This is a genomic window from Ignavibacteria bacterium, assembly GCA_017302895.1.
Lineage (GTDB): Bacteria > Bacteroidota > Ignavibacteria > Ignavibacteriales > Ignavibacteriaceae > UTCHB3.
Window position 1 is genome coordinate 461,374 of the sequence record JAFLBV010000002.1, and the last position, 57,671, is coordinate 519,044.

Annotated in this window: 45 protein-coding genes (2 of these 45 only partly in view); 12 read left to right on the top strand and 33 right to left on the bottom strand. The window is 41.2% G+C overall.

All coding sequences use genetic code 11. The features are described from left to right. A protein-coding gene (gene porQ, locus J0L60_09665; protein MBN8546382.1) for a type IX secretion system protein PorQ crosses the window boundary here: on the bottom strand, positions 1-213 show its beginning. Its footprint begins 714 nt before the window's first position; the window shows 213 of its 927 coding nt (coding positions 1-213); it begins with the start codon at positions 211-213; the stop codon falls past the left edge of the window. A gap of 73 nt (positions 214-286) precedes the next feature. Continuing rightward, positions 287-1,384 carry a response regulator gene (locus J0L60_09670; GenBank protein ID MBN8546383.1) on the bottom strand — a complete coding sequence of 366 codons (1,098 nt, stop codon included), beginning with the start codon at positions 1,382-1,384 and terminating at the stop codon, positions 287-289. A gap of 171 nt (positions 1,385-1,555) precedes the next feature. Between J0L60_09670 and J0L60_09675 the strand changes: the two genes are divergently transcribed. Further along, positions 1,556-2,545 carry an ABC transporter substrate-binding protein gene (locus J0L60_09675; protein MBN8546384.1) on the top strand — a complete coding sequence of 330 codons (990 nt, stop codon included), beginning with the start codon at positions 1,556-1,558 and terminating at the stop codon, positions 2,543-2,545. Beyond that, a complete protein-coding gene (locus J0L60_09680; GenBank protein ID MBN8546385.1) occupies positions 2,542-4,578 on the top strand; it encodes a methyl-accepting chemotaxis protein in 2,037 nt (678 codons plus the stop codon). Before J0L60_09675 ends, J0L60_09680 begins: the two co-directional genes overlap by 4 nt. Here the strand turns inward: J0L60_09680 and J0L60_09685 are convergent. The 16 genes from J0L60_09685 to nth all read right to left on the bottom strand — a co-directional run bounded on the left by J0L60_09685 (position 4,575) and on the right by nth (position 30,904). Continuing rightward, a complete protein-coding gene (locus tag J0L60_09685; GenBank protein MBN8546386.1) occupies positions 4,575-5,861 on the bottom strand; it encodes a cyclic nucleotide-binding domain-containing protein in 1,287 nt (428 codons plus the stop codon). The two genes, J0L60_09680 and J0L60_09685, sit on opposite strands and share 4 nt — an antisense overlap. Positions 5,862-5,866: 5 nt before the next feature. Continuing rightward, positions 5,867-6,286: a Holliday junction resolvase RuvX gene (gene ruvX / locus J0L60_09690; GenBank protein ID MBN8546387.1), complete on the bottom strand. Its 420-nt coding sequence runs from the start codon at positions 6,284-6,286 to the stop codon at positions 5,867-5,869. Next, the gene (locus J0L60_09695) at positions 6,286-8,451 is read right to left on the bottom strand and encodes a bifunctional (p)ppGpp synthetase/guanosine-3',5'-bis(diphosphate) 3'-pyrophosphohydrolase (protein ID MBN8546388.1); all 2,166 of its coding nucleotides are present in this window, start codon (positions 8,449-8,451) and stop codon (positions 6,286-6,288) included. The genes ruvX and J0L60_09695 overlap by 1 nt, the downstream gene beginning before the upstream one ends. Before the next feature lie 82 nt (positions 8,452-8,533). Further along, positions 8,534-9,565, bottom strand: a complete 1,032-nt coding sequence (locus J0L60_09700) for a hypothetical protein (protein MBN8546389.1) — start codon at positions 9,563-9,565, stop codon at positions 8,534-8,536. Between the two features lie 13 nt (positions 9,566-9,578). Continuing rightward, positions 9,579-10,925 (bottom strand): FAD-dependent oxidoreductase, encoded by a 1,347-nt coding sequence (locus tag J0L60_09705; GenBank protein MBN8546390.1) that lies wholly within the window; start codon positions 10,923-10,925, stop codon positions 9,579-9,581. Then, entirely contained in the window at positions 10,925-12,235 is a 1,311-nt protein-coding gene (gene der, locus J0L60_09710) for a ribosome biogenesis GTPase Der (GenBank protein ID MBN8546391.1), read from the bottom strand. Before der ends, J0L60_09705 begins: the two co-directional genes overlap by 1 nt. A gap of 21 nt (positions 12,236-12,256) precedes the next feature. Further along, a complete protein-coding gene (locus J0L60_09715; protein MBN8546392.1) occupies positions 12,257-13,285 on the bottom strand; it encodes a DUF459 domain-containing protein in 1,029 nt (342 codons plus the stop codon). 12 nt (positions 13,286-13,297) lie between these two features. Then, positions 13,298-14,710 (bottom strand): MBOAT family protein, encoded by a 1,413-nt coding sequence (locus J0L60_09720; GenBank protein MBN8546393.1) that lies wholly within the window; start codon positions 14,708-14,710, stop codon positions 13,298-13,300. Between the two features lie 23 nt (positions 14,711-14,733). Further along, the gene (locus J0L60_09725) at positions 14,734-15,606 is read right to left on the bottom strand and encodes a hypothetical protein (protein MBN8546394.1); all 873 of its coding nucleotides are present in this window, start codon (positions 15,604-15,606) and stop codon (positions 14,734-14,736) included. A 12-nt stretch (positions 15,607-15,618) separates the two neighbouring features. Continuing rightward, positions 15,619-18,690 (bottom strand): PD40 domain-containing protein, encoded by a 3,072-nt coding sequence (locus J0L60_09730; protein ID MBN8546395.1) that lies wholly within the window; start codon positions 18,688-18,690, stop codon positions 15,619-15,621. 9 nt (positions 18,691-18,699) lie between these two features. After that, the gene (locus tag J0L60_09735) at positions 18,700-21,702 is read right to left on the bottom strand and encodes a T9SS type A sorting domain-containing protein (protein MBN8546396.1); all 3,003 of its coding nucleotides are present in this window, start codon (positions 21,700-21,702) and stop codon (positions 18,700-18,702) included. Positions 21,703-21,835: 133 nt separating this feature from the next. After that, on the bottom strand, positions 21,836-22,996 hold the full coding sequence (locus tag J0L60_09740; GenBank protein MBN8546397.1) for a PorV/PorQ family protein: 1,161 nt from the start codon (positions 22,994-22,996) through the stop codon (positions 21,836-21,838). Positions 22,997-23,030: 34 nt separating this feature from the next. Next, a complete protein-coding gene (gene porU, locus J0L60_09745) occupies positions 23,031-27,020 on the bottom strand; it encodes a type IX secretion system sortase PorU (GenBank protein ID MBN8546398.1) in 3,990 nt (1,329 codons plus the stop codon). A gap of 228 nt (positions 27,021-27,248) precedes the next feature. Then, a complete protein-coding gene (locus tag J0L60_09750) occupies positions 27,249-29,075 on the bottom strand; it encodes a PAS domain-containing sensor histidine kinase (GenBank protein ID MBN8546399.1) in 1,827 nt (608 codons plus the stop codon). Further along, a complete protein-coding gene (locus J0L60_09755; protein MBN8546400.1) occupies positions 29,059-30,210 on the bottom strand; it encodes an iron-containing alcohol dehydrogenase in 1,152 nt (383 codons plus the stop codon). Before J0L60_09755 ends, J0L60_09750 begins: the two co-directional genes overlap by 17 nt. Positions 30,211-30,268: 58 nt before the next feature. After that, positions 30,269-30,904 (bottom strand): endonuclease III, encoded by a 636-nt coding sequence (gene nth, locus J0L60_09760; GenBank protein MBN8546401.1) that lies wholly within the window; start codon positions 30,902-30,904, stop codon positions 30,269-30,271. A gap of 67 nt (positions 30,905-30,971) precedes the next feature. On the opposite strand from nth, the gene J0L60_09765 reads away from it, so the two are divergent. After that, complete coding sequence (locus J0L60_09765; protein ID MBN8546402.1) at positions 30,972-31,823, top strand: DUF3267 domain-containing protein; 852 nt, start codon at positions 30,972-30,974, stop codon at positions 31,821-31,823. A gap of 43 nt (positions 31,824-31,866) precedes the next feature. Here the strand turns inward: J0L60_09765 and hemL are convergent, their stop codons facing one another. The 5 genes from hemL to htpG all read right to left on the bottom strand — a co-directional run bounded on the left by hemL (position 31,867) and on the right by htpG (position 38,256). After that, positions 31,867-33,156 (bottom strand): glutamate-1-semialdehyde 2,1-aminomutase, encoded by a 1,290-nt coding sequence (hemL, locus tag J0L60_09770; protein MBN8546403.1) that lies wholly within the window; start codon positions 33,154-33,156, stop codon positions 31,867-31,869. A 21-nt stretch (positions 33,157-33,177) separates the two neighbouring features. Continuing rightward, positions 33,178-34,161, bottom strand: coding sequence for a porphobilinogen synthase (gene hemB, locus J0L60_09775; GenBank protein ID MBN8546404.1), 984 nt, complete (start codon positions 34,159-34,161; stop codon positions 33,178-33,180). A gap of 99 nt (positions 34,162-34,260) precedes the next feature. After that, the gene (locus J0L60_09780; protein MBN8546405.1) at positions 34,261-34,776 is read right to left on the bottom strand and encodes a GNAT family N-acetyltransferase; all 516 of its coding nucleotides are present in this window, start codon (positions 34,774-34,776) and stop codon (positions 34,261-34,263) included. A 181-nt stretch (positions 34,777-34,957) separates the two neighbouring features. Next, on the bottom strand, positions 34,958-36,238 hold the full coding sequence (locus J0L60_09785) for a citrate (Si)-synthase (GenBank protein ID MBN8546406.1): 1,281 nt from the start codon (positions 36,236-36,238) through the stop codon (positions 34,958-34,960). A gap of 113 nt (positions 36,239-36,351) precedes the next feature. Beyond that, positions 36,352-38,256 carry a molecular chaperone HtpG gene (gene htpG, locus J0L60_09790; GenBank protein ID MBN8546407.1) on the bottom strand — a complete coding sequence of 635 codons (1,905 nt, stop codon included), beginning with the start codon at positions 38,254-38,256 and terminating at the stop codon, positions 36,352-36,354. 113 nt (positions 38,257-38,369) lie between these two features. Here htpG and J0L60_09795 point away from each other — a divergent pair, with 113 nt between their 5' ends. Further along, positions 38,370-39,557, top strand: a complete 1,188-nt coding sequence (locus J0L60_09795) for a hypothetical protein (protein ID MBN8546408.1) — start codon at positions 38,370-38,372, stop codon at positions 39,555-39,557. On the opposite strand, the gene J0L60_09800 is transcribed toward J0L60_09795, so the two are convergent. After that, a complete protein-coding gene (locus J0L60_09800) occupies positions 39,554-41,020 on the bottom strand; it encodes a potassium/proton antiporter (GenBank protein ID MBN8546409.1) in 1,467 nt (488 codons plus the stop codon). The genes J0L60_09795 and J0L60_09800 overlap by 4 nt on opposite strands. A gap of 82 nt (positions 41,021-41,102) precedes the next feature. Between J0L60_09800 and J0L60_09805 the strand changes: the two genes are divergently transcribed. The 6 genes from J0L60_09805 (at position 41,103) to J0L60_09830 (ending at position 48,534) form a co-directional block, all read left to right on the top strand. After that, positions 41,103-42,674 (top strand): helix-turn-helix domain-containing protein, encoded by a 1,572-nt coding sequence (locus J0L60_09805; GenBank protein ID MBN8546410.1) that lies wholly within the window; start codon positions 41,103-41,105, stop codon positions 42,672-42,674. A 317-nt stretch (positions 42,675-42,991) separates the two neighbouring features. Beyond that, positions 42,992-43,876: an aldo/keto reductase gene (locus tag J0L60_09810; protein ID MBN8546411.1), complete on the top strand. Its 885-nt coding sequence runs from the start codon at positions 42,992-42,994 to the stop codon at positions 43,874-43,876. A 74-nt stretch (positions 43,877-43,950) separates the two neighbouring features. Then, positions 43,951-45,156 carry an alginate export family protein gene (locus J0L60_09815; GenBank protein MBN8546412.1) on the top strand — a complete coding sequence of 402 codons (1,206 nt, stop codon included), beginning with the start codon at positions 43,951-43,953 and terminating at the stop codon, positions 45,154-45,156. 91 nt (positions 45,157-45,247) lie between these two features. Next, positions 45,248-46,336, top strand: coding sequence for a glycosyltransferase (locus J0L60_09820; protein ID MBN8546413.1), 1,089 nt, complete (start codon positions 45,248-45,250; stop codon positions 46,334-46,336). A 22-nt stretch (positions 46,337-46,358) separates the two neighbouring features. Then, positions 46,359-47,711 carry a NupC/NupG family nucleoside CNT transporter gene (locus J0L60_09825; protein MBN8546414.1) on the top strand — a complete coding sequence of 451 codons (1,353 nt, stop codon included), beginning with the start codon at positions 46,359-46,361 and terminating at the stop codon, positions 47,709-47,711. Position 47,712: 1 nt separating this feature from the next. Then, positions 47,713-48,534 (top strand): purine-nucleoside phosphorylase, encoded by an 822-nt coding sequence (locus J0L60_09830; protein MBN8546415.1) that lies wholly within the window; start codon positions 47,713-47,715, stop codon positions 48,532-48,534. On the opposite strand, the gene J0L60_09835 is transcribed toward J0L60_09830, so the two are convergent. Both J0L60_09835 and J0L60_09840 read right to left on the bottom strand, forming a co-directional pair. Beyond that, positions 48,531-49,235, bottom strand: coding sequence for a 16S rRNA (uracil(1498)-N(3))-methyltransferase (locus tag J0L60_09835; protein ID MBN8546416.1), 705 nt, complete (start codon positions 49,233-49,235; stop codon positions 48,531-48,533). The genes J0L60_09830 and J0L60_09835 overlap by 4 nt on opposite strands. 3 nt (positions 49,236-49,238) lie before the next feature. Next, entirely contained in the window at positions 49,239-49,691 is a 453-nt protein-coding gene (locus J0L60_09840; protein ID MBN8546417.1) for a hypothetical protein, read from the bottom strand. Between the two features lie 89 nt (positions 49,692-49,780). Between J0L60_09840 and J0L60_09845 the strand changes: the two genes are divergently transcribed. Next, entirely contained in the window at positions 49,781-50,179 is a 399-nt protein-coding gene (locus J0L60_09845; protein ID MBN8546418.1) for an acyl-CoA thioesterase, read from the top strand. On the opposite strand, the gene J0L60_09850 is transcribed toward J0L60_09845, so the two are convergent. The 7 genes from J0L60_09850 to J0L60_09880 are packed head-to-tail and all read right to left on the bottom strand — an operon-like array spanning position 50,176 to position 56,913. After that, positions 50,176-51,591, bottom strand: a complete 1,416-nt coding sequence (locus J0L60_09850; protein ID MBN8546419.1) for an AMP-binding protein — start codon at positions 51,589-51,591, stop codon at positions 50,176-50,178. The genes J0L60_09845 and J0L60_09850 overlap by 4 nt on opposite strands. Before the next feature lie 10 nt (positions 51,592-51,601). Beyond that, a complete protein-coding gene (locus tag J0L60_09855) occupies positions 51,602-52,477 on the bottom strand; it encodes a 1,4-dihydroxy-2-naphthoate polyprenyltransferase (GenBank protein MBN8546420.1) in 876 nt (291 codons plus the stop codon). Between the two features lie 5 nt (positions 52,478-52,482). Further along, entirely contained in the window at positions 52,483-53,316 is an 834-nt protein-coding gene (menB, locus tag J0L60_09860) for a 1,4-dihydroxy-2-naphthoyl-CoA synthase (protein MBN8546421.1), read from the bottom strand. 17 nt (positions 53,317-53,333) lie between these two features. After that, entirely contained in the window at positions 53,334-54,155 is an 822-nt protein-coding gene (locus J0L60_09865; protein ID MBN8546422.1) for an alpha/beta fold hydrolase, read from the bottom strand. 3 nt (positions 54,156-54,158) lie between these two features. Next, positions 54,159-55,151 carry a M28 family peptidase gene (locus J0L60_09870; protein MBN8546423.1) on the bottom strand — a complete coding sequence of 331 codons (993 nt, stop codon included), beginning with the start codon at positions 55,149-55,151 and terminating at the stop codon, positions 54,159-54,161. A gap of 9 nt (positions 55,152-55,160) precedes the next feature. After that, positions 55,161-56,585, bottom strand: a complete 1,425-nt coding sequence (dacB, locus tag J0L60_09875) for a D-alanyl-D-alanine carboxypeptidase/D-alanyl-D-alanine-endopeptidase (GenBank protein MBN8546424.1) — start codon at positions 56,583-56,585, stop codon at positions 55,161-55,163. Continuing rightward, entirely contained in the window at positions 56,575-56,913 is a 339-nt protein-coding gene (locus tag J0L60_09880) for an ATP-dependent Clp protease adaptor ClpS (GenBank protein ID MBN8546425.1), read from the bottom strand. The genes dacB and J0L60_09880 overlap by 11 nt, the downstream gene beginning before the upstream one ends. A gap of 123 nt (positions 56,914-57,036) precedes the next feature. Between J0L60_09880 and J0L60_09885 the strand changes: the two genes are divergently transcribed. Then, positions 57,037-57,671: the 5' portion of an electron transfer flavoprotein subunit beta/FixA family protein gene (locus J0L60_09885; GenBank protein MBN8546426.1), read on the top strand. The gene runs 112 nt beyond the window's last position; only the first 635 of its 747 coding nucleotides appear in the window; the start codon lies at positions 57,037-57,039; its stop codon lies beyond the right edge, outside the window.

Consider the following 57,671-nt stretch of genomic DNA (forward strand, 5'->3'; position numbering starts at 1 on the left):
TTTCACAAAGTTGGCGGAAAAAGGAGAGCCGGCTAATTGCTTTAAAGCAGCCGGGTTATAGTGGATTACATTGGCGTCATCAGTTCCCGCTGTAAAACTGCCACCCAGGGCTGCTGCCCGGGGGCTGACATCGACTCGCAAGAACTCGAAAGTATTCTGTGCATTTACTGCCACTGATGTAATTATTAGGATTGAAAAGAGAAATCTTTTCAAATGATACTCCGGATATTTGAAATTTAACCTCTAAATATAACGATTTTCGATTTCCGAATTCACTCCAATAAATTTACTCTTTATTCAGTTTCAGTTCCAGAGTGACAGTGGTTCCCAATCCCGGTTCAGAGCTAAACCGCACATTCCCCTCAAAAATTGACATAATACTCTTTACGATTGCGAGTCCCAGTCCTGATCCCTGCTGTTCGAACATATCCCTGTTAAACTGCACAAAAGCCCCGATATCTGCCAGTTGACGGGAAGTCATTCCCCTGCCCTTGTCATAGACAGTCAACCAGTAGACTTTATTCCCCTTCTTCCCCTTTATCAACACTTTGGAACCTGACCGTGAAAATTTAAGTGCATTTTCAATAAGTTCAGAAAGGAGAAGAGCCAGATAGTCACCGTTTATCATAACAACAGCAGTCTCAAGGTCCACCACGAGATCCTCGAATCTGTTTTTCTCAAATTTCTCCTTGTTCATTACCGCTTCCACCAGTTCATTGGAGATGATGGAATCACCCTTCAGAAGGCTTCGTCTCTCATTTGCATCATTCAGGAGGACCTGTAGTTTGGAATAGTTGAGGTATTTGCCGATTGTCTTTTTCAACCGCATGGAGGATTCATTAATGAAACCCGCCATTTCCCTTACCTCATCCGGAGTCATAATGTCAGCTTCATTAATCATGATTTCTGAAAATCCAATAATTCCCGACAGAGGGGTGTTTAATTCGTGGGGGAGGCTGAAAGAAATACTCTTGGTGATAGATTTAATTCTGTCATCACTTACCTGCCGAACCTTCTCGCTTTTTTTCAGCCGGGCATCAATTGTCAACAAAAGTTCATCCACTGAAAACGGCTTAATTAAAAAATCATCCGCACCCAGTTCCATCGCTTTTCTTCGATAATTTCCTTCACTATGAGCTGTGAGAAAAATAAAGGGAGTTGTTGCCCACGATTCATTTTTTGCAAGCTCCGCAAGCAACTCGTATCCATCCATCTCCGGCATCGAAACATCAGAAATGATTAAATCAGGATTGAATATTGGTACCGCCTCAAGTGCACTGACACCATTCGGGGTTGCAAGAACTTCAAACCCCTCCGTGGTTAGAATTTCCTCCAGACTCGAGCACAAACTCTTGTCATCTTCAATTATCAGTATCTTTTTCATCAAATATTTGATTGTTTGTTGATTTGGGACAATTTCAGAACATCTTAAGTGTAAATTTAATCACTTTTTTTTGTAATATGCGTGATTCATCTTAAATTAAATGATTCCTTTTCAAATATTGTTTTTTTTGTATCACCATAGTCGTTGCAAACCATTTAGTTTTGAAATTTTATGAGATATTTTAGTCCAAACCGTCTTAAAATAATCCTGCTCTTCCTCGTGACGGGCATATTCGCATTGTTGCCAATGCAGAGTAACAGCTCACTGAGGAAGATCATACTTGCAGTCCACTGGCAGCCACAGGCACAGTTTGCCGGATACTATGTTGCAATAACAAAAGGAATTTATAAAAAATATGGTTTGGATGTAACAATAAGACACACCGGTTTTAAGGATAATGCAATTGATTATCTCAAGGCAGGAAGTGCACATTTTATTACCAACTTTCTATCAGGCGCTTTGGAAGATTACGACCACGGTTTTAAATACAGATTAATCGGGCAAATTTCAAAAAAATCTGCACTTACCATCGCGGGATTAAAATCACGAGGTATCAAGCAACTAAATGATCTCAACAATAAAAAGATCGCCATCTGGCAAGCGGGTTTTCGGGAACTCCCACAGGCATTCCTGACCAAATACAACTTAAACTCAAAATTTGTACCTGTCAGGTCCACTGTAAATCTGTTTCTGATGGGAGGTGTGGATGCACAAGTGGTAATGGATTACAATGAACTGAACAGCATCATTTTTTCAGGAATAAGTGAGGATGACCTTACCCTTTTCAGGATTGCCAATTATGGATTGAATGTCCCTGAGGATGGAATTTATTGTACGGATGAGTTTCTCCGGAACAACAAAGAAATCTGCAAAAACTTCCTCCTGGCATCGATGGAAGGCTGGATAGAGGCGTTCAAGAACAAGGAAGAGACCGTAAATGAATGTATGAAATTGAAAAGAAAAGCGGGTCTCTCCGCCAACTACGCTCATCAGATGCGGATGTTGAACACGATGGAAGATATCATTTCGCCGGTGAATGACAAAATCGACCCTGTACTCGACAAACGCTCATTCGCTATCGCCATTCAGGTATTGACAGATGCAAAAAGGATAAAAGGTGACATCAATTACGATTCCTTCTTCAAGGAGGTCAGGAAATGATAAAGAAAATACGGTCTCTGCCTCTTAATAAAAGGTTGTCAGTCTATATCCTCCTCATTTCACTCGTCATTTTGATTGCGATCTATCTCTCCAATTATTTTGTTTCCAGATCAATAATCCTCGATGGAATCGAAGAGGATTCAAGAAACATCACCGAAGCTAAAGTTAATATGATGGAATCGTACCTGACGAATGTCGAAAAAATTCCTGAGGCGCTCTCGGCTGTACTTTCCAACTTTCCTTATGATACAACCCGCAATTCAACCCTTATTAAAGATATCCTTAAAGATAATCCGGGAGTTTACGGAATTTGTATTGCTTTTGAACCTTCTGCAAGAAAAGACTCACTCCCCTATGCTCCCTATTATTACAGGAACAAAGATTCCGTGGTTTACACTGACCTTGCCAAAGAGGAGTATAAATACGAAATGTGGGACTGGTACCAGATTCCTTTCGTCCTAAAAAGAGCAATCTGGTCAGAGCCATATTATGATTCAGGTGGCGGAGAAAATCTGATGATTACATATTCCGTACCGTTTGTCGACAAGGTTTCAGGCAAAACAAGAGGAATTGTTACAGCTGATGTAGATCTCACTCAGCTTCGCAATGTGATCTCAAATATCAAGATTCTTCAAAATGGCTATGCCTTCGCAATCAGCAGATTTGGAACATTCATTTCTCACAGAGACTCGTCTCTGATTTTGAATGAGACGGTTTTCAGTCTTTCGGAAAGACTTCAGGATGAGGAATTCAGTCTTGTTGGCAAAAAAATGGTTGCCGGAGAAACCGGGTTTAATAAAATTGTGGAACCCGTATCTGGAGAGGATTACAGGATTTATTACATCCCAATGAAATCAGCCGGGTGGTCAGTAGGAATAATGATACCTGAAAATGAACTCTTTTCCGGGCTTTATTTCCTCAATAATGTTATTCTTTTTGTAGGTTTTACTGGTGCCTCAGTCCTTGCGATTTTTATATTTTTTGTGATCCAAAGGACCACCAAACCGGTCTCATCAATCTCAGATGTTCTGGCTTTTGTCGCGAATGGCAACCTGAGGGCGGCGGTTGAAAAGTATGAAGAACTAAACAAAGGCATCAAGACATCACAGAAAGACGAGAGTTCGTCAAAAGATGAAATAACAAAACTCTGGTTCTTCATGAGGAAGATGATATTCGACTTGAGAGGTCTCTCGATAAGGATAAAATCAGCCGGTAACTACCTGAAATCATCGGCGGGCACTCTTAATGATGCAGCAGCATTCTTGGAGAATACATTCGCAGAACAGGACATTGCAAACAAAAATGTTCGACATTTCGGTGAAGAAATTGATAACATTACCAAAGCTCTTGCAGATGACACCGTCAGACTTACTGAGGCAGTGGAAGAAACCGGCAATCTTATTATGCAGGGGCAGAACAATATTGGCAATATCGGCGATTCAATAGTTGAGATTGGTAAATCAACCGGTTCCATTGTGCAAAAATTGAATAACATCAACAAACGAACTGCAAATATTTCTCGGGTGATCACAACAATCTCCAATATTGCCGACAGAACCAATCTTATTTCGCTAAACGCTGCTATTGAAGCTGAAAAGGCAGGCGAAGCAGGCTTGGGTTTCAAGGTTATTGCGGATGAAATTAAACGACTCTCTGAAAATACATTTAATTCGCTGAACGAGATTGGTGAGATTATAGAAGATGTGAAAGGATCCGTCGCAGATGGTGTCGAGACAGTTTCCAAATACCACAGCAGATCACTGGAGGGTTTCAGAGAAATTCAAAAAATGATTGATGACCTCAGTATCATCCTTGATAAGAACAAAGAATTGATACCACAGTTTGAAATGTTCAAAAAGGCAATGACAGTGGCTCAGAATAGCGTGGCCTCTATCGGCAGTAATCTTCTTGCAGTTGAAAAACTCAGTATCGATACCAAACAGGCAATCAGTAATTTGCTCGATGTTTCAGAGACTGTTAATGATGCAGTTCATTCACTCGAAAATGAAGTGAACAAGATTATCACCGATTAGTTTTCAGATTTGCCGTTTGAAGACCGTCTTTCAGCAGCTTTTGCCATGATTACAGATGCTACATTCGGGAATCTTAGGAGCACATAGTTGAATGCAGCTTTGTCCAATGAGTATGCCTCTGCATAACTTTTTGAGATGATGGTGGCGTTTCTTTTGGTATTTTCAAAAAGGGCGATTTCTCCGAAAAAGTCACCGGCTTTCAGAGTTGCAAGATGCTTTCTCTCCTGCCCCGCGACTACTTCCAGCTCTCCCGACAACAAAAAGTACATTTTATCACCCGTAGCTCCCTCTTCAAAAATTATATCTCCGGGAATGAATATCTCTGTTTTCAATTCACCGGAAATCTCGCGGATAAAATCTTCAGGAGATTCTGAAAATGCAGATATCATCCTGATAATTCTCTGCTTAAGGCTGATCATTACTTCATTCCGTAATGATTCAGGCAAGGAATTCAAGAATATCTGTTCATCTTTCCCCGAATAATTTCGCGAGAAGATATAATCGTAGTAATCCCCAATTTTGTGCTGTAGTTCCGGAGGGAGACCTCTGTTACCCACAATGGTTTTAAGTCTTTCCATATTTTCATAGTAATATTGCTCAACAGAGTCCCGCTTAGACAATATACCTGCAACATTACCAATCAACCAGCCATAGATACCAACACCGAACATCATAACCACCATCGAGTAAACCATCTGTCCCCTGGTTTCAGCAACAATGTCTCCAAATCCTACAGTTGTAAGAGTTTGAATTGTCCAGTACATCGCTTCGATGTAGAGGGAGAGGGTATCTTTCTCCTGCACACCGGGTTCAAGAGCTATCCATCCACATGCCAGCCAGTGAGCAGCAAGAGTGATCCAAAAAAGGAAAAACACAATGTACAAAAAATCATTTCTCTTGAGGTCCCTCCGCCTCCACAGTTTTTGATGTTGTGAGAGCCTCAACAATTTTAATGACCTGAGCAGAAGAACAGGCACTAAACCAAACAATTCATAGGGAAAAACAGCCAGTAAGTCAATGAACAACCACAGGTTCTTCTTTCTTATTCCCAAATCTCTTGCCAAAGAACTGTAATGCTCACTTTTCTCTTTATAGATGTTGTAGTTGGCGATCAAATCCCAGCCGTTTATTATCAAATTAGCAACCATCAGGATAAGATACAACTCATCGTAAGCAATGGTACCAACTATTATCAGTGGATAATATATTGAGGAGACCACGGCAAGAAGTGAGACGAGAATAAACCGGATTACAGTAAGCGGGTTAGATTTGAAAGACATCATGGCAATTATCCAAACTCCTTAAGATAATCTTCAAGAATTACAGCAGCGGCAAATTTATCAACCAAAGATTTATTCCGTCTTTTCGATTTTTTTGCTACTGATTGGAGAATTCTTTCACTTGCAATGGATGAGGAATAACGCTCATCATACAATTCAACAGGAACCCCTGTCTCCTGCTCAACCGATTTTGAAAATTTCTCGATAATATCAGACAAAACCGTTTTAGAACCGTCACCATTCAGAGGGTAACCGACAATTATCCGCTCTACATCTTTCTCCTTTACCAAAATCACGATCTTTCCCAATAAAGCTGAATTGTTTTCAAAGGTATCGAAAGGTGAGGCGATTATTTTTAAAGGATCACTCAGGGCTATGCCCACTCTCTTCGAACCGTAATCAATCGAAAGAATTCGTCCTTCCGCCACTATTTAGCCTCAGCCATTCTGGTGACGGAATAAACCCCCTTAATCTTCTTCAGGCGGTCGATAATTCTCGAAAGATGATTCAGATCCTGTACAAAAAGAGTGACTTGTCCTTCGAAAAATGAATCGCTCGTGTCTAGACTGATTGACTTGATCGAAGTGTTGTTGTAGCTTACTATCGTATTAGCAATATCCTTTAGCATACCTGCGGAATCGTCTCCACGAATAACCAGACCGGCGATGAAGGATGAGTTTTCAACTTCGGGCCATTTTATCGAAACCACTTTCTCCGGCTCAACTTTAGACTTCTCAATCAGATTGCGGCAGGTCTTCCTGTGAATCCGGATACCTTCACCGGTCGTAATAAATCCAGCAACTTCATCACCCGGAATCGGATTACAACACTTGGAGTATGAGAGCATCATCTTGATGTCTTCACCATCGACAACGAGTTCTCCACCCGTTCCTCTTGCATAACGGGCGAAATCCTCAAACTCTATGTTGGGTGAACCCTGTAATTTGTGATCCTTCTCCTTTGGCTCTTCCAAAATCGCTTCAATGGTGATGTTCCCCTGCCCAAGCATCTTAAACATCTGACGGGTATGATGAAACTTGTTCCTCTGAAGTATTTTTGCAACCTCATTCTCACCAAGAGTGAGCTTTAATTTCTTTAACCTTTTCTCCCAGATTTCCCTACCACTCTCAATAAAGACCTCTTCCTCTTTATTGAGCCATTTTCTGATTTCAGATTTGGCTTTTTGCGTCTGAACAAACTTAAGCCAGTTTTTATTCGGGTGCTGATTTTTTGAGGTAATTATCTCAACCTGATCACCACGATTCAACACAAAATCGAGAGGTACAATCTTTTTATTGACTTTCGCCCCGATACAATGATGTCCAATATTGGAATGTATTGCAAAAGCAAAGTCAACTGGAGTCGACCTTACAGGCAACCTTTTCAGGTCGCCTTTTGGAGTCATTACAAAAATTTCATTCTCGTAGAGATTTAACTTGAAGTTTTCTATAATGTTTTTCTTCAGATCATCGCTACCCGAACTTTCAACCATTTCCCTGATCCACTGGACATAATCATCTGTATTCCTGTCCTTTACGGTGTTCCCCTCTTTATAGCGCCAGTGTGCTGCAACACCTCTCTCGGCAATTTCGTGCATCTTTCGGGTTCTGATCTGAACCTCCACTACCCTTCCTTCGGGACCTATCAAGGCAGTGTGAATCGACTGATAATTATTAACTTTGGGAATGGCTATATAGTCTTTAAATCTGTCGGGTACCGGAATATAAAGTGCATTGATGATACCAAAAACAGTATAACAATCGAAGGAATTATCAGAATCCAGAATCAATCTTATTGCAAAAAGGTCAAATATCTCTTCGAACGGCTTGTTCTGTTTTATCATCTTTCGGTAAATGCTGTACAGGTGCTTTGGTCTGCCACTCAATTCGCATTTAAAGTTCTTCTCTTCGAGAGCAGCCAGGATTGGTGCCGAGAACCTGTCAAGATATTCATTTCTCTCGTCCCTTTTCAGATTCAGTTTTTTTCGAATATCATCGTAGGCATTCCTGTTCAATTCCTTGAAAGCAAGGTCCTCAAGTTCCCATTTAATCTTGCCCAATCCAAACCGGTGAGCAAGCGGGGCGTAAATTTCAAGAGTCTCGGTGGCAATTCTTTTTCGCTTGTCGGGTTCCAGATATTCAAGGGTTCGCATGTTGTGAAGACGGTCGGCGAATTTCACTATGATGACCCTGATATCTTTCATAATAGACATCAGGAGTTTTCTGTAGTTTTCTGCCTGGTTTATCTCAGCCGATCGGAAAAGCTCTTTAATCTTGGTCAGACCGTCCACAATAATTGCAACATCCGATCCAAAATTTCTTTTAATCAGGTCTGAAGAATACTCCTCGTTATCTTCAACCACATCATGCAGCAAGCCACAGGCGATTGAGACATCGTCAAAGGGAATTTCTTCTATAAGGATGCGGGCTACAGCAAGGGGATGACTAAAGTAGGGTTCATCAGATGCTCTTTTGTCATTTTGGTGGGCAATCGCAGCAAATTCATAGGCTTTTTTAATAAGCGCCAGGTCGGCGTTGGGTATCTTCTCTTTGCAGAGTTTCAGCAGTTCATCTAATCTTCCATCTTCACTCATTACAGGTATTTGCTCCGGATATCAAAAAATCATCAGCGTAAAATAATCAAGAAAATCCACTTAATTAATGTTAAAGAAGAGATTATACCCTTTTTTTCAATGAGTCGCGAAGCTGTTTTACTCTTTTGAGTCGTTCAGCCAGTTTTTTCTCATCCCATGAATTGAAATTTTTCAAAGCCAGTATCTCTTCACAGTATTTAAGTGCCTCTTTGTACATCTTAAGTTTTTCATAATTCATGGCTATCTTGTGTTTAAGAGTCACTATATTGAAATAGTAATAATTGGTTGATACGGGAAATGTAGAGAGAATCTGTCCGTAAACTTCGATCGCCTTCTTTTTGTCGATCTCCTCGAGTGCCCTGGCTTTGGTCCACTTTACAATCCGGTTACCGGGCGCCTTTTTAAGTATTTCATTGCAAAGATTGAGCGCTTTGGCGTACTGCTTTTTATCGATGTAAATCCAGGCAAGAGAATTGGCAGTCAGGAAGTCGTTATATGAGTAGTAATTCCTGTTCCTCTCCAGAATTTTGATCGCCTGCTCCGAATTATCTTCCAGGAAAGGAAGCCAGGAAAGATCTTTTGTCTTCGAACTCTTCCAATAGTCGAAGATTGCCATGGCTGTGGAAGCTTCATAAAATTTTTTGTCAAGTTCGGAACACCGTTCGAAGTACTTCAGAGCATTTGTCCCTGTTTTGAATACTCCAAACCAGTCTTCCTTTATAAAGTCGAAATATGCCTCGTAGGAATAGATTAGAGCCATTGCATAGGTATTCCAAACACTTTTGCTGTTTTTGTCATAATTTTGGTCGGCAATATCTTCTGCCCGTTCGAGCTTACTCAAAATATACGATTCATTGAAAGGTACTCCCCAGTCGTAAGCTTTTACGATCTCAACTCCTGCGAGATAAAGAGAACCGAAAGGAAGAGAAGGATAATCCTTCTCAAGTCTCCCAAAAGTAGCCTTGGCACTGTCATAGCGGGATCCGGAGAGGAATGTAATCCCCCTCTCGATTATGGAGTGCACTTTAGGATCGGGATATTTTTGAGAATAGACCGAGGAATTAAAGAGAGCTAAAAAGATAGAAGTTACCAGGATGAGTGTGATACGATTCAATTAAATTCCCAATTTATTTTTGAACTGCTTTATAAGCAAGGATTTCGAGTAAATTCTTAAAAGGTGAAAGTGTCGGTGTGTAATTAAAGTTACTCTCTCTCAAATCGGTAATTTTAAGACCAGCCTTGATTGCGAGCGCGATGATATCACAGTATCCTGAGACCTCTCTCCCGCCAAAAAACCCGGCACCAAGAATTTTACCATCATTTCCGTAGAAAATTTTCCCGAATACTTTATGAAAGTCAGGCATTACCTTAATTATTGCGTCAGAAGTGGCGGAGACTGATTTATAAGGAATCTGATATTTCTCCATTCTTGATGTGCAAATGCCTGTTGCAGTGGCAAAATTGTTAAATACTCTCAAAGACAGATTTCGAATAACAGGATTCATAAATTCATTGCCGCCTGCAGCATTTGCTCCGGCAATGTGTCCCCCATCCCTGGCGAGTTTCGCCATCGGCAGCCATGCAGGTCTTCCCGTAATTTTTTCCTTCAGTTCAACACAATCTCCTGCAGCGAAAATATTCGGGTCGGATGTTCTCATTCTGCTGTCAACTTTGATGCCTCCATAGCCCCCAATTTCCAGTCCTGCACTTTTGGCGAGATCAGCATTTGGTTCGATGCCAATAGCCACAATTACATGGTCGCATTCCTTCAGCCTGCCGTCAATCTTAATTTTCCTGACCTTCCCACCATCAGAAAACACTTTTAAGTCACTGATGTTTCCGTAGAAATCGATACCTTCCGAAACGAGTGATTCTTTAACCAGCTCCCTTATCTCCGTTACAAATCCGTGAACCGGTAAAGGTTCTTTATCAATGAGAAATACTTCATTCCCTGATTTCTTCAGCGATTCAGCAAACTCGACACCCGAGTATGACGCACCCACAACGCACCATTTCTTGTTCACAGTCTCTGACTGAATAAGGAGTTCTTCAATCTCTTCAATATTACGGACATAAAACACATTCTCTGTCTCCCGGGGAAACAGCGGGTGTATTATGTGCCGGGCTCCTGTCGCGAGTACCAGTCGGTCGTAGGTCAGGTCGAATCCGGTACCGTTTTTTTCAGCACGCAGGACTCTTGTCCGTGCATTGATGGAGAGTACTTTTGTTTCAAGGAGAAGTTCAACATTATAATGGCGGGAGAAATCTTCCTTCGAAAAGAAGAGCAGTTCTCCGGGTGAAGTGACTTCCCCGGAGATCAGGTAAGGAATCTCGCAGGTTCCTGTGGATACATATCTTCCTGAATCGATCATTGTTATCTCAGCATCAGGATTCTCTCTCCTGGCCTTCGCTGCGGCAGCAGGTCCCGCTGCCCTGCTCCCAACGATAACAATTTTCTTGATCAGGTGTTTCATTATTTTTCTTTGAATGAAATTGTAAAAGGAACTCCTTTAAATCCAAAATGCCGTCTGATGGCTTTTTCGAGAAACCTTCTGTAATTGTCAGAAACAGCTTTTGGATAATTGCAAAAGAAAAGAAATACCGGGTAATTATCACCAACCTGGTTGATAAATTTTATTCTGACTTCTTTTCCTGTGTGTGTTGCAGGTGGCGGTGAAGCTTCTATCTCTTTCAGGATTTTGTCGTTCAACTCACTCGTTGGGATTTTTTTGTGCCGTTCCTGCTGTATTTCTTTAGCGAGTTCTATGAGTTTAAAAATCCTCTGTTTTGTTACAGCGGATATGAAAATCACAGGGAAATAATCATATTTACCGAGAGTTTGTGTCAGCACTTTTTCATAGTATTTAGCGGTATTGCTGTCTTTCTCAACCAGATCCCATTTATTTATGGCGATTATTACACCTTTTCTTCTTTGAATAGCCTCTTCAAGAATCTTTTGTTCCTGATTTTCAAAGCCCTGAACAGCATCTACCATCAGCACCACTATGTGGGCATCAGCAATAGCTCTGAGGGTTCTGACCGAAGAATAGTACTCAATATTCTCCTTAATTTTCGATTTCCGCCTTAATCCCGCGGTATCAACAATCGTGATTTCCTCACCGTAAAACTTGATAATGCTGTCTATGGAATCCCTTGTAGTCCCGGGAATATTCGTTACGATGCTTCTGTCCTCACCGAGAAGTGCATTCGTCAGGGATGATTTTCCGACATTCGGTCGACCGACAAATGCAATCTTCAAGCCTTCATCCAAAGGGTCTTCTTCTGCGAGCGGGAACCCGTCAATGATTACTTCAAGGAAATCGCCCGTCATTCTTCCATTAAGAGCAGATATTGGGTGTGGTTCTCCAAACCCCAGGGCATAAAACTCGTGCACATTATTTTCCAGCTTCTCAGAGTCAATCTTATTCACACAAAGAATCGTCCTTTTGCCGGAAGTTCTGAGTAAATCGGCGATTACTTCATCTATCGGGAGCAAGCCAGTTCTGCCGTCAACCACGAAAATAATTTTGTCAGCCTCAGTAAGAGCTATCTCAACCTGCTCCCTGATTGCAGTTTCAAACTGATCGGGAGAATCAGGGACATAGCCACCGGTATCAATAAGTCTGAATCTTTTCAGGTTCCATTCGACATAGCCAAATTGCCTGTCACGCGTTACACCACTGACATCGTCAACGATGGCATCCTTTGTTCCGGTCAACCGGTTGAATAGAGTTGATTTTCCAACATTGGGACGACCAACTATTACTACTAAATTATCTCTCATGATATATTGTAATTTCCTGTTCTATCTTTTATAATCGAGCTTGAACACTTCGATGACCGCCTTTGTAAGAAAATCCCCGCCACCATTGGTGAAGTGAATTCCATCGTTAGCGCGAGTCAGCACCTGTTTTTGGCCATCTTTAATGTAAGCCGTGTAATTCCCTTGTGAATCCCCTAATATTTTTACTCCTGACAAAAATTTCCCGTTTGCAAATTTAGCTGTTTCTTCCTCAAAAACTTTGGAAAGTGTTCTCATTTTTCCATCAAAGGTTTTGTCTCTCATTGGTGGCATTCCAATCCAATAAAACCTGGAAGCTGAAGAAGACATTTTTGATGCAAATTTATTTACTTTTGATCTGTAAAGATCTGTCCACTCCTTTGTCCCGTAATAAATATCTTTTCCCCCACTGTTTACTCCCTGGGCATCGTTGGTACCTATCATCAGAACTATCAAATCATATTTTTTACCGGAACAGAGTTTGTCAAGCTGCTTGAACCAGTCAAAGTAGTCCTGACGGGTAAGTCCTGTAGAGTTTTTTGAAAACACAGTAACCTTTACATTTCCCAGTGATTCGAGAGCTTTTTGAAGAATATCAGCAAACCCCACCTTCATCATTGAATCACCTATTAACAAAACTTCGACGGTACCTGTGTTTTTTGTTGAAACAGCATCTTTTTTTGCGGTAACATCAAATGGGACAATCTTAGCCTCCAACACTTCTTCACTTGAACTCCCTGCTTCAAACCAGGGATATCGATCCTTTCTAACGAGTTCATCCGGGTTCTGGTCAAATCCGGCTCCCTCGTCTACCTGCGCAAAATTACGATACCCTTCCTGAAGTTTGGTTACAGGGGTTGTAAATCCTGCAGTCCTTGTAACTGTATAAACGGGTTCGAAAACCTCAATAAAAATCGACCTGAACGGAGACTCGACCGGCAGACGGTATGCCCACTTGAATAATCCAACTGAGTTCAATATAAGTGTAAGTGCGAAAACGACAATAACCATCATAATCACAGTTTTTAATGGATAAGGAGCCGGTTCTTTCATATTCAGGATAAGTTAAAATTGGAAATAAATAAATGGTGCTACACCTTCAGGACCAAAAGCACCTATCAAAACAAGTACCACACCGAATGCCCCTGCCTGAACAACGGGATGAAGATTCGCAAATTTTTCCCGGATATACAGTCCCCAGTTTTTGGGTGTAAAATTCGAAGCAATGCCATAAAGGATAATCGTTACTCCCAACGGAGTGAGAATCGAGCCGGAAAAATCGAATTTCGCTATCGAAGAGAGATATTCCATTGCTGAAGCAAAACTGCTGGCTCTGAAGAAAACCCAAGTAAGGCAGACGAAATGAAATACAAATAAAAATGAAACAACATTACCAATCATTCTCTTTTCTCTTTTCCCCCTCTTCTCTGCTATATACCTCTCAACTGCCAGACCACCACCGTGTAACGCTCCCCAAAAGACAAAATTCCAGGCAGCACCGTGCCACAATCCTCCCAATAGCATAGTTAATGCAAGATTTCTGTAAGTCATCAATCTTCCCTTCCGGTTTCCACCTAACGGGATGTAGAGGTAGTCACGCAACCAGGTCGAAAGCGAGATATGCCACCTTCTCCAGAATTCCTGTATACTCAATGACCTGTATGGATGGTTAAAGTTTATCGTAAACTCATATCCAAACAAATATGCGACTCCAATCGCGATATCACTATAAGCACTAAAATCACAGTAAATTTGTACTGCATACGCATATACCGCAAACAAAGTGTCAAAAGAAGAATACTGAGACGGATCCTGAAAAACAGGATCAACTATCTGAATCGCAAGATAATTTGCGATGACAACCTTCTTGAACAGTCCTCCCAGAATCAAAGTGGCTGCCTGTGCAACTTTAATTTGATCTTTCTCAACATGTTTATAGAGTTGAGGGAGAAACTCCGATGCCCTCACGATTGGCCCGGCCACCAACTGAGGGAAAAATGCCACATAGAGCAACACATCAACCGCACTGTCAGCAGCTGGAATATCCTTTCGGTAAACATCTATTACATAGCTCATTGCCTGGAAAGTGAAAAAGGATATTCCGACGGGAAGTATGACTTCGAGTGCACTAATCTGAAACCCGAACCCAAAAGCAGCAAGCATCTCGTTGAAGTTTGTGATAAAAAACCCGTAATACTTGAAAAAACCAAGAATTCCCAGATTAATAACCGTTGAGATGATAATTAACCGTTTCCGTAGTTTTGCATCTTCGGTACCTGCCATCCATCTTCCAAACCAGTATGAAGAATAGCAACAAAAGAAAAGCAGTATTGCAAATCGCCAGTCCCAATATCCATAGAAAAAGTAACTTGCGACTAAAAGGATGTATTTTCGCAAGAGAGGTTTGCTGTACGCAAGCCAACTTGCAAAAAAGACTATTAAAAAGAAAATTCCAAATTCAACGGTTGGAAAAAGCATTTCTAAAAACTGTCAATAAATGATTAAAACCTCAAGCTGACATTAAGTTTTGGAATAAACTCAACATCCATAGCTGTATTAATTATTTCGGGTGATAAACGAAGATTCATCGATAGATTTTTGTTAAAAACCGCGGATGACCACGCAGCTTCACCTGCAGAAAGTATGTGATTGATTACCACAAAAACAATAAATCTGCTCGAAGCATTATAAAAATCGTTTGCTTCACCTCTCATCTGACTGTAACCAAGGAACATCGGAGTCAAATTTGCATTATATTCAGGCGAGTTATCGTTCAACTGGTCTCTCCACCCGTGGTTGTACTGGGGATATTTTCCAATCAATTCGTAGTATTGTTGCTCCCCATATCTTGGCAGCTTGTGAGAAAATCTGCTTTCGACATGATTCAATTCAGTCCAGTTGACTCTTTCCCACGGTTTTAGCGATGTGTTTGGATCGATAGTCACATTACCGTCTGGCAGACCCAGAGCAGTTCTGTTTGCGATTAACCAGTTCGCATATTTGACAACACTCCAATTCTCATCAGCATAAGCTTCGAATTCCTTCGTTTTATCATCACCCTTGTTGTTGTAGAGTATGGCAGCAGTTATGAGACCCGCTTCAAGACCGACAAATATGGCGGTTTTCCAAAAATCTCCATTATAGGCCTGCCCTGCACCGGGTATTGCGGCAGACAGAATTGTGGCAAGCCAAACTGATTTGTGCTCAGGATTAAGATTTATTTCATTTATCATCTCAGGTGAATAACTCCCGGCGAGGAGTCTGGCATCTGTCTTCAAATCACCTGTGAGTTCGATTTTATTTTCAACTGTAACCTGTGAGAAGGATGTGAAATTAAGAAGCATGAACGCTGTGAACAAAAAGATTATTTTCATAAATTTTCCTTTTTAAAAATCGAAGCCAAAAAGCACACCGCCATAGAAATTCCATTCTTTCCCATACTTCACCACTTCCCCGGTTTGTGCAGTCTTGGTAACATCATCAAAACCGTATGCCGCCGAGAAAAACACCGCTGTCGGGAAGAGGTAAAATGAATTCAGCGAAAATCTGAGTTCTGCACCAACACCTTTTTTCAGGTTTCCTGACTCGGAGATGTTTCCTGTCCATGCGTTTCCAAGATCGCCAAATACAGAAAGATATATCTTGTCGAGGTAAAGATGTCCGAATTTGTAATCAATATCCCTGAAGAGGGGCATTCTGTATGTCAGGTTGGCATACATTATCTCATTGCCACTGATCGCATAGAATGGGTAAGCTTTCATCCCGACAAGTCCACCAAGAAAGAAATCGAAGAAATCGGGAACGGCCGGTCCAAAGATGGTTCCTCCCCTCAACTTGACGCCGAGAGAATGTCCTCTGAAAGTTTCGAAGGAATAACCTGTATTAATTTCAAGTCGGTGAAAATTATAATTTTTGTACTGAGCCACCAGAATACCGTTATCCACTGAGTATTCACCATCAGGATTGAATCTGTTCATCTCATAATCATACCTGATTTCAAGATTACTCCCAATCGGATTAATATCCATATCCTTGTTCGGTTTCTTGTAGTCAGTTTTATAAGTGGCTCTGAAATTACTTCCAATCAGATATGTATCGTTAAAAGTTGGATACAGATCTGAAACTGTCCCCGGTATAATAAAACTCTCGATTGTAGCAGTGTAACTGCTGTAAATGTACCTCAGCTCGAGGTCTTTTTCCGTGCCAAAAAGTTTGTGTTTTGCAATAAGATCCACTTCGAAAAGGTTGTAAATTACATTCGTAGAGGCTTTGGGCAACTCTTCAAAAATTATATCCACATCTGCTTTTCTGGTCACATTATACACTTCAAGACCGAGGTCAGGTCTTAAACCAAGAGCCGGTAGAAGCGGCAACTTATTCCTGTAATCGAAACTTAGAAAAAGATCTCTCTCTCCCCTTGTGTTTATCGAACCTCCTGCAAAAATACTGAACCTGTTAAGCATGTCAGAAGAACTGACATAAAGTCCGGGTTTAATCTTTTCGAGCACATTATTTGTGGTACTGTAATTGTCGTATCTTACAAAAGGAAAAATACTCAACCTTGAAAAAGCCCCCGAATATTTGGTTTTAGCCGAATCAGGATACTGATAATCGTTAAAGTTTTTAAGTCTGTCCCAGTCAACAACAGTATTGTCTTTTTTGGGTTGATTGCTGTCCAAAGGTGGATCGTTCCGTTTAACATACTTTTTATTTTCGTCAACCTTCTGTTGTTCAGCAACAGGGAGAAAGAAAATCTTGTAGCCTCCTGAAGTGTAACCTGCATAAGCAATATTTCCCGATTGATCAACTGAAGGCATAAAAGCACCACCAGTGACATTGGTAAGCCTTTTTTGTTCCTTTTTTGTCAAATCGTAGCTGTAGATATTAAAAATACCTGTCTCATCCGATGCGTAGATAAGTTTGCCGTCAGCGGTTGGAACCGGACTTCTCTCATCTTTCGGTGAATTAAGCACGAACTCGACACTTCCGCCTGCTGCCGGTATCATAGCGATGTCCCGCCCGTGAAGATAGGAATAGTCAAAATAAATGATTTTGCTATCAGGAGAGAACACGGGTTTGAAAACCTGTTCACCATTTGCGTAAAATGTCAGTTGTTTAAAATTCTTTCCATCTATATCAATTGTGCCGATATTAGTGGTGCCGTCCTTTTGAAAAAGAAAGACGATTTTCTTTCCATCCGGTGAAACTGAGGGCATGTTTGCTCTCAAATTGTGCGTAAGGCGGGTTTCTTTCTCACCTTTTTTATCGAAAACATAGATGTCATGTACTTTGTAATCGTTCGGATTATCATCAGACAGTTTTGAGTAGATTACCTGATCAGTGCCGGGAACCTCGGAATAAGTGGATCTTACACCCGGAATCAGTACCTTCTCCTCTTTGTTTGATAAATTGTATTCATACAGTGCCGTTGGTGAAAAATAGTCACTGTTCTTATTCGAAATGTAATAAATCCTGTTACCGTCGGATGAAATCGAAGGGTAGAAATTACCAAAACCTGTCTCTCCGATTAAATTACCTGTTACTTTATTCTCAAGAACTGAGGAAATTCTTTCCCTGTAATCTTTCCTTAGAAACCCTGCCCACTCATTATACAATTCTTTTCCACTCATTCCGAGGATGTCACTTGCAGCGGCATCAAACGAAAAATTTGTGAGTTTACCGAGAGCCTTTGTTAGTTTCGTCAGTTTTTCTTCACCGTATTTTTGGGCAATGTATTTAGTAAGGGCAAATCCTGAGTTGTAAACAGATTCATTTCCAAGACTGGTTTTTTCAAATACCCCCATCTGGTTCCATGTGAGCATGGTGCTGTCAAGGACATAGGATCTTAGGATCATGTCGCGGTGAGCATCCCAATAATCATAATCAAATTCTTTTCTCATATACTGGGCTGTTCCCTCTGCGAACCATGCAGGCATGTTGAGCATTGCCAAAGGGTATGATACTATAACATTAGGGAATCCGTACAAGATATCGGGTCTTCTCTTATCTTCATAGTTTAATACCTGAAGATAAACAGCAGGAACCGAACGGGTGGTTTTAAGAGAAGCCTGAATCTGCACCATATGAGTGAACTCGTGGGAGATAACATTTCTCAACCAGTTGTGAGAGCCTCTAAGATCAAAATCAAGAGCACTAGTCCATATCTCAATTTTATTGTCAAAGAAATAGGTCGCCCCGTTGGAGTAATCATCAATGTCTTTTATTACATAGTGGACTTTATCGGGATAATATTCATAAAGTGAACAAACGGGGTCCCAAACTTCTTCAGCTATTTTAAGTACAACTCTCGCAGTCCTCTCGGCACCTTCGTGGAAATGAACTTCCACATTCTTCCCCTTGATAGTGTACCATTCAAATTCTGAATTGTATTTATCGAATTGTGCAAAAGAATTTCCAGTAAGCAAAAAAACTGAAATTAGAGCAAGTTTCCTGAACATCAAATACCGTTACTTTATTATTGCAATTTTAATTATCTTATAATCCGATTTACCCGAGACGGTCGACTTTGCTTCAACTCTCGCGAGATAAACCCCGGATTGAATATTACCGACATTCCAACTAATTTCTCCGTCCATCCCACCCTGTCCAAATCCCTTCAACTCGGCGACATAATCTCCTGCCAGATCGAAAATTTTTACCGAAATATCCGAATCTTCCGAGACATAGTATCTGATATAAGTCTGACCTGAAACTACAGGATTAGGGTAGTTGTATACGCTCTCCTGTGGCAGATAGGAACCGTAAACAGGAAACCCGTTGCCGATTTTTATCGAATTGGTACCGGCATTATTTCCGGACTTTCCGGAATAAAATACAGTCCCTCCATTAAGATTCAACTCCCATGCAGCAATCAAACCCGATTTCCCGGTTGCCTGTAGAACAATTTTATTATTTGTCGGGGAGAATGTCGGCGTGTAATTCAGTGAATCTCCTATCGTCAAAGGAAAACCACCAATCTGATTACCTGTTTTTCCGTCATACGCATAAATATTGCCCGCGGTTGTAGATGCCAGCAACTCGGGATGACCTGTGCCAATAAAATCAGCAGATACCGGTTTACCGATAAAAATCTCGCCGGCTTTAATTGAAACAGGGAAATTATCAGCCGGAACATTTTCAAGATTTACGGAATTAAGTTCGTTACCTGCGACATAATTGATATATAGATTCCCGTCCCGTTTGGTGTCTGTAACCGAAATCTCTTCAACGGTTTTGGAGGAACGGAGTTTAAATTCTTTCTCCAATACCGGTGTTCCATTATCGTTCTTAAATATTTTGACGATATTACCCGATTCTAAAACTACCAATCTGATTACCCCCGACTGATCTACCATCACTCCATTTTTAAATTCTCCACTCACAAGGAGAGATTTACCCTTGAATACTCCGACATGGTAGATTGTGGAAGGAGCACTCTGAATGAACATCAATGTACCGCCTGATGAAAACAGATCAGTTACAGGTACTGAGTTTGTTGCCGGAATAGCCTCAATCAGGCTGAAAGGAGCTAATGAATACCTGTAGATTACTCCTGTTGAAGTGCCGACTGCTAAAGCCGGGATTTCTGTCGGACCTGAGGTAATTACAGGATCACTCGTTATGTCTGCGCTCGTTGAAAGTGTATCCAGACCAATGGTAACCGGATCAACAACAGCAATCTTAACCTGCTTCCCGGTTACACCTGCAAAATAGTTCTTCGATGAATAGACCGTCTGGGCTACCTGTTTCGACGAAAAACCAAAATCAATTGCTCTGCCCGGACTTAGATCGTTTGGTTGTTCAACAAGCAAATTTCCATAACGGTAAAAATTTCCTATGTCTGTAAGAATTATTTGAGATGGTACCCATCCATTACTTCTCTTCCCGAAGATCACCGGTTTTATTAGTGAATCCCCCAAAGAGATTGTCATTTTCATCCGGCCAAAATTCTGAGAGAAATTTTTCATCGTAATGAGAGAATTGGCCCCGTCATTACTCTTGCTGTCCGGCCTTGAAGTGTTCGAAAAAATATTCTTATAGAGATCAGCTTTATTCTCGAGGAACCAGAAATCATATTCTGTTCCCTCTCCCACAACTTCATCTCCGAAAATTGTACGGAATTTTTCCCCAATATCGTTTACACCGTCAGCCTCAACTACTGCAACTCCCCGTCTCTTTTTGTCGGTATTAACCTTGTTGTCGGCAATTTTTTCAGTGATTACTTTTTCATCAATATGCCAGACCAGAATGCCACTGCCGGGAAGTGCCCAGTCGAATTCATCTACATCAACAAGAACGCCTGTAAGAGAATCTATCGAATAACTGTAAAATCCTGTAGTATCTTTTACGTATGTTTTTGTGATATTCACCGAACCGTCACGAAGTGTCAATGTCACCCCATTTCTTGAAGCATCCCGTTGCCGGTTTTCAATCAAAAAATATTCTGATTCATTTATCCGCAACTTAAGTACAACAGTATCTGAGAGCGTTGCAACATTTTTTGCAGCAATCGTTACATCCTTAAGCGTGCCGGAGAATTCTACCGGTGTAATCCATCCCAGTCTTATCTTCTCCCATGGTGAGGGTTCAGGAGGAAAAGCCCCGTTATACGCAAAGATTGACTGACCGTCCATCAAACCAAATCTTCCAATGGCACTTAGACCGGTGTTTGTGTCGAAAAGATCCGGAAGTCCGAGATAACTGCCAACCGTTGAGACAAGAAGTCCGTTGATGGTTATCTGAAATAAAAATTTAGTGTTGAATGAAGAAACTTCCCTGTTTTGTGTTTGTGGAAGAATTCCGGTATTCTTAATGTTAAATGTTCCGCCACTTACAGGCACACCCTGGAAACTGTTGCCGTAAAATTTCTGTAACGCAGGTAAATTGAAGTAAATTGAGGGTAAATCTCGTTCGTTACCAAGACTTCCGGGAAGGCTAACATCGCGTCCCACACCTGCGTGAAAAATGAAGAAAAGATTGTAATCCTTGAAATTGAATCCCGGATTCGCCTGATCTGCCAGTGTCCAGGTTTCCTGAACAAAATCACCCATAACCTTAAAGTCAGTGGAGTTGATTGGAGGAGAATAATTTCTCATTGTTTTGGAGAGAGTGACACTGTTTGGAAGTACTTCGAAAACAACTGTCTGTTTCCCGTTCGACGCTTTTTGATAATAGTTTTTTACAAACTCAAGGTGGGCAAGGAAGTAATTCCTGTCGTGTGGCAAAGGATCAACTATTTTCTTTCCATAGTCCTGAGAATAGATGGAAGGGAAAGTACCATTTCCGACCGTTGTATTGTCATTGTCGGGTTGAAATTCTGCCATAACAGCAAGAATTTTAATGGTGTCTGTACCTGTCAATTGAGTGTTATTCGAAACTGCCCCTTGCGGGTAAACAGCCGGTTTAATCACCTGACCGTAGGTCAGCGGTACCAATAGAAGTAGAAATATTGAAGTTTTAAGTAGTTTCATTTGCCGGGAATAAAATTTATACAAATTTTAAAGATAAGGGTATCGGGGATTAAGAAAAACAGAAAAGCGAAAAATAGCTCTGTTGTAGAGAAAAAAAATCAAGGGACAGTCACCTGTCCCCTGATCCTGAAAATTAGAGACCTCTTGGTAAACCTTTTACCTGATCAACAAGTCCACCCCATCCTACCAGAATAGTAAAACGAAGTGTATCGCTCAGAGGATGATTTTCGCCATCCTTGAAGACGGATGTGGATATATAACTGAAATCAAATCCATATATATCGTATCTGATACCGGCTCCAAGAGTGATGAATTTTCTGTTTCCGTAATTTGGATCTTCATAAAAGAATCCGGAACGGAGTGCAAAAAGGAAATCACCGGGTGTACCATACCAGTATTCAAGACCCATCGAAGTTACGATATCCGCAAGCTCTTCACCAATTGGTTTATCACCCCAGGCAGTGAAAACAGCTTTGTAGAAATCATCACTTGTTCCATCTGCATACCTTCTGACGAGAAGTTTTGTGAAATCAAGGGTATAGGTCAAACTGTTGTATTCATCAGACAGAATCCTGTATGCAAGACCGAGTCTGAACTGGGTTGGAATTGGATCTGCCTGAGCTCTGTCGATATACGAGATTTTTGGTCCCAAATTACTTAGATTAAGACCAATGGAGAATTTGTTTCCCAAATCGTAGTCAACAAAAGGTAAAACCAGTGAAGTTGGTCTCCACATGAAACCAAGGTCAAAACTTACAGAGGTTGCCGTACCGGTTCCCTGTTCCTGACCTGTGGGCTGATCTGAAAGACGGCTGTGTATTAATCTTAAATTAACACCCAAACCCCAGTCTTTCGATAATTTTGTTGCATAACCAACCGTTGCAGCCATATCGAATGATCTGAAAGTACCGAGAGGATCGGGTGAATCAGGGCCTGTTCTTACGAACTCACCATAATTCATGTATGTAATACTCGCAGTTACACTTCCGTTGATGTCTTCTATATAATTTCTGTAAGTAGCATAATCATAGAAAAGATCGAGTTTGAACTGTGGCAGCCAGTTAGAGTGGGTAAAACTGAATTCCTGACCTGTAAGGAACGCAATTCCTGCAGGATTCCAGAATACAGCCGAAGAGTTGTCCGCAAGACCGGCTCCGGACTCTCCAATACCACCACCTCTTGAATCGGGTGCGATTAAGAGAAATGGTACCGCTGCTTCTCCCTGAGCCAGAACGGATTTACTGAATCCGAAAACTATAAAGAAACCCAGGAATGCGATTTTGAACTTGTTCATTAATTAACCTCCAATGAAAAATAAATTAAAAACTCTATCTTACAATACTCAGTTTACCGAGTACTGTTTTTGTCTCACCACCGTTTGATGGTTTGACAATTAATTTGTAAAGGTAAGTCCCGTTTCCGGCAAGATCACCATCCTGATCACGACCATCCCACTCAATCCGAACAAAACGGTCGTTTACCCATTTTGAATCTATCTCTTTGATTTTACGCCCTGCAACCGTATATATCAGAATTCTGACATCAACTGTTCCGGCAATGTTGTGCTGAAATGTAAAAAATGTGTTGGAAGAGAATGGATTAGGATAATTCATTACATATTCCACTGCTGTCCCGTTCCCGGAGACAACCTTGAACTCTGTCTCTGCAGTCGATGCATTATTAAACACATCCCATCCTTTTATACGGATGTTGTAGATACCCGGTTCCAGACTTACGAATTTATAGTTTACCTTGCCACTTTTACCGCCTGAATTAAGGTCACCGGTAAAATAATTCGTCAAATCGATTGGATTCTCTTCTTTCTCATTCAAAACTGCTTCAAGTTTATGCCCTACTCCCAGACCCGTTGTATTCAAGCCTGTCTCGTCCTTTAAAGAAACAACGAGAGTTGAATTTGGATTCACCAAATACGCATTTTCATACTGAGCATCGTCAAAAGTAATATCAATTACAGGTCCTTTGCCGTCATTTATCACAGACTGATCAACTCCACCTATCGAAACATTATTGGTGAAAGCAATTCCGTCTTTTTCACTGTTAAAAAAGTAAAATACAATTTTACCCTTTTGATTGTCGTATGAAATATCTTTTGGAACAACAAAGTCGGTGTTAAATTTGCCATTCAGAACCGAAACCCTTCCTCGGAAGATCAAACCACCAGGCACTTTCATGCTGACATTCGGTCCAATTTCAGGAAGTGGCAAAGTAGTCTCAGCATCATAAACTGTGAGTAATCCTTCGCCGTTGAAATCACTCCAATTAGTTCCGTCCGCCTTTTTAACTGTTCCGGCTATCTTTATGTTATTCAAAGCTTTAACGGGTATGGTCTGAACAAAAGGATCAATACCGTTTATCGAATCAACCTTTCCTGAGAACTGCGGAAGAGCGAGTCTTAAAGCAGGATCGCAGAATAAATGAAATTTCTGGTCATTCGAACTGGTATATCTCATTTTTGTGGTCAGATAAGCCGTTCCTATTCTTCTTGGCAGATTGTCTGAATCCCGTTGTGTGCTCAAAATCTGCGAATAAAAATCATCATTCAATATCGTATTTTGTTCCGAGAAGACAGGTCTTACCGCTGTAAAAACTCCTATTGCTCCGGCATTCGGAAGAAACAGAAGGTCTTCAGTAGCGCTTTGAGCATCTGTTTTATCGTAGTACCCGAAATCACATGTAGCGGCTGTCAAGAAGAAGTATCTGCTGTTCTTTAGTTGAGGAATTGTCGAGCTTTTCACGAATACCTGTTCATGTGCCCAAAGTTCAGGACTTCCATGGCCGATATAATTGAGAAGTACCGATCCCTCATTTATCGAATTGATAATTGCGGCGTTCACTTCGGGCTTCCTTCTGCCAAGGCTCGTTTGAACTGTTGGATAATTGATCAGATATATTTTTTTCTGATCATATTCCCTCGGTATTACTGTCTGCGAAAGTCTCTCCGACTGTTCCGTATTCCTTGCCAGATCGATCCCCTGCGATGTAAGATTGTCATCAGCCACTAAGGTAATGAGATTCTTCCATGCATTTTTGTCGGTGGTTTTCTCATAGGCTATGAGTTTGTTGAGGTAATCATTCGCCTGTTTCTGACTTTGAATGGCTATTCTTCCGATCGCAATATCAACTTTTCTGTCGGTCCCTGATACGCATGCAAAAAAATCATCAGTTGGATATGCCTCGATCTCCTGTAAAAATTCACGGGTCTGATAAGTCAGGACAAAGTTTTTGTTTTTACCTTCAATGTTTTTGAAGTCATAATCCCCGTCTCCCCAAAGAAAAACATAATCGGGAGTGATTTGCCAATTGTCATATGCGTATTTTATGAAATCTCTTAGTGCGCTCGGATCCAGACTGCCACCGTTGAACTCGTTCATGATCTCTTCCACAAAAAATATTTTTACGGAAAGAGGGTCATTTGTATTTGATTCTCTGTGCTGCTTGTATCGATTTGCAGATTCCTGGAAATCCTTGCTTGTCACGAGAATCAGTTTTGCACCTGAAAGATCACCCCTGATATTCTGATTTGCCACTTCCACGGTATTTACAGGTGTTTTATACTGGTTTCCACAGAAAGCGTAATATCTGCTGACGAAATTTGGCTTTTCGTAAACTCTGAAACGATACTCACTCCCGCTTTGCATTACCGGGTTTGTAACCAGCTTTACAGCCGAGTGATCGGTAATATCATAAACCTTGATATCGGTATTCGAGAAATTGTTCAGTCTGTACTCGTACAATGAATCAGGACCCGTCGTTCCTGATACTTTCGGAGAATAAAACAATAATATATCGTTATAGGCTTTTAGATATCTTGTATATGTAATCTCATAAAAATCGAGATAACCGTAGGAAGTGCTGTTCAGAGCACCAAAAGTAAATCTTAGCACACTTCTTTCGTCGGGATAAGTCCCAAAATGTGTGACACTTCTGCTGCTGTCCATCCTGCCGTAAGAATACGGGTCAGAGCCAATTCCCGTCATACTGCTCTGTCTTACAAGGTTTCCGTTCTCCTCAATTGTCAAACTTATTCTGTCTGTTGATCTGTTCACAAACCAGTAACGGTAATATGAAGGAGTGCCGGGTACGATACCCTCAACCTTTTTCTGATAAACCCGGGATTTAACAGACTGCGAAAACTCATCGCCAACGAAGTATCTGCCGCTCTGTCCGATATTTATTTTATCTTCATCCCAAAATTCATAGGCATTGGAGGTTTCGACCACAGTTGGATTCGGATCGGTCACTGCTGTTTTGGTACCTGTTCTTTTGCCGTTGGCTCCACCGGATGTTATCCAGAAGTAGTTTTTGGCTGAATAGGAATGCTGGTTTCTCATCATCTGTCTGCCAAGGGTATCATAATACCAGAATGCGGTGCCCCGTCCGTAAAAAATGATGTTGTCAGCCGGATCGAATCTACCATCATCTTCACCTGAAACTGTTATCGCAATCTCCTGCAGGTCCTCGGGTCTTGGCATGAGAATGTTCTCCGAGAGAACATAACCGCCATTGTTGTAAATCTTTATTGTTTTGGGATTGACAGTAGCAGGATCAACACCATAATTTCGCAGCTGATCATAGGTAATGCGGTAAAAACCTTCTTCCGGAGCCTCAAATCTTACCCATTTCCCTGACGAAAGCACTGTGGAACCGGCTCCCGCCCCTTTTTTCAGTGCAGGCTTTGCCTTTGTTATCCATCGTTTTGCGACATCATAATTTATTATCATGTCTCTTAGCAAATCATCTTCAACATTGGAGGAAATTGATGATCCACCAAATGAGAATTTTACCTGAATCCGGGTCACTACTTTTATTTTGCCATACTCTTGAATCGCAGGAACAATGTGGATATCCTGTACATTTAGTCCCCGAATTATCCCGCTCTCACCGAAGATTATATTTTCAGATAAATCTGTCGATCCTGGTCTTGAAACATAAGTGTAAACAGGGTTTCTGTCTTCGTTAAAGGAGATTTCTGCCACAGGCGGGAGTTCGCCATCAAAATACTTAAATGTTGCGGAAATGATCTCAGCGGTTACGCCATTTTCAAAGGGAATACCAAGCGAAATCACTCTGGATTTCATATTTGGCATACCTGCTTTTAGATTTGGAAGGACACCGGCACCCCTGAAATTAATCTCACGATACAATCTTTCACCATACAAATGCACGGATGTATCCGTAAAGTCGGGTATAAATTCAATTATACACGATGAAGGAGAAGATTGAACGAGTCTTAAATCACTCTGAGGAAACACTGTGAGGAACAGAGCAACAATTGACAGTGAGATTTTTTTGAGCATACTTTCCGGTTTATTGTTATTTACAAACAAACTTTGATAAACTTAGTATAAAAATCTCGTATAATTGCTCCGATTTTACAGGCAAACTACTACATTCACGACTGAATGTCAAGTCAAAATTCATGACTTGTTGCCTTGGCGAGTTCTGAAAATTATTTACTTCAACTTTCAAGATAATTAATTATTTGTTAATAAGCTAAATCAAAAGTGTTGTACAACTCACATTTTTTACTTTTTATTGCCATTTTTAGGGAATTTGACATTAAATACAGAACCTTTACCCAATTCACTTTCCACATTTATTTCACCGTTCATTAATCGGGTATATTTTTCGGCAATACTAAGCCCAAGTCCCGAACCCTCATATCCTCTTCCCATCCCCTCACTCGCCTGTCTAAATTCATCCCAAACCAGTTTTATCTCCTCTACAGACATACCAATTCCGGTATCAATGATCCTGATCAGCCAAAAATCCCCTGATTCATTCAGTTTTACCTGAATACTTCCTTTTTGAGTAAACTTGATTGCATTATTCAGAAGATTGCTGATCACATTAAGGAACAAATCAGGATCAAGATGGCAAGGGGCCTCTTTTGCCATAGAGTGGAAAGTTAATTCCAGTCCCTTTTGGCCGGCTGCTGCTGTATAGAGTTTTACTTCTTCTTCGAGGTACTGAACGAGATCAACATCACGAGGTGAGACCGCTATTTTTCCTGCGTCATATTTTGATAGATCCAGTATCAGTTTTACGGTCTCTAACAGCCGCAAACCACCTTTGTGAATTGTGTTTATCATTCTGGTAAGATGCTCATCGTTTTTGAGTTCCTCTCCCAGAATTTCAGAATATCCAAGAATTCCAATTAAGGGGGTCCGAAGTTCATGACTCATATTGGCAAAGAAGTTGGCCTTTACCCTGTTCATCTCTTCAGCTTTCTCTTTTGCCGCAATCAACTCTTCCAGGTAATTCTTTCTTTGGAGAAAAATGCCGATATGAGTTGCTGCTATATTAAGTATATCAACCGTTTTCTGATCAAAGAATTGCGGATTGGTAATATTTTCTACCAATACCAAGCCAATCATCTCTCCTTTTATCACAAGTTTCGTGAAGGCAATGGAAACAGGAATTAAGCCTGATAAATCACTCCCCTTTTCCGAAACAATTTTATTCAGATGTGGCTGGTTAAGTACTGAATTGTTTTTTTGGTGAAGGAGAAGATTACAAAGAGTCTGATCATGAGTATGAATTACCGTTTTTTTCATGTTGGAATGTGTGGAATATTCAATAGTCGAGGAACCGGTAATTTTATTGTATGAGGCAAGAATGAAACGGTCAAATTCAAGCAGATGTCTTAGCTCTTTTTCCACTACTCCGGCAACTTTTACAGTATCCTGATTAGAGAGAATTATATTGGACATCCTGTATTGCATCGATTGTAACAAAAGAGCTTTTTTTTGTATTGTGATATCTTTTTGTATCCCCCAGTTTCCAATTAGCATCCCGTCTTTTATGTTTCCGATTAGGGTATTGCTGAAATATTTAATATTTCCGTCAACATCCAGCTCCTTTGTCTCAAGATTCTCAATTTTGTAATTGGATTTGATAAAGTCTTCAGTCGCTTTTATGTTTATTGCATCAATTTTATTTCCATAGAGTTCGAGAAGAGTCTTTCCTGTCATTTCAGAAGGGAGTGAATAACCATACAGTTTTGCCAGTGCAAAATTACTTTCAGTTATCACACCCCGGGTAATGACTTCAGTAACCTGATGCGAAATATTATCTGAAGTGTCAACAGGAGGATGATATTCCACATAAAAAATCCCTTCACTCGACTTTCGGAGTAACTCCTGAAATCTCTCTTCACTTTTAATAAGCAATTCTTCAGTTTTTTTTCTCTCGACTATCTCATTTTCAAGTTCCCTGTTCGCCCGTTCTATCTCGTCAATATATTTTCTTAAAGAAGGGTAATAACTTTTTCTTGCAGAACTCTCCCCAAGACCGATAATTTTTTCCCGAAGTTGTTCGAAAGAATCCGACTCTTCAGAGTGATTCTTCATAAACCGCCTCGATATCTTTTACTGAAGGAATTCTGGGATTTGTTGCCATACAAGGGTCCTTTATTGCATTTTTTGCGAGACTGGGAATATCTCCGGTTTTGATGGCCTTGCCAGAAAGTGAATCCTTGATTCCTGCGTCTGTCTTAAACTGATCGATCGATTCCGTTAGTTTCTTAAGAATCTCCTTTTCAGTCATCCCCCTGATGTCCAGTCCGATTGTTTCGGCGAGAATTTTATACCTGTCAGGGCTTGCCTTATAATTAAACCTGATCACAGAGTTCAGAAGCATGGCATTGCATTCTCCGTGACTCAAATCTTTCAGCCCACCAAGGCTGTGTGCCATCGCATGAACAGCTCCGAGACTTGCGTTTGAAAATGCCAGTCCGGCCTGAAGACTGCCGAGCATTACATTTGTCCTGTACTCCCTGTTATCAGGCTCTAAAAGCACTTTATGCAAATTGTTCCAAATTAATTTGATTGCCGCGATAGCATGAATATCCATGATTGGTGAATTGGCAGTAGAGACCAGGGCTTCTACTGCATGCACAAGAGCATCGATTCCGGTGCAGGCGGTTAAATAATTGTCCATTGTCATGCAGGTGAGCGGATCGATAAGGGCCACATCAGGGACTACGGTCTTGCTGATTATCGCAAACTTCCTTTTCTCAATTTCATTTGAGATTATTGCAAATTGTGAAACATCTGCTGAAGTACCTGCTGTGGTAGGAATACAGATTATCGGGGGTCCCGGGATTGAGACTGCGTCAATTCCCTCAAATCCGGAAACATCACAATTGTTGGTGGTTACAATTCCGATTGCTTTTGCTGCATCCATCGGGCTGCCACCACCCACTGCTACAATTATGTCACACTTATTTTCTTTGTAAAACTCCGCTCCCTCCATAACCTGTGAAGACCTGGGATTTGGTCTTATGTTTGAATAGATAGATGGTTCCAGCCCTTCTTCCATAAGTTTTTCTGAGACAACCCCAGCCCAACCCGCATCCATTACACCCTGATCAGTAACGATCAGCGGTCGATATGATCCAAAATTAATCGCATATCGTCCAACCATATCAATGGCACCGGCTCCGAATATGAATTCCGGAGCGACAAATTTCCTGATCTCTTGCATTTTTTTCTCTCGAAAAGATAATTACACCGCTAAAATAACGGTAATGACCAAAATTCCATTAATACTGTACTTTTGCAGCAGGACAAATGTCCCTCAACACACACTTTTCACATTCGGGTTTCCTCGCAAAACAAATATTCCTGCCATGTGTAGCAAGCTGATGAGAAAAGAGTACCCAGTCAGATGGATCGAGTAACTCTTTGAGTTGTGCCTCAATTTTATCAGGATCAGAACTTTCTACCAGCCCAAGCAAATTTGAGAGTCTCTTAACATGGGTGTCAACGGCGATTGCAGGAATTCCATATGCATTCCCTACCACTACCGATGCGGTTTTTCTCCCAACCCCGGGCAACTCCTTAAGGGTGTCAAAATCTGATGGCACTTCCCCGTCAAACTGATCGACTAATATTTCGCAACAGTTCTTGATGCTTTTCGCCTTTTGCCTGTAAAATCCTGTGGAAAATATCGCTTTTTCTATCGTTTCAAGAGATGAACCGGCAAAATCCGCAGGTGATTTGAAATCCCTGAAAAGCTCAGCCGTTACCAGATTAACTCTTGCATCGGTGCATTGAGCTGAAAGAATGGTAGCTATCAAAAGTTCAAAAGGTGAACTGAAATTTAGAGCACACACCGCCTCGGGATACTCTTCTTTCATCCTTCTGACAACTTCTTTAGCCCTTGCTTTTTTATCCATATTCATTTTATCTGATTCCAAAAATTTTGTAAATTGAATCATACATCAATAATTTTCCCGGAGACCTGTGATTGACATTCTTCTTGGTGCATCCAAAAACACCCTTCTTCACCTGATTCTGATATTTGGCTTAACGGGAATCATAACAGTCATGCTCTTTTTATTACAAAGAATGATTTGCATCTCCTTTAATAAAACCACAGGGTGGAAAGGTGTCTACATCACCGCATGGATCGGAACCCCTGTTCACGAATTCTCACATGCGTTGTTCTGTGTTATTTTTGGACACAAAATAAATGAAGTTGCTCTCTTTAAACCGGATAAGGCTTCAGGTGTACTTGGATATGTCACACACAACTACAATCCTAAAAGTATTTACCAGTCAATCGGGAATTTTTTCATAGGTATTGCCCCCCTGCTGGTGGGAAGTCTTATACTCTTTTTGCTGTTCGACACTTTTTTCCCTGATCAGGCTTCGACTGCCATGAAATCCAACATCAATATTAACAAACTCGATTCGTCCATCGGTGAAGTTTTTAAGGAAGTTTATGCGGGAATTGGAACAAATTTCTCAATTCTGCGGGCTTCACTTCTTAAACCCGGCATTCTCGCAATCGCCATCCTCTATGTCATGACCTCAATCTCTGCCCATATTGCTCCGAGTCATACCGATCTGAAAAATGCACTGCCCGGTTTTGGACTTCTTGCAGGAGTAATATTAACATTTAATTTAGTAGCTGCCTTCATGAAGTTTGACACAACTTTACTAATGAGTAAAATTTCATTGTTCCTGGGAAAATTGCACGGTATTTTACTTTTCGGCCTTGCTCTTACAATCTTCACTTTTTTACTTTTCTACATACCACTTGCAGTTTACTACCTTTTTAGAAATAAAAGGCTTCTTAACCCGTTTTTTTAATCAGGTTGCAGTTTTTAAGAACTGAGGTAAAAACCTCAGTTCATTAAATAATTTCATTAAGAGTATCGAAATGGGCTTTCACAGTCCTGTCGATATCTTCTTCGCTAAGAGCTGTACTCAAGAACCACGATTCAAATTGTGCAGGTGGAAGATAAATCCCCCTGTCGAGCATTCCGTGGAAAAACTTTGCGTAAAGAGCAGTATCAGATTTGACAGCTGTATCAAAATCGTAAACAGGAGATTCCGTGAAAAACATGCTGATCATCGATCCGATCCTGTTTATTCTGTAGCTTCTTCCAAGTTTATCAAGATTCTCTCTGAATCCTGTCTCCAACCGGTCAGTTCTGTCTTCCAAAAGGTTGTAAATTCCGGGATTTTCCTTTATGTGTGAAAGAGCCGCGTAACCTGCTGCCATTGCAAGTGGATTTCCGCTAAGGGTTCCTGCCTGATATACAGGGCCGAGAGGAGCCAACTTTTCCATAATCTCTTTTTTACCACCAAATGCTCCAACCGGAAGTCCTCCACCAATAATTTTACCAAAAGTCGTAAGATCAGGAGTTATTCCAAATACTTCCTGTGCACCACCTGCAGCGAGGCGGAACCCGGTCATAACTTCATCAAGTATAAAAACTATTCCCTCTTCACTGCACAGTTCGCGAAGTCCGTTTATAAAATCCTCTGTCGGTATTACAACGCCCATATTTCCAACCACCGGCTCAAGGATCAGCGCAGCCACTTCATTTTTATTGTTTTTTACGATCTCCTTAACATTATCAAGGTCGTTATATCTGGCTATCAGAGTATCTGAAGCAGTCCCTTTGGTAACACCCGGACTGTTCGGTTCGCCGAGTGTAAGGGCACCACTGCCCGCTTTAATCAGGAAAAAGTCCGCATGACCATGGTAGCAGCCCTCAAATTTAATTATCTTTTCCCGTCCGGTAAATCCTCTTGCAACCCTGACTGCACTCATGGTCGCTTCGGTACCCGAATTCACCATTCGTACCATTTCAACAGATGGTACCATTGAAGTTATTAGCTCAGCCATCCTGACTTCCATTTCAGTGGGTGCACCAAAACTTGACCCGTTCTCAAGAGCGTCAATCACTGCCTTTTTAATAAAAGGAGGGTTATGCCCAAAAATGTGCGGTCCCCAACTTCCGATGTAATCTATATATTCATTTCCATCAACATCGAACAGTCTGGAGCCTTCACCGCGAGCCATGAAAACAGGATTGCCACCGACCGATTTGAATGCCCGTACAGGTGAGTTCACACCGCCGGGGATAAAATTTTTAGCCTGCTCAAAAAGTTCTTTGCTTCTTCTAATTTCCATTAAAAAACTGCCTTTCAAATATCATTTTTGTCTGTCAAGAAATTTTGATGCTTCCTTGGCAAAGTATGTCAGAATCATATCAGCTCCTGCTCTTTTAATCGAGACGAGTGATTCCATCATTACTCTTTCTTCATCTATCCAGTCGAGCTTTCCGGCTGCTTTAATCATCGCATACTCACCTGACACCTGATACGCCGCGAGTGGCATTCCGGTGGCATCTTTTACCATTTTAATTATATCAAGATATGCACCTGCCGGTTTGACCATAATTATATCAGCACCCTCATCTATGTCACTTAAAGCCTCGCGTAACGCTTCACTGCTGTTCGCAACATCCATTTGATGAGATCTTCTGTCGCCAAATGCTGGAGCCGAATCGGCGGCATCCCTGAACGGTCCGTAGTATCCGGAGGCATACTTCACTGCATAGCTTAAGACAGGAATGTTTCTAAAACCGTTTTCATCGAGTCCTTTTCTTATGGCACCAATTCTTCCGTCCATCATATCTGACGGCGCTATTACATCAGCTCCGGCTTTTGCATGAGACACTGCCTCTCTTACAAGAAGATCTACGGTTTCATCGTTCAGAATCTCCTCACCATTCAACACGCCACAATGACCGTGCGAAGTGTACTCACACAGACAGACATCTGTCATTATCAGAAGGTCTTTAACCTCCTTTTTAATGGCACGAATGGCTCGCTGAATGATACCGTCATCTGAATACGCATCGGAACCGACTTCATCCTTGTGATCAGGAATACCAAATAGGATCACTGCGGGTATTCCCAAGGCTGCCACTTCCTTGCATTCCTTTACCAGTTCGTCTATCGAAAACCGGAAAACTCCCGGCATCGAGCGAATCTCTTCTACTTTCCCCTCTCCGGGAATTACGAACAAAGGATAAATAAAATCATTTTTGGTAAGAATCGTTTCTCTGACGAGATCACGCACTTTTGTATTGTATCTTAAACGACGCAGCCTTTTTACTGGAAAGTCAGCCATGCAAATTCTCCTGGTTGAATTTTGGAATCCGGAAATTTAAAAAATCACAAATTTAAATCTACAACTATATAAGGGGCTAATAAAAACTTTTGGCAGGTATTACTGAAAGAAAATTATTTTTTCCATGATTAACTGCTCGACTGTTGTTTTACCCATCGTAAAAGGTTCTGTCTTCACAGTCTCAAATCCCTGTTTTTTATACCATTTAACGCTTTTTTCATTTTGCGTCATTACACCAAGTGTAACTTTTTCGAAACGGTACTCCAGAGCAAACTCACAAGCAAAATCAAGGAGCTGTTTTCCAATTCCATTTCCCTGACTTTTTGGAAGAACATACAGTGATATTACAGTGAAAATGTTGTTGTCATCATCTCTTCTTAGTCTCATCCAGCCAATTACTTCAACCCCGTCATCATAAACGAAGCACTCCTCGCGGTCAGTATTCAGGATTTCTTTCAATTTCGCAGCCGAATAATTCTCATCGAGATACGAATCCAAATCCTCTGCAGGGATGTAAGCATATGCATCGTGCCATGTTGTGCGGAGCAGTTCCCTGATTTTATCGATATCTTTGTTTTCTGCTGGTCTGATATTGATTACATTCTCGATCGGCATAATAATTTTTCGTTTGAATAATTAAATATTTTTTTCATTTTGCAATATATGTATTTCCATTTGATTAGAAAATCCACACATTTTGTCTTTTCTAAATCATCAAACATTTAAACTTAAAAGAGGCTGCTACAATGCAACAGCCTCTTTTTCAAATTAGCACGAGGTTTTCAGAAAACCCGGTTTACTTTATTACCTGACTCTTCAACCATGAAGTGGTAACTGATTTTGGTCGAACGATCGGTAGGCCCATAGCTCTGTTCATAACCGCTTGTGAGGCTAAACCAATTGATCTTGACAGCGCGAAAATCACGGTATAGTAGGAAAATTCCCTTAGACCGTAATGATACAGGAGTGAACCTGTAACGGCATCAACATTGGGCCAAGGATTCTGAATTTTGGGGATTCCTTTCAATACTTCAGGCACAACTTCGAAGGTGTTTACAACTGTTTTGAAAACAGGATCATCGGGACAGTGAACTTTTCCGAATTCAAGAAAAGCTGTAAATCTTGGATCTACAACTCTAAGAACTGCATGGCCATAACCCGGAATCACCTGACCTGATGCCAAAGTTTCGTTCACAACCTCTTCAATCTCTTCTTTTGTTGGTGTTCCATTATACTTCTTCATTACATCCAACACCCATTTGAGGGCTTCCTGATTTGCAAGACCGTGAAGCGGGCCTGCAAGTCCGTTGAATCCTGCAGAGATTGAATAATAGAGATCCGATAACGCCGAGTTCACAATTGAAGCTGTAAACGAGCTCACATTACCACCTTCATGGTCGGAATGAGCGACGAGAAACAAGGTCATCAATTTCAAAAATTCATCGCCGGAGGCTTCCAATCCCAACATATGAACAAAATCTTCCGAGAGTCTCATATCTGGATCCGGTTGAATCAGTTCACCTTTGTTGTATCTGATTCGGTAAATTGCTGCAGCGATTGCCGGAAGTTTCGCGATGATATTTAGCGCATCTTCCAGAGTGTACCGCCAGTATTCACTTTTGTGAATTCCTTCATCGTGATGACGGGCGAAAGATGACTCCTTCTGCATGGAAAGCACCGCTGTCGAAAGCATTGTCATCGGGTGAGAATCTTTAGGCATTGCCTTGAGTATCTCCCAGACATAATACGGGACAAATTTCCTTATTCTTAGAGCCACCTGAAATTCATGGAGTTCTTCCTCATTTGGCAAATCCCCCGTAAGAAGGAGATAAAACACCTGCACTCCGGTGATATCAGTAAGTTCAGCAACCGGTTTTCCACGGATTATGAGACCCTGATCCTTGGGAACAACTGAGGTGTCACACCAAAGAGATGTTACTCCGCGCATTCCACCCATTATCTGCGAAACGGTAATGTCAGAAACTTTTTGATCTCCACTTTCCTTTAAAAATGCTGACATGTCGGAACGCCAGAACTCTATTTTTGCCGCCATTGTATCGAAAATATTTGGTGCCATATGTTCTTTCGAAGTTTATTGGATTTATGATTTAAACATAAACATTTTAATTAATTCATTAATTCAAAATGTTTAAAAAACAAGGAGGCATCGCCTCCTTGTTTAAAATATCTCTATTTTATTATGGTGTACGAACCGGTGAAAGTTTCAAGTATCGAGTTCATCTCCTTCACAAGCACAAAAGGATCTTTTAGATCACCCGACCCGAGCTCTGCGGAAAGGTAAAGCACATTCACAACTCTCGGAATAACCGGAGATTTTTTGTCTCCCTTATAAATGTTGAGAAGGTTCCTGATCACGGCACTGTTCTTGTTTATCTCCATAACTTTGGAGGCACCAAAAGAATCAAACATCGGATTGCTTCCTTTCATCATGCGTCTGAAAGATGCTGAGAACATTTCATTCTCGCCTGAAAGCCAAACAGCATGGTCGCTTAGTCTCTTGGATATTTTCACTTCCTTGATCTTCTCACCGAGAATTTCCTTGATTTTCGTTGCCATATCCTCGAGCACTTTTTCATCAGCTTCAGTTAATTCCGGTAATTTGTTCTCATTTTCCTCAATATCCACGAATGCATCCAGTTTGCTGACATCCGCCTTTTCAACTGAAACGAAATCAAGTTCACCATATTTTCCGCACATGCTGAGAGCATATTCATCAACAGGATCCATCAGGAAAAGGACATCGATTCCTTTTTTCTTAAAGATCTCGATTGCAGGGTCTGCCAGAAGCGATTCTCGGGTAGTACCTAACGCATAGTATATTTCCTTCTGATCTGCTTTTAATCCTGATTTGTAATCTTCAAGTGAAACAAGTTTTTCAGGATCAGTATTGTTCAGAGAGTCAAATCTGAGAAGTTCGAGGTATTTTTCCCGGTTATTGTGATCATTGAAACCAAGCTTTATTTGCTTACCGTGCTCTTTGTAAATTCGCTTGTACTGCTCTGGTTCGTCTTTTGCCCTTTTAATGAGGTCATTGAGAACGGCTTTTGTCACTTCTCTCGAAATTTTTCCAAAAACAGCATTCTCCTGAAGTGTCTCCCTCGAAACATTGAGTGGAAGATCCTCGGAATCAACAACACCCTTCACAAAACTCAAAAACTCAGGCAGCAGGTCCTTTGACTGGTGTTGAATCAACACTTTCCTCACATACAAATCGAGACCGTAGTTCTCCCTGTTCATACCAAACAAATCAAAATTCCGTTTGGGGATAAAGAGAAGTGCATTAAACTGAATCGGTGCTTCTATAGAATAGTGGATGTGGCATTCAGGATCCTCGAAATCGTGGGATACGAATTTGTAAAACTCATTATACTGCTCAGGTTTGATAGTGGATTTTGGCTCTTTCCACAAGGCAGTTATTGTGTTTACTCTTTCGGCTGCAAGATAAATCGGGTAGGAAATGAATCCGGAGTGTTTCTTGATAATTCCCTCAAGTCTCTCCTTGGTTGCAAATTCCACAGCGTCATCCTTTAAGTAAATCTCAATTGTCGTTCCGCGATTAATCGATTCTTCCATTTCGGAGATGGTGAAGTCGCCACTTCCCGATGAACGCCAAACGAAACCGGTCTCATCAGGCAGATATGATCTGGTCTTAATCTTCACTTCGTGAGCAACCATGAAAACAGAATAGAACCCTACACCGAACCTGCCAATAATTTCTTTCGCATCAGTTTCACCTGCTTTTAAAGCTTTGATGAACTCAGAACTTCCTGATTTTGCAATTGTGCCGATATTTTTTACAAGTTCATCCTTGGTCATTCCGATACCTGTATCGGTGATAACCAGCATTTTTGCTTCCTGATCGAAGGATATTTTTATTTCGAATGGCAGGTCTTTTTGATGATATTCATCGCCGCGGAGAGAGATTATTCTTAATTTATCGATTGCATCGGATGCATTCGATATCAGCTCCCTTAAAAATATTTCGCGGCTGCTGTACAGGGAATGAACTAAGATATCGAGAAGTTGTGTGATTTCCGCTTGAAATGTGAACTTTTCTTGTACTTTGGCTTCCATATAAGTTAGTCCTTTCGCTTTAAATTGAATCTTGAAATGATCATAAATTTTCGTAAATTTGTAGTTACAAATATAATATTTTTCAGCCCTGCTTCCACCCCAAAAATTACAAAATGAACTTTAAAAAATTACTGTTGACACCTGTATTCATCGTTACAATCCTCTTATTGCTGATTGTCGCGATTGCAATGTTCCCTTACATATTTACAAATGTCTACAAATTCCCTGCGATGAAGCCGTTTTCAGGAACAGAGTGGTATAACCCGTATGCCGACACTTCAGGCAGGTGGTTTAAAACCAATTTTCATGCACATGCACAGGCATGGGGAGGATTGACCAACGGCACACTTACACCGGAGCAGGTGGATTCCGTTTATAAATCCCTCGGTTACGATTTTGCCGGAATCTCTGACTATCATAAAATTACCAGATCGAAAAATATCAAAGATGATGAATTCATCCCTTTATATGAGCACGGTTTAAATGTCTGGAAAAGACATCAACATCCGATCGGAGCAAAAGAGGTTGTAAATTTTGACTATCCCCTCTTCCAGTCATTACACCATAAACAGGATATCATCGAAAGATTAAGGCAGACTACCAAACTGCTGGCTATTAATCACCCTGAATTCCTTGAAGGCTATCATCCCGATGACTTTCAGTATTTATCAAATTATACTCACATAGAAATTCTTAACCACTACAGGACTTCCGTTCATCACTGGGATGCCGCCCTCTCTGCGGGCTATCCGGCGTTTGGTTACGGAAACGATGATTCCCACAATCAAACCAGAAAAGATGAAACCGGACGGTACTGGACTATGGTCCGTGCAGGTTCACTGCTCGGAAACCTGATTGTGGATGCTTTACGAAAAGGAAATTCTGTGGCAGTCAAAGGTAATAATGCTGAACTTGACAACGAGTTGAGATATTTACGGGTGGAAAACGATTCGATGAAATTGCGGCTCATGACACCTGCTGATTCCATCCTTTTGATTGGTAACTACGGTGAGGTGCTGGCATCCTTTCATAAAACCGACTCCCTCGTCTTTCCTCTTAAAAAAGTAAAAACCTATTTAAGAACCGAGGTTTACAACCCGAAAACCACATTCTTTCTCAATCCTTTGATCAGAACCGACGGCATCCTGCCCGCATACAAACCGGTGAAAAATGCTGCGTTTTCCTTTGTGGTCAGAATTGTCGGAATAGCAGTTTATGCCTTCTACCTCGTATTCTTCTTCAGAGTTGTCAGACGAATGTATCGTTATATGATGAATAAAACGGTTGTCAGAATAATCTAATCGAAAGACGACTTAAAAAATCCTGCGACAAGTTCTATGTCCGACTTGTCAACCAGAAGGATAATCAAATCATCCTCCTCAATTATTGTACTTCCCGACGGAATTACATATTTCCCTTTTCGTTCTATCAAAACAATCAGAACACCAACCGGAAGTCCAATCTCCACAATCTTGTTACCACAGGCAGGAGACCCCGGTTGAACAAAAAGATCGAACAATGTTTTATTGTCGTCCCTTCCTGTCTCAAGGTCCATCAGCACTTTTTTGCTTAAATTTTTGACATTTCGTAGTTTAAGAAGTTTGGACACTGCAGGTATGGACCATCCCTGACCGATGGCTGAAAATATCACAACAAAAAAGACAAGGTTCAGCACCTTTTGTCCGTCAGGCAGATTCGAGGTCAGCGCAAATGTAGCAAGGATGATAGGCACTGCCCCCCTCAAACCACCCCACATGATAAACACTTTCTCTTTCAAATTAAAATTGCTGAATAACAGTGACACCATCACTGCTACAGGTCTGGCAACGAACATCAAAAACAGTGCAAAGAGGCTCCCGATAAGAGCAACTTCAGGTAACTGTGAAGGAAATATCAGCAATCCCAGGGTGAGAAACATGCCAATCTGACTCAACCAGGCGAGTCCTTCAAAAAACCTGATTGTGTTTGTTTTGTGTTGAAATTCATGACTGTTGGCCACAATTCCCGCTATATAAACAGCTAAAAATCCACTTCCTGATATTAATGCTGTCCCACTGTAAATCAGTAAAGCACCTGAAAGAACAAATACAGGATAAAACCCTGGGGTAATAAAATCCAGTTTGTTCATTATAACCGACATAACTCTTCCTCCTGCATATCCCGCGACCGCGCCAATTCCAAATTGCGACACAAAAAATACCACATGTTCGACAGCGGTTTTTTCAGGTTCAGTAAGAATGGAAATCATCAGCATGGTCAGAAATATTGCCATGGGATCATTGCTGCCGCTTTCAAGCTCCAAAACGGGTTGAATATCACCCGATAAATTTAAATCCTTGGCTTTCAGAACCGAGAAAATTGCTGCGGCATCTGTTGACGATATTACCGCACCGATGAAAAAAGAAAAACCGGCAGAGTAACCGGCTACATAATACAGGAATGCCCCCATCAGAACTGCTGTAATAACCACCCCGAGAGTAGCCAGTGAAAGAGATGACTTAATACCATTTTTTACTGACTGTATGCTTGTCTCCAACCCTCCCGAAAACAAAATAAATACCAGAGCGATGGTGCCTATCGACTGGGCAAGGGAAGCATCACTAAATTCGATTCCCCCCGGTCCGTCTGAACCGGCAAGCATTCCAAGACCCAAAAAAAGAAGCAGTGTGGGGACTCCGTAATTCCTGGTAAGTCTCGTTACCAGCAACGAGAGAACAATCAGCACGGAGAGAATAAAAATTTTATGTTCCAGCAGGTGTATCATTTAAGTAATAAAAAGTTTTTGTTTATTTATATTTACATTTAATTTCATCAAAAAATTATCCAAGAAAATCTTCACTGAATAAATGAGCAAGAAAAAGTCCCCGGCTCCATCGTTTGATGTTTACCGGAAGAATTTAAGACAGAATATTTTTTCTTCCATTGCCTCAAATTTGAGAAGCAATATAACAATTGCAGTCGGAAATTTAGACATCATTTCAGAATCGAACCAAAATCGTTTCACCTCCGAATCACTAACTGCCTTAAAAAATTCACTTTCAAATATAGAAAATCTCGCTTCTCAGATCAATACTTTAAGCTATATGGCGTTCCCGGCATTTGTTCAAAAAAATGTTGATCTGATAAAAATTCTTAATATTATCACAGAGAACCTGAAAGGATTGGCATCGCAAAAAAACATAGAAATTGTGCTTCTAAGCGAGAGAACTCACTATTTTACCAGATGCTCCCCCTTGATGGTGGACAGAATAGTTGGACATCTTATAATGATGGTGTTGAGAGTTTCATTAACATCTGAAATTGTAAATCTGATCGTTCAAAGAGATGAGAAAAGATATTTCTGTTTGCAGGTTACTTTCACCCCGGGTTATAAAATAAGTGAAAATTCCGATTCGGAAAGCCTTATGGAACAGGTATTTTCAAAACCGTCGAATCTGATCGACTCGGTATTGCTGAAAACGATTTGTGACACTTACGGAATCATGATGTCAATGAGTTCATTCAATGGCAGGCTGATATTTTCGATTCCCCTGCCACCACAGAGTGACTCGAAAGTTGAGGATGATTTTCTTGATGAGTTCAATCTTTGGAATACTTTCCAGATTGCAGAGGAATACGGAAGCCAGGAGGAACCCGTCATCGACAGTTCATCCGGAGACAATGAATCACAGATTATCCTGATTATAGAAGATAATCATGAAGTTGGCAGGTTGTTGAAAAAAACCTTCCAAAAGGAATTTAAGATAGTTGAAGCGCTAAACGGATTCGAAGGACTCAGAAAGGCGATTTCTTTTATTCCTGATTTGATCCTTTCAGACATACACATGCCTGGAGTAAATGGAATTGACCTGACCAGAATTATTAAAAATGATGAAAAGACCTCGCACATTCCCGTCATTCTTCTTACAGCAGACACATATGAAGCTAACAAAATAAAGGCGATCGAATCAGGTGCAGATGAAATCCTTATTAAACCGGTTTCTCTGAAAGAACTAAGGGTTAGAGTGGCTCTATTGCTGGAAAACAGAGAAAAATTGCGGAAGACCATGGTAACCGAGGTTGCAGAACCCAGGGTAACCGGAAGCACTTACATCGACAAGTTTATGATCAAAGTAAACAATATTCTCAGTGAGAATTTCTCCGATGAAGACTTTGGTGTTGAAAATCTGAGCGACCTGATCGGGATGAGTCCAAGACAACTTCAGAGAAAAGTAAGGGCTGTTACCGGCAAATCCCCAAATAACCTGATCAGGTCATACAGACTGACTCAGGCAAGAGAGATGATTGTGAGCAGTAAAATGTCTGTCAGTGAGGCAGCTTATTCGGCCGGATTTAGCAATCTCTCTTATTTTGCGAAATGTTTTAAGGAAGAATTTGGCGAATCTCCATCAGATTCCACTGATTTGGAACAGGAATAACTAAAATGTCACGCAGGTTCGAGAATAATAACGGGAAAGAATTATTAGATTTTTCAGTCATAATTTCATATGTCCGAAATATGTTAAAATTTGACTGATTTCTGTTATCAAAGCATTTTCCCGCACCTTATTTTTGAATCGTGTTTAATGACATTTTAATACAGGTTTAACACCATTTAATCGATTTTAATAGTGCAAAAGATCCCGACGGGCTATAAAAAGCCCGTTTTTTATTTTAAATACCCTCCCCCCTCATTTCCAACTAATCTTTTTCTTACATTTTGCTATCAAATCATTTTAATTTTGGAGATCAATTAATGAAGTTTGAACTGCGTGATTTTGGGTTCACCGGACTAAAAGTATCGCCTCTCGGTTTTGGTGCAGGCAGAATTGGCGGAAAAGAGATGACAGATAAAAAGGTTGAAAAACTTTTGAATTCAGTACTTGACCTGGGGATTAACCTTATCGATACAGCAAGAAGTTATGGCGAGTCCGAACACAGAATTGGTAAATTCCTTCACAACAGAAGACAGGAGTTTATTCTCTCCACTAAAATCGGATACGATGTCGAAGGAACTCAGGACTGGACATACGACAGTATAATTAAGGGTGTAGAGAAGGCACTCAGAATTCTTCAGACTGATTATATTGATATAGTGCACCTTCATTCCTGTAACAAAGATATTCTCGAGAAAGGTGAAGTTATCGAAGCTCTGACGAGGATGACCCAGGAAGGGAAAGTTCGTGTACCCGCTTATTCCGGCGATAACGATGCTCTTGAATATGCAATATATAGTGATTCTTTCGCTGCATTTCAGTCATCAATCAATGTTTGTGACCAAAAGACCATAAATTCATTTCTTCACCCTGCCAAGCAAAAATACATGGGTGTAATTGCAAAAAGACCTCTCGCAAATTTCGCATGGCACGAAAATGCCAATGTCTCCGACCCCGTGGTTGCAGAGTATAAAAGGCGAATCTACGAAATGAATATCGATTATGGCATGTCTCTCGAAGAAGTAATGATCAGGTTTACCGCTTTCACTTATGGAGTTGATTCAATTCTGATTGGTACAAACGATCTGAGTCATTTGAAAGCCAACATAAAACTGGTTCAAAAAGGAAAATTACCCGACGAGCTCATAACCCGCATAAAGTCAAGATTTGATGAAATCGGTAAAGACTGGTTGACCCTTACCTGATCTTTTTTTCAGGAAGTATTTTTTGATTAAATTTGAATCAGACTTTTTTATTCCTTTTAAACTCAAGGACTTTTATGCGAAATCATATCCTTTTATTTGTTGCTTTTCTATTTTTTGCTCCTCACACTTTTGGGCAATTAACCGTAAAATTTAATGGAGAACTGAGAACCAGACTCGAAGTGGATGAACTCGATTTTAACGCTAACACGGGTTTCCATCACTACATCAACAACAGAGCAAGGCTGGGTGCCGTCATCAGCAATAATGACGATCTCGAATTTGTTTTCCGTATTATCGATGCGAGAGTTTTCGGACAGGAAGCATCGGTTCAGTCGAATTCGGCAAATCTCGATCTCAATGAAGGTTATCTGAAAATTAAAAAAGGCAACTGGGAATTCCTGCTCGGAAGACAGGAGGCAAGATACAACAACGCCAGATTGATTGGACAATCAGACTGGGGAAACACCCCTATCACCTTCGATGGGGCAACTGTCAGATATGCCGGAAAAGGTTATCAGATTTCTGCTTTCGCTTTCAGAGTTGCTGACAAACAACTTGTTGGTGACAGCTTGGATCAAAATCTCTTTGGTGTATTTTCAGAATTTAGACTCGCGGACAATCTTAAGTTGAACCCGTTCGTAATGTTCGACCGGAAAGTCCCGGTTGAAAATCTCGCACGGTTAACTCTCGGTGTCAATTTGACAGGATCATTCGGTCCCCTTTCACACGACATCGATTTTGCCTACCAAACCGGCAATATTAAAACAAACAAGGAAATGGATATTTCGGCTTTTCTCGCTGCCATAAATCTGGAGTTTTCATTCCAGGTACAGTCGAAAGCTGCCCTCGGTGCAGGATTCGCATACTATTCGGGTGACAAAGATGCAGCCGATAACAAGTATGAAGTTTTCGACAACTCCTACGCAACAAAACACGCTTACCTTGGAGATATGGATCTCTTCAAAGTTGTTCCAGCTTCCACTTACAATCTTGGTATAACTGATATTTATGGATATTACAAAATGGCGCTTGCAGAGTGGCTTGCCGGTAAACTAAGTGGTCACCTCTTCGGTTCTGCACAACCATATAAGCTTGCTACCGGAACCGAAAGCAACGCATTCGGTACTGAAATCGATCTCGCTTTTATGGCTAAATACAATGAATATCTGAATTTCAATTTCGGAGCTGCCACTTTCCTCCCCGGAGACATCTTCAAAGAGAAAAAAGGTCAGGATTCCGCTTTCTGGTTTTATGCCGGTTTTCACCTGAATCTGAAGTAAAATTATCAGATGAGGCTGTTTCATTCGAGGCAGCCTCTTTTTTTATCTTTTCTCTTTCCTTATATTGAATTCTCATTTATTTTCGGTTCCGTTGCAACTCTTCTACCTGATCGTAATTATTTTCTTTCTTCTGGCGTACTTCCTTTTCGTAACAGGACTTATTCGCGCGAAAAAGTCAGTACGAATCAGAAATTCGAATTCCGGTACCGGAAGTTACTCAATCGTTATTGCTGCAAGGAATGAAGAAGCCAACCTCCCCGATCTGCTGAAGTCGCTCCCAAAACTGGACTACCCCTCCGAGAATTTCGAAATTCTGATTTGTGACGACGGATCTACGGACGGTACCCGCGACATCATAACGGCATTTTTGCCTTCTTTCAAGAATCTGCAACTTATCGAACACAATCCTGATGACCCCCACGGAAAACGAAATGCACTCGAAAGGGGTATAACCAAGGCAAAATTTGACCGGATAATGATTACCGATGCCGATTGTATCGTTCAGCCATGCTGGTTGAAAGAGGTTGACAGGTATTTCACCGAAGATTCACAATTCCTGATCGGAATCGCTCCGCTGATAAGGGATCATGGTTTTTTTAATGGACTCTCCTGTTTCGAAAATCTGAGGTCATTCCTTCTAATTTCGGCTTCCTTCGGCTGGGGTCACCCCGTGTCGGCTACCGCAAGAAACATGGGTTTCGTCAAAAGCGTATTCCACAGTGAGGGGGGATACAATTCCACCAGAAAATCTCTTGGTGGTGATGATGACCTTTTACTTAAAAATTTTCTCGATAAAGGATATCAAATAAACCTCTGTCCCTCAGCAAGTGCGGCTGTCTTTTCAAAAACGAATCATCTTCCTAAGGATTATTTGAGGCAAAAAGCCAGACACACTGCAGCTTCAAAGTTTTATTCGAAACTTTCAAAGTGGATACTTGTTTTTTGGCATTTGCCAAATCTATATGCACAATCCTCAATCCTTTTACTCCCCTGGTTTCCGGAAGTGGTGTACACATTTTTTATCAAGATTACACTCGACACTATTCTGGTGCTGGCAATGCAAAAAAAATTAAATTACAAATTTTCTCTCCCGGAGATCATTTTCTACCAGATTTTCTATGAGATTTTCTTGATAATTAACTATTTTGCATCTCGTTTTACAAAATTTAATTGGAAATAGTTTTATTATTTAGGCTTCACTTATGGATATAGTTTCAATACTTCGTGGAATTCTTGGTATCGGTGTGCTCCTTGGCATTGCTTTTCTTCTTTCAAACAACAAGAAAAGGGTTGACTGGCGTTTGGTCTCCGGAGGGCTCTCAATACAGTTTGTTCTTGCCATCTTTCTTATTAAAGGCGATGACATGGCAACATTTTTTGCCCCCTTGGGATGGGTGAAAGATTTTTTTAGCTGGGTCAGTTCTTTCTTTGTAATCATTCTGCAGTATTCCGAAAAAGGTGCATCTTTTGTGTTCGGAAATCTTGCAATCAGCCCCGGCAAGGAAGGAAGCCTTGGGTTCTTTTTCGCGTTCCAGGTACTGCCTACCATAATTTTCTTTGCTGCTCTGATGGCTATCCTCTATTACCTCGGTATTATGCAGAAGGTGGTCCAGGCAATGGCGTGGGTGATGGCAAAAATAATGGGAACAAGCGGTGCTGAATCGCTTTCATGTACCGCGAATATTTTCGTAGGTCAGACAGAGGCTCCGTTGATTATAAAGCCCTACCTCGATAAAATGACCAAAAGTGAAATGCTCACTGTCATGGTGGGAGGTATGGCAACGATTGCCGGTGGCGTAATGGCGGCATATATTCAGATGCTTGGTCAGTCTTATTCCGCCGCTAAGGGTATATCAATCACCGAGGGACAGTTCCTCTTTGCAAAGCAACTTTTGAGTGCTTCCGTTCTGGCGGCTCCTGCAGCACTTCTTATCTCAAAAATTATCTATCCGGAAGTTGAAGAACCCGCAACCCGCGGTGTGGTTAAACTCAGTGTTGAGAAAAACGGCTCCAATGTTATTGAGGCTGCTTCTAACGGAGCGATCGACGGCCTTCAACTCGCCATAAATGTTGGCGGTATGCTGATAGCCTTTATTTGCCTTATTGCTCTTTTCAACGGAATGTTGGGATGGGTCGGTGATGTTACCGGATTAAGCGCTATAATGCAGGATCAATATGGTAAACCACTCAGTTTTGAGTTGCTAATCGGTTTTATTCTTCAACCTGTTGCATTCGCTATCGGTATCCCTTTTGAAGATGCATTAAACTTTGGCAGTCTGCTCGGAACAAAAACAGTATTGAATGAATTTGTGGCATACCTTGAGCTTTCACGCATGGTTGAGATGAAAGAGATGATCAATCCTAAAGTGATTTTCATGTCCTCGTATGCACTTTGTGGATTTGCTAATTTTTCCTCCATTGCCATCCAGGTTGGCGGCATCGGTGCCCTCGCTCCACACAGAAAAGCTGATCTTGCCCAACTCGGCATCAAAGCGGTGATCGGCGGAACTCTTTCTACTCTTCTTTCGGCAACTATTGCAGGAATCTTTTTCTAAGATGTTTGATTTCGAATTCTATTACAAAGACCTGATTGAGATCCTGAAAAAGGATATCAAAGACGATATCAAACTTTCAATTGTTCTTGGTTCGGGTCTGGGTAAATTCCCGGAAACAATTAATATTATTAAGACCTGGGATGGTGATTCACTTCCAAACTATCCCCGTTCCACAGTCGAAGGTCACTCAGGGAAACTTATCCTTGGCGAAATAAACGGGAAAAAGTGTCTCGTATTCCAGGGGCGTTTCCATTTTTATGAGGGCTACCAGCTCTATGAGACCATCGTCCCTTCAATTATTACAAAAGGTCTGGGTATCCCCTATCTTTTGCTTACAAATGCCGCAGGCGGCGTCGACTACGCCTTCGAACCGGGCGACTTGATGCTTTGCACTTCATTCATCGGGATCAACATCAAAAATGAAATCAACGAGGTGATGCGGGCTGCCACTCCCGATCAAAAAAACATGTTCCTGAAAACTCCCGATCCCGATTTTAACGATATTATTATCTGGTCGGCACTCGAGGAAAAGGTTCACTTGAAAGAGGGCATCTACTGGTATAACAAGGGTCCGACTTACGAAACCCCTGCTGAAATTCGAATGGTGGACAAATTTGGTGCCCATGCGGTAGGAATGTCAACTGTTGCAGAAGCTTACTGGGCTTCAGCCAATGGCATAAAGGTAAGTTGTATTTCTTGTATAACGAACTACGCTGCAGGTCTTTCGCCTCACAAACTGAGTCATGAAGATGTGACTGTTGCAGCAAAACTTGTTGAGAACAAATTCAACAGACTTGTTCAAAGAATTGTCGAGTATTTTTAGAAAAATCTGGTTATCAGAAAAGCAGAATAGAGAATTGCTGTCTCACTTCTCAACCGGTTACCGGTGAGTTGAAAAAGATTCTCTTTTCTGAACTTGGCTAACTCTTTTTTGCTAAGACCTCCCTCGGGACCAGTAACGAGAATGTAGTTTACTCCCCTTTCAGGCTGGAAACCGGCAAAACTGTTTTCAGCCTCCAAATCAAATCCAATCACCTCTCTCCCCGTTTTGAAAAGTTCATCAAATTTACTTACTGAGCGTAATTCCACAGTAAAAGGATTAAAAGACTGCTTGGATGCGGATATCGCAATCTTTTCCCATCTGTCGAGTTTGAATCCTTTCCCTACGCAATTGTCAGATTCGAAGAATACGAATTTTGTAAATCCCGTCTCAACAAGTTTTTCGATAACCAGTTCAATTTTATCGCTGTTTTTCAGTCTCGGAATCGCAATCTCTATATTCGAGAGTTTATTCAGACACTCAAATTTGTCAAGTGGCATCACTTTGATCAAATCATCTGACTCTGAAATTATTTCTACTTTTAAAATAATACCGTCACCGGAAGTCACATGAATGATATCGCCCGCCTTATGACGCATTACCTTTGTTATATGCCTGATATCGCTTCCGGTGAGAACCAGGTTCCCTCCGTCCTCCATTCCGATGTTACACCGGAAGAGTTCCTGACCCGCGAAATGACTCATATATTACTGGAAATAGTATCTGACACCAATTGCGCCGTTAAAATCGAATTGAGTGTCGGGAATCAGATCGAGTAAAGGCACGATCTCAACAAAAAGATCAACAGGAGCTTTGGGGAACTGATAGGCTATTCCAACAGGGACCCTTACCCCAAATCTGCTCTTGTCCTGCAATTTCAGTCTTCCACCAAAACCGAAATAAACGGGCAGTTTTCCTGTTTTAACATTAAAAAAGGAGTTGTCATGATAGAGATAATCGGCATGAATATGAAGTGCTGCAACTTTCTTAAAAGACCAGGCAACAGCGGCATCTATGGCATTGTTTTCATTTAGAAAATATTTACCAGACAGCCCTGTCGGTTCCCCGACTATAATCCCCAGTCCGAACCCTGAATTTTGTGAAAAAATATTTACAGATGTAAAAATCAAACAGATCGCTAAAAATCTGAATATTTTCATGTTTTGATTCCTTACTTTGTTATTTTCAATTTTCAAAATTACGAAAAATATATTTGACAGCCTTTTTATCAAACAAATAGACAAAGCAAATGTTTTCCACCGAAAAGTATATTTCATTCAGTGAGTGTGATCCGGCAGGTATAATGTTTTTTTCCCGTGCATTTGAAATAGCTCATATTGCTTATGAACAGTTTTTGTATAACAATGGACTGGGGAGCTATTTTGAAGGGAAAGGGGTGATAATCCCCTTGGTTCACGCAGAAGCAGACTATAAAATTCCGCTAAAAGCGGGTAGCAGAGTGACTGTTATGGTGAAACTGGGCGAGATAAAGGAAAATTCATTCTCTCTTGCCTACAATATCTATAACTCTGCGAATGAGATTGCAATAAAGGTAAAAACAGTACATGTAATGTTCATGCCGGAGGAAAACAGGAAGTGCGGTGTACCTGAGGATTTACGAAATGCCCTGATTAAACTCGAACTTTAGCGTTCGAACAGAATTTCTCTCGATCTTACAGGATCGTATTTACCGATTGCAGATACCGGGATTTCATCAACAATGCGGTAATATTTGGGGATTTTATGTGCCGACATCCTGCCCTTTAAGAATTTGTGGAACTCCATTATATCAAACTCCTCCACGGTTTTTAGCAAAGCTGATACCGCCTCACCCCATTTTTCGTTTGTGACTGAGAAAACAAAGACTTCGATAATACCCGAATACTCTTTTATTGCTGCCTCCACCTCAAGAGGATCCACATTTATTCCACCTGAGATTATGAAACGACTCATCCTGCCGGTAATCGAGAAAGAACCATCATCAAAGATCATGGCTTCGTCACCTGTATGATAAGTATCATCTATCTTCCTCGAGGCAGTAAGCCCGGGGTCGTCAAGGTATCTGTCGAATAGCTGATCACTTTTTACTGTGAGCTCTCCGTTATCCAGATCGACTCTTACTCCTTTCAGAGGTTTATAGTCACCTTGATGCCCTGTTTTTTTTGATTCCAAATCGCGCCCGGCAATAAAAGCAGCAGTTTCACTCGAACCGTAAACTTTGTAAAGCCTCAGTTTGCGGTCGATTGAATCCTTTAAAAGTTTATCATCGATTGCACTGCCACCAACAAGAATCATTTTGTAACTTGTTTGTGACAAACTGATGTTTTCGATGTACCCTTTTAACTGTGTCGCAACAAATGATACCAGATTTGGTTTACGGATTTCAGCTTCATAGAATTCAGGGTTTTCCGGGTTGTTTGAGGTGGTAAGCACCAGATTTACTCCCCCGACAATCGAACGCATAAGAATGGAAAATCCAGAAATATGGTATATTGGCAGGCTTAGCAACCATTTATCCTCTACTTTTAATTGGCACGCGAGATTGCTCCTTCTGGCTGCATTCATCAATGAATCAAATGTGTGGACTACCGCCTTGGGCTTGCCTGAACTGCCCGAAGTGAGAATCACAACCGCATCATCATCCAAAACGGGATTCAGAGTATCTTCAAAGCTGGTCAAAACGAGTAAACCTTTAGTGATCACTCCCCCGGGTTTGAATCTCGAAAGTAATTCCCTGAACTCATTTTCAGTCACCGATGGAGAAACCAAGAGAGGAAGTAGACCGTTAGACCAGGATAAGAAGATCGAAAAGATGCACTGAAGAGGATTTTCTTCCCGGATGAAAACAAGTCTGTTTTTGAGATCCCGCTCAGACCTTTGTGTAGTGTAGTCCGATAGCTTTTCAGTGGAAAAAATGAAATAGCCCTCTTCCAAAACCGAACCACCCAAAATCAGTTTCCGCAATTTTTCAGACTTTAAAGAATGTACCATACTTGCAGGAGATTCGATCACGAGGGTATGGAAAAGCTTTAAAATTTTACTTTTTGCCACAACGGTCATTTAATAATCCTTAGAGACAGAGACCGAGAGAGAACAGAAACCCAAAAAGTGCGGATATTTTAGCCGAAAGCTCCAGAGCTGAATTCAGTTCCGAACCTTTAAGGCTCAGCAACATCAGTATCGCTTTATATGCGAAAGGGAGGGTTAAATAAGGGAGAAATACCCAGTAGGTCAGATCATAGTAGAGATACATGATTAGAGGCACTGAAAATGAGGAAACAAGTAGAATAAAATATTCTGCCAGCGCGAAATTCTTCCCAAGCAGCACAGCGAGAGTTTTCTTTCCGGCTTTTTTATCCTGATCCACATCTCTATAATTGTTTACAACCAGTATATTCGTGACCAAGGCTCCCACAGGTATCGACGAAATCAGGGCCTGACTTGTGATGGTATGGGTATTAATAAAATATGTCCCTACAGTGCCCACAAAACCGTAGAAAAGGAAAACAAAAAGATCACCCAGCCCGTTGTAAGCAAATGGAAACGGTCCGGCAGTGTACATAAATCCTGCAATTATGGAGAGAATACCTATCGCTAAAATAAGCGGACCACCAAGGTAGACAAGATACAACCCCAGAATGAAAGCCAGTCCGAATGTAAGGTAAATAGCAAGTTTCATCTCCCCGACCGAAACCCATCCTTCATTCAAAGCTCTTTGGGGACCCACCCTTTCTTTGGTGTCTGCACCTTTGAGGTGATCATAAAGATCGTTTGTAAAATTCGTTGCAATCTGGATCAGTATTGAACAAATCAAAGCAACAAAAGCCGCAACAAGATGGTACTCCTTCTCTGCAACCGCCAGTGAGGTACCAACAATCACCGGGACGAATGCGGCAAGAAGAGTTTTAGGTCTTGCCGCCAGAATCCAGACATTCAATTTACTCATAAATTCTACGGCAGTTTGGGAAATTTATTGAAATCGGGCTTTCTCTTCTCCAAGTAAGCTTTTTTACCTTCCTGAGCTTCCTCGGTCATGTAATATAGAAGTGTTGCGTTTCCGGCAAGTTCCTGAATACCCTGTTGTCCGTCGAGCTCGGCATTGAATGCGGATTTTAACAAACGGATGGATAGGGGGCTTTTTTCAAGAATCTCTCTCGCCCACTGAACTCCTTCAGCCTCAAGTTCTTCGACGGGTACAACTTTGTTCACGAGTCCCATTTCATATGCCTCAGCTGCATTGTACTGGCGGCAAAGATACCAGATTTCACGGGCTCTTTTCTGTCCGACAAGTCTGGCAAGATAGGATGCACCAAAACCACCATCGAAACTTCCGACCTTCGGACCGGTCTGCCCGAATATCGCATTATCAGCGGCTATGGTGAGGTCACAAACCACATGGAGAACATGACCGCCACCAATTGCGTAACCGGCCACGAGGGCTATTACAGGCTTTGGGATACTTCGTATCATTTTCTGCAAATCAAGCACATTAAGTCTCGGAACTCCATCTGAACCGATGTAACCCTGATCTCCTCTGATCCTCTGATCACCACCCGAACAGAAAGCGTATTTGCCATCCTCGGCAGGCCCCTTGCCTGTCAATAGAATGACACCGATCTCCTGATCCTCTCTGGCATCAACAAAGGCATTGTACATTTCTATTACAGTGTCAGGACGGAATGCATTTCGTACCTCAGGTCTGTTGATGGTAATTTTTGCAATGCCTTCAGCTTTTTCGTAAATGATGTCTTTATAATTTCCGGTCTGTTTCCATTCAATCAGCATAAAATTTCCAAATGGTTTTAGTTCAATTCAGTTAAAAAATTTTCTATCAAACGGGCGGTCTCTTCCGGTTTCTCCAAATAAAGAGTATGCCACGCTCCTTCTATAACAAAATGTTTAAATTTATTGTTCAACCTGATGACACGGTTCCCTATTTCACAATATTTTTCATCATTCCCGCCGGAGATCAGAAGTCCCGGAAGCGTTGATTCTCTCAATAGTGGTTGAAGTGGTTCCTGAATACCGAGCCCGGAATGTAACAAATACTTCTGCAGCACCTCGGTATTATTCTTAAGCCTTCTTTTCCTGTACTCTTCATTGAACTCTGGTGAAAGATACTTCAATCCCTCAAACAGGTCAAGATTTAGCCAGTTTTCGACCCACTCGTCAATTCCATGTTCAGCAATCATTTTCGCATGATGGATATCACCTTCCCGTCTATCCTGTCTCATCGCTTTATCCGGAATACCGGGAGTGGTGGAAATGGCGACAAATCCTGCTTGTGATTTTACCAGATTATGGGCGGTGATGTAGTAAACAAGTCTTCCTCCCGCAGAGTAACCGCAGATGACCGGTGATTTAATACTTAAGCAATCAATCAGACTCGATATTAATCCACCAAGTCCCTCGAAAGTGTAAAAAGCGCTATCCGATGTAAACTCAGACTGCCCGCAGCCGGGCAGGTCAATCAGCAGGTAATTCTGTTTTTCACCGAGTACTTCAACGAACGGTTCCCAGTCAGCGGAACTGCCACCAAAACCGTGGATTAAGACAAGAGTATGCCTGCTTCCCCTCTCCTCATATTTGTAAAAACACTTGATTCCGTTATAATCGTAAAACATTGCCTAATTAATTTTAAGTGAATATAAAAATCCTGTTAGTACCCTGCCGAGGTCGTACAATGTGGTTATGCTGATATTCCTCATATCGTCATTCAATGTATGCCAGTAGTTTCTTCGGGGATTGGCGGAATTGGCTCCAACCAGTCCGGCATCAATTATGTTCAAAGTCTTGATGCCTGATTCATTTAACGGGATATGGTCATCATATATCGGTTGTGAGACAAAATCCTTGAATCTTGTGTTACCTGAACTCTGGGCATATTGCCAAAGCAATTCCACTACATCCCCTGCATACTGCATCGAAGCCGGCTCCCGCATATAAACAGCTTCCATATCACCAACAAGATCGAGCAGAATCCCGAATTTTGGCTTTACAGGCAGAGGATAATTGGAGGCAAAGTGTTTTGAACCGAGACAATATCCCTCGAGACTGTTCGAAAGTCCATAATCTTCCCCGTCGAACAGTACAATATCGACACCGAATTCCAGTTTGTTTTTTCCGATTACATTTGCCAGTTCAAGTAAGACTCCGGTACCACTGGCGCCGTCATTGGCTCCGGGAATCGGAGTTTTGTGTTTACTGCTGTCAACTTCTTTATCAGCATGGGGTCTGCTGTCCCAGTGAGCACAAAGCAGCACTCTCTTAGTGGCATCAGGATTAAAACTTCCGATGATATTTGTAAACTTCAATTTGTCTCCCCATGGGACAACAGCTTCAAAGTCCTGAACTGTAACTTTCGCTCCCGATTTTTGCAGCCGCTCGATAAGATACTTTTTTGCATTCTCCCAGGAAGGAAGTCCCGAAACCCTCGGACCAAATTCTGTCTGTCTTTTTACATACTCGTAAACATTTAGACTGTCATAAACCGGCATATTATCTCTTTTTTGAATTTCAAATTGAGGCGGTTGAACGGCGGGAGGTTCTTCTTTTTTCTTGCAGGAAGTAAAAATAAATGCGAAAAGAATCAATGCTACTGTTACTTTCCCAAAATTCATAATTTCACCTCAATTATTCTGTGCAATTATTTCACAAATGGCGTCCTGAAAACCTCTTGCTTTTGAGGAACTGCCGGGAAAGTTCTGCATCATTATAGAGAACGAAATCATATCTCCACTTTTTGCTCTTAAATAACCCGAGAGGCTGCTCACTCCTGAAAGTGTGCCCGTTTTTGCATGGAGATTGTTGTAGCACAATCCTGTTTTCATTCTTGAAGCCAGAGTACCATCCACCCCTGCGATTGGTAATGAATTGTAGTAAATATCGAACAGTTCACCGCCTGTTTCGTAAATTTTGTTTGTGAGAGCCAGTAGAAGAGAGGCACTGACAACATTGTATCGGGAGACACCTGAACCATCCGACAGTCTGTAATCTGCCGGATTCTTCCCCGCCCACTTTATGATACTGTCCTGGTATTTCTTTCCGTCAGCGAAAGAGACATTTTTGTTTCTTGAAATACCACCTAACGCAAGAAGCACCATTTCAGCATACAGATTATCACTTTTTTTGTTTAACTGATTAATCAATTTTGAATAAGGATGCTGAAACTCATACAGTTGAGTCATCTTGTAGTCGTGGTAGATGATTCTTGCTTTCCCTGAAACCTTGATTCCGCCCCTCTCAAGTTTTTCTTTCAGAAGGGTTGCGAAATAGAATTCCGGTTGCCAGACATTAAATATATAGACTGCCGGCTGGGAACCGTAACTCATTTTACCCTTTACAAAAATTTTATTTGTTCTCTCGAGGTAATCACGCCAGACTCTTAAATCAGTTCCATCATTGCTCATCGATGCGGAATTTACAATTTCAAAATAATTAGTTACCGGATAAACGGAAACATGAGGTCTTCCACCCCCAGCAACCGGCGAAACGGTAACTTTCACTGTGTTTCCGTAAATATTCAGAGCTGACATAAAAGGTGAAGTTACGGCACCGTCGTCATCCCACATCCAGCCCTCACCCCAAAAAAGAGAGTCTTTGTATGAAACATCAAGCAAAATATCTCCCTTTATCTCTTTTATGCCAAAAGCACTTAGCAGGTCATAGCATTTATTCAGACTGTCCATCTTGAAGTCAGGGTCACCATATCCCACAATTACAATATCGCCATTCAAAACTGAATTTTCTATCTGACCGGTGTACCCAATTTTTGTTTTGAAAGTGTAGTCTTTTCCGAGATATACAAGCCCTGCAATTGAAGTGATAACCTTCATGTTGGATGCCGGGTTCATCAATTTAAGCCGGTCACGGGAATACAACGACTTTTTCTGCGATAGATTGTAAACTTCGATCCCCGCATTACAGGAGGTGAAAAAGGTATCATTAAGAATGGTATTTAACTCTGAGAGGAATTTCTCCTCCTGAGCTGAGACCCTGGTGAATGAAAGACACATCACCAAAAAGAAAAACTTTATAGATATTTTAGTATACAATTTCTGTCCTCAGTGCAATTTCTTCCAAAACTGATGAAACTTTTATACATTTTAAATACTCTCCCTTAAAAACAACCGCCTTCCCTTCGCTGTGAGCCTTCATAGTCAAATAAACTGCCCTCGCAGAGGAACAATTCAGGGCTTTTATCAGTTGTCCTATTACTTCCTCAAAGGAATGAAAGTCATCATTGTATAAAATGACCCTCGCAGCATATTTCGAGGAAGAGCCCGAGTCGATGTCCTCGGATATCTCAGGTGATTGAACTTCCTGACCTTCGGTTCCTGGATTTCCTCCAAAAATGGTCAAGATTCTTTCAAATTTGGTCATTTTATTTCAGATATTTCGTAGTAAAATAATTTAAAACATAAAACGGTAATTTAAAGAAAAAACCATCATCTTTCTTATTTTTGTAAGTCATTCCTTAACAAATTCATACAATACGGAGGTCAAATGAAAATAGCTGTTTGCGTCAGCAATGTACCCGATACAGCTACCAAAATAAAGATTGCTGCCGGCGGTAAAGAGATCGATAAAACCGGTGTATCTTTTATAGTTAATCCCTACGACGAGTTCGCCATTGAAGAGGCAGTTAAAACCAAAGAGAAATTCGGTGGTGAGACTGTTGTTATCAGTGTCGGTGATGACTCAAACAAGGCGATTATGACGAAAGCATTAGCCATGGGAATTGATTCCGGCTTGCTTTTAAAAACACAGGATACACTCGACTCTAACGGTGTGGCAACACTTCTTGCAGAGGAAATCAAAGCGAGCGGATACGATATTGTATTCATGGGCAAACAGTCTGTAGATTATGATACTTCGATGGTGGGACAACTCGCCGCTGCAAAAGCCGGCTTGAATTGCATAACTGTCTGCGTGTCGTTGAATATTGAAAATGGCTCTGTTACTGCGGAAAGAGAGATTGAAGGCGGAAGAGAAGTAGTAAAATCGTCCCTTCCTGTCGTGATAACTGCTCAAAAAGGGCTGAATGATCCAAGATATCCAAATCTCAAAGGGATTATGGATGCCAAAAGGAAAAAACTTGAAGAGAGACCTGTCACCGCACCTGCCCCGTTGGTGGAAGT

Excerpts from the sequence above, each read along its gene's own strand:
- J0L60_09670 (MBN8546383.1), bottom strand. The coding sequence starts at position 1,384 with ATGAAAAAGATACTGATAATTGAAGATGACAAGAGTTTGTGCTCGAGT.
- J0L60_09675 (MBN8546384.1), top strand. The coding sequence starts at position 1,556 with ATGAGATATTTTAGTCCAAACCGTCTTAAAATAATCCTGCTCTTCCTC.
- J0L60_09680 (MBN8546385.1), top strand. The coding sequence starts at position 2,542 with ATGATAAAGAAAATACGGTCTCTGCCTCTTAATAAAAGGTTGTCAGTC.
- J0L60_09685 (MBN8546386.1), bottom strand. The coding sequence starts at position 5,861 with ATGATGTCTTTCAAATCTAACCCGCTTACTGTAATCCGGTTTATTCTC.
- J0L60_09695 (MBN8546388.1), bottom strand. The coding sequence starts at position 8,451 with ATGAGTGAAGATGGAAGATTAGATGAACTGCTGAAACTCTGCAAAGAG.
- J0L60_09705 (MBN8546390.1), bottom strand. The coding sequence starts at position 10,925 with ATGAAACACCTGATCAAGAAAATTGTTATCGTTGGGAGCAGGGCAGCG.
- der (MBN8546391.1), bottom strand. The coding sequence starts at position 12,235 with ATGAGAGATAATTTAGTAGTAATAGTTGGTCGTCCCAATGTTGGAAAA.
- J0L60_09715 (MBN8546392.1), bottom strand. The coding sequence starts at position 13,285 with ATGAAAGAACCGGCTCCTTATCCATTAAAAACTGTGATTATGATGGTT.
- J0L60_09720 (MBN8546393.1), bottom strand. The coding sequence starts at position 14,710 with ATGCTTTTTCCAACCGTTGAATTTGGAATTTTCTTTTTAATAGTCTTT.
- J0L60_09725 (MBN8546394.1), bottom strand. The coding sequence starts at position 15,606 with ATGAAAATAATCTTTTTGTTCACAGCGTTCATGCTTCTTAATTTCACA.
- J0L60_09730 (MBN8546395.1), bottom strand. The coding sequence starts at position 18,690 with ATGTTCAGGAAACTTGCTCTAATTTCAGTTTTTTTGCTTACTGGAAAT.
- J0L60_09735 (MBN8546396.1), bottom strand. The coding sequence starts at position 21,702 with ATGAAACTACTTAAAACTTCAATATTTCTACTTCTATTGGTACCGCTG.
- J0L60_09740 (MBN8546397.1), bottom strand. The coding sequence starts at position 22,996 with ATGAACAAGTTCAAAATCGCATTCCTGGGTTTCTTTATAGTTTTCGGA.
- porU (MBN8546398.1), bottom strand. The coding sequence starts at position 27,020 with ATGCTCAAAAAAATCTCACTGTCAATTGTTGCTCTGTTCCTCACAGTG.
- J0L60_09750 (MBN8546399.1), bottom strand. The coding sequence starts at position 29,075 with ATGAAGAATCACTCTGAAGAGTCGGATTCTTTCGAACAACTTCGGGAA.
- J0L60_09755 (MBN8546400.1), bottom strand. The coding sequence starts at position 30,210 with ATGCAAGAGATCAGGAAATTTGTCGCTCCGGAATTCATATTCGGAGCC.
- nth (MBN8546401.1), bottom strand. The coding sequence starts at position 30,904 with ATGGATAAAAAAGCAAGGGCTAAAGAAGTTGTCAGAAGGATGAAAGAA.
- hemL (MBN8546403.1), bottom strand. The coding sequence starts at position 33,156 with ATGGAAATTAGAAGAAGCAAAGAACTTTTTGAGCAGGCTAAAAATTTT.
- hemB (MBN8546404.1), bottom strand. The coding sequence starts at position 34,161 with ATGGCTGACTTTCCAGTAAAAAGGCTGCGTCGTTTAAGATACAATACA.
- J0L60_09780 (MBN8546405.1), bottom strand. The coding sequence starts at position 34,776 with ATGCCGATCGAGAATGTAATCAATATCAGACCAGCAGAAAACAAAGAT.
- J0L60_09785 (MBN8546406.1), bottom strand. The coding sequence starts at position 36,238 with ATGGCACCAAATATTTTCGATACAATGGCGGCAAAAATAGAGTTCTGG.
- htpG (MBN8546407.1), bottom strand. The coding sequence starts at position 38,256 with ATGGAAGCCAAAGTACAAGAAAAGTTCACATTTCAAGCGGAAATCACA.
- J0L60_09795 (MBN8546408.1), top strand. The coding sequence starts at position 38,370 with ATGAACTTTAAAAAATTACTGTTGACACCTGTATTCATCGTTACAATC.
- J0L60_09800 (MBN8546409.1), bottom strand. The coding sequence starts at position 41,020 with ATGATACACCTGCTGGAACATAAAATTTTTATTCTCTCCGTGCTGATT.
- J0L60_09805 (MBN8546410.1), top strand. The coding sequence starts at position 41,103 with ATGAGCAAGAAAAAGTCCCCGGCTCCATCGTTTGATGTTTACCGGAAG.
- J0L60_09810 (MBN8546411.1), top strand. The coding sequence starts at position 42,992 with ATGAAGTTTGAACTGCGTGATTTTGGGTTCACCGGACTAAAAGTATCG.
- J0L60_09815 (MBN8546412.1), top strand. The coding sequence starts at position 43,951 with ATGCGAAATCATATCCTTTTATTTGTTGCTTTTCTATTTTTTGCTCCT.
- J0L60_09825 (MBN8546414.1), top strand. The coding sequence starts at position 46,359 with ATGGATATAGTTTCAATACTTCGTGGAATTCTTGGTATCGGTGTGCTC.
- J0L60_09830 (MBN8546415.1), top strand. The coding sequence starts at position 47,713 with ATGTTTGATTTCGAATTCTATTACAAAGACCTGATTGAGATCCTGAAA.
- J0L60_09835 (MBN8546416.1), bottom strand. The coding sequence starts at position 49,235 with ATGAGTCATTTCGCGGGTCAGGAACTCTTCCGGTGTAACATCGGAATG.
- J0L60_09840 (MBN8546417.1), bottom strand. The coding sequence starts at position 49,691 with ATGAAAATATTCAGATTTTTAGCGATCTGTTTGATTTTTACATCTGTA.
- J0L60_09845 (MBN8546418.1), top strand. The coding sequence starts at position 49,781 with ATGTTTTCCACCGAAAAGTATATTTCATTCAGTGAGTGTGATCCGGCA.
- J0L60_09850 (MBN8546419.1), bottom strand. The coding sequence starts at position 51,591 with ATGACCGTTGTGGCAAAAAGTAAAATTTTAAAGCTTTTCCATACCCTC.
- J0L60_09855 (MBN8546420.1), bottom strand. The coding sequence starts at position 52,477 with ATGAGTAAATTGAATGTCTGGATTCTGGCGGCAAGACCTAAAACTCTT.
- menB (MBN8546421.1), bottom strand. The coding sequence starts at position 53,316 with ATGCTGATTGAATGGAAACAGACCGGAAATTATAAAGACATCATTTAC.
- J0L60_09865 (MBN8546422.1), bottom strand. The coding sequence starts at position 54,155 with ATGTTTTACGATTATAACGGAATCAAGTGTTTTTACAAATATGAGGAG.
- J0L60_09870 (MBN8546423.1), bottom strand. The coding sequence starts at position 55,151 with ATGAATTTTGGGAAAGTAACAGTAGCATTGATTCTTTTCGCATTTATT.
- J0L60_09880 (MBN8546425.1), bottom strand. The coding sequence starts at position 56,913 with ATGACCAAATTTGAAAGAATCTTGACCATTTTTGGAGGAAATCCAGGA.